52 protein-coding genes and 2 pseudogenes (1 of these 54 running past the window's edge) are annotated in these 57,671 nt (G+C 58.4%); 29 read left to right on the forward strand and 25 right to left on the reverse strand.

Going from position 1 to position 57,671, the window contains the following annotated elements; translation table 11 throughout:
• Positions 1-902: pseudogene (locus tag FHS02_RS14165) on the reverse strand (heme utilization protein); the annotation flags it as partial.
• Between the two features lie 1,224 nt (positions 903-2,126).
• Here FHS02_RS14165 and FHS02_RS14170 point away from each other — a divergent pair.
• The 7 genes from FHS02_RS14170 to FHS02_RS14200 all read left to right on the forward strand — a co-directional run bounded on the left by FHS02_RS14170 (position 2,127) and on the right by FHS02_RS14200 (position 11,397).
• Positions 2,127-5,279 (forward strand): SIR2 family protein, encoded by a 3,153-nt coding sequence (locus FHS02_RS14170; protein ID WP_229422267.1) that lies wholly within the window; start codon positions 2,127-2,129, stop codon positions 5,277-5,279.
• 334 nt (positions 5,280-5,613) lie between these two features.
• Positions 5,614-6,519: an AbiTii domain-containing protein gene (locus tag FHS02_RS14175; protein WP_137315128.1), complete on the forward strand. Its 906-nt coding sequence runs from the start codon at positions 5,614-5,616 to the stop codon at positions 6,517-6,519.
• Between the two features lie 1,313 nt (positions 6,520-7,832).
• Positions 7,833-8,174, forward strand: a complete 342-nt coding sequence (locus FHS02_RS14180) for a helix-turn-helix domain-containing protein (RefSeq protein ID WP_137315129.1) — start codon at positions 7,833-7,835, stop codon at positions 8,172-8,174.
• A gap of 8 nt (positions 8,175-8,182) precedes the next feature.
• Positions 8,183-9,526 (forward strand): type II toxin-antitoxin system HipA family toxin, encoded by a 1,344-nt coding sequence (locus tag FHS02_RS14185; protein ID WP_137315130.1) that lies wholly within the window; start codon positions 8,183-8,185, stop codon positions 9,524-9,526.
• 143 nt (positions 9,527-9,669) lie between these two features.
• Entirely contained in the window at positions 9,670-10,158 is a 489-nt protein-coding gene (locus FHS02_RS31220; protein WP_229422268.1) for an Xre family toxin-antitoxin system antitoxin, read from the forward strand.
• Positions 10,155-10,409, forward strand: a complete 255-nt coding sequence (locus FHS02_RS31545) for an RES family NAD+ phosphorylase (RefSeq protein ID WP_229422269.1) — start codon at positions 10,155-10,157, stop codon at positions 10,407-10,409. Before FHS02_RS31220 ends, FHS02_RS31545 begins: the two co-directional genes overlap by 4 nt.
• A 622-nt stretch (positions 10,410-11,031) precedes the next feature.
• Positions 11,032-11,397: a hypothetical protein gene (locus FHS02_RS14200; RefSeq protein ID WP_137315131.1), complete on the forward strand. Its 366-nt coding sequence runs from the start codon at positions 11,032-11,034 to the stop codon at positions 11,395-11,397.
• Positions 11,398-11,592: 195 nt separating this feature from the next.
• On the opposite strand, the gene FHS02_RS14205 is transcribed toward FHS02_RS14200, so the two are convergent.
• Positions 11,593-11,790: a type II toxin-antitoxin system Phd/YefM family antitoxin gene (locus tag FHS02_RS14205; RefSeq protein ID WP_137315132.1), complete on the reverse strand. Its 198-nt coding sequence runs from the start codon at positions 11,788-11,790 to the stop codon at positions 11,593-11,595.
• A gap of 1,030 nt (positions 11,791-12,820) precedes the next feature.
• Between FHS02_RS14205 and FHS02_RS14210 the strand changes: the two genes are divergently transcribed.
• The 7 genes and pseudogenes from FHS02_RS14210 to FHS02_RS32100 form a co-directional block, all read left to right on the forward strand.
• Positions 12,821-13,165, forward strand: a complete 345-nt coding sequence (locus tag FHS02_RS14210) for an ArsR/SmtB family transcription factor (RefSeq protein WP_137315133.1) — start codon at positions 12,821-12,823, stop codon at positions 13,163-13,165.
• A 39-nt stretch (positions 13,166-13,204) separates the two neighbouring features.
• A complete protein-coding gene (locus FHS02_RS14215; RefSeq protein WP_137315134.1) occupies positions 13,205-13,735 on the forward strand; it encodes an arsinothricin resistance N-acetyltransferase ArsN1 family B in 531 nt (176 codons plus the stop codon).
• Positions 13,736-13,748: 13 nt separating this feature from the next.
• Positions 13,749-14,228 carry an arsenate reductase ArsC gene (locus FHS02_RS14220; protein ID WP_137315135.1) on the forward strand — a complete coding sequence of 160 codons (480 nt, stop codon included), beginning with the start codon at positions 13,749-13,751 and terminating at the stop codon, positions 14,226-14,228.
• A 75-nt stretch (positions 14,229-14,303) separates the two neighbouring features.
• Positions 14,304-15,584, forward strand: coding sequence for an arsenic transporter (locus FHS02_RS14225; RefSeq protein ID WP_137315136.1), 1,281 nt, complete (start codon positions 14,304-14,306; stop codon positions 15,582-15,584).
• A gap of 9 nt (positions 15,585-15,593) precedes the next feature.
• Complete coding sequence (arsC, locus tag FHS02_RS14230) at positions 15,594-16,022, forward strand: arsenate reductase (glutaredoxin) (RefSeq protein WP_137315137.1); 429 nt, start codon at positions 15,594-15,596, stop codon at positions 16,020-16,022.
• Complete coding sequence (gene arsH, locus FHS02_RS14235; protein WP_137315138.1) at positions 16,015-16,731, forward strand: arsenical resistance protein ArsH; 717 nt, start codon at positions 16,015-16,017, stop codon at positions 16,729-16,731. The genes arsC and arsH overlap by 8 nt, the downstream gene beginning before the upstream one ends.
• Positions 16,732-17,030: 299 nt before the next feature.
• A pseudogene (locus FHS02_RS32100) lies at positions 17,031-17,170 on the forward strand (IS66 family transposase); the annotation flags it as partial.
• Positions 17,171-17,396: 226 nt separating this feature from the next.
• Here the strand turns inward: FHS02_RS32100 and FHS02_RS31555 are convergent.
• From FHS02_RS31555 to FHS02_RS14245, 3 genes are read right to left on the reverse strand one after another with little or no spacing between them, the layout of a single operon-like run.
• A complete protein-coding gene (locus FHS02_RS31555) occupies positions 17,397-17,609 on the reverse strand; it encodes a GDCCVxC domain-containing (seleno)protein (RefSeq protein WP_137315139.1) in 213 nt (70 codons plus the stop codon).
• Between the two features lie 4 nt (positions 17,610-17,613).
• Positions 17,614-17,889 carry a mercury resistance system periplasmic binding protein MerP gene (gene merP, locus FHS02_RS14240; RefSeq protein ID WP_137315140.1) on the reverse strand — a complete coding sequence of 92 codons (276 nt, stop codon included), beginning with the start codon at positions 17,887-17,889 and terminating at the stop codon, positions 17,614-17,616.
• Between the two features lie 12 nt (positions 17,890-17,901).
• The gene (locus tag FHS02_RS14245; RefSeq protein ID WP_137315141.1) at positions 17,902-18,246 is read right to left on the reverse strand and encodes a mercuric transporter MerT family protein; all 345 of its coding nucleotides are present in this window, start codon (positions 18,244-18,246) and stop codon (positions 17,902-17,904) included.
• A gap of 76 nt (positions 18,247-18,322) precedes the next feature.
• Here FHS02_RS14245 and merR point away from each other — a divergent pair, with 76 nt between their 5' ends.
• Positions 18,323-18,709: a mercury resistance transcriptional regulator MerR gene (gene merR / locus FHS02_RS14250; protein ID WP_221403869.1), complete on the forward strand. Its 387-nt coding sequence runs from the start codon at positions 18,323-18,325 to the stop codon at positions 18,707-18,709.
• A 259-nt stretch (positions 18,710-18,968) separates the two neighbouring features.
• On the opposite strand, the gene FHS02_RS14255 is transcribed toward merR, so the two are convergent.
• From FHS02_RS14255 to FHS02_RS14300, 10 genes are all read right to left on the reverse strand, one after another.
• Positions 18,969-19,427: a hypothetical protein gene (locus FHS02_RS14255; protein ID WP_137315143.1), complete on the reverse strand. Its 459-nt coding sequence runs from the start codon at positions 19,425-19,427 to the stop codon at positions 18,969-18,971.
• 73 nt (positions 19,428-19,500) lie between these two features.
• Positions 19,501-21,906, reverse strand: a complete 2,406-nt coding sequence (locus FHS02_RS14260; RefSeq protein WP_137315144.1) for a heavy metal translocating P-type ATPase — start codon at positions 21,904-21,906, stop codon at positions 19,501-19,503.
• Positions 21,907-22,078: 172 nt separating this feature from the next.
• Complete coding sequence (locus FHS02_RS14265) at positions 22,079-22,975, reverse strand: CopD family protein (protein WP_137315145.1); 897 nt, start codon at positions 22,973-22,975, stop codon at positions 22,079-22,081.
• A 1-nt stretch (position 22,976) separates the two neighbouring features.
• Positions 22,977-23,345, reverse strand: a complete 369-nt coding sequence (gene copC / locus FHS02_RS14270; RefSeq protein WP_137315146.1) for a copper homeostasis periplasmic binding protein CopC — start codon at positions 23,343-23,345, stop codon at positions 22,977-22,979.
• Between the two features lie 22 nt (positions 23,346-23,367).
• On the reverse strand, positions 23,368-23,697 hold the full coding sequence (locus tag FHS02_RS14275; protein ID WP_137315147.1) for a copper-binding protein: 330 nt from the start codon (positions 23,695-23,697) through the stop codon (positions 23,368-23,370).
• A 124-nt stretch (positions 23,698-23,821) separates the two neighbouring features.
• Entirely contained in the window at positions 23,822-24,175 is a 354-nt protein-coding gene (locus FHS02_RS14280) for a copper-binding protein (RefSeq protein ID WP_137315148.1), read from the reverse strand.
• A gap of 25 nt (positions 24,176-24,200) precedes the next feature.
• On the reverse strand, positions 24,201-25,592 hold the full coding sequence (locus FHS02_RS14285; protein WP_137315149.1) for a multicopper oxidase family protein: 1,392 nt from the start codon (positions 25,590-25,592) through the stop codon (positions 24,201-24,203).
• Positions 25,593-25,602: 10 nt separating this feature from the next.
• Complete coding sequence (locus tag FHS02_RS14290) at positions 25,603-26,973, reverse strand: TolC family protein (protein ID WP_137315150.1); 1,371 nt, start codon at positions 26,971-26,973, stop codon at positions 25,603-25,605.
• Between the two features lies 1 nt (position 26,974).
• The gene (locus FHS02_RS14295; RefSeq protein WP_137315151.1) at positions 26,975-27,313 is read right to left on the reverse strand and encodes a hypothetical protein; all 339 of its coding nucleotides are present in this window, start codon (positions 27,311-27,313) and stop codon (positions 26,975-26,977) included.
• A 79-nt stretch (positions 27,314-27,392) separates the two neighbouring features.
• On the reverse strand, positions 27,393-27,794 hold the full coding sequence (locus tag FHS02_RS14300) for a hypothetical protein (protein WP_137315152.1): 402 nt from the start codon (positions 27,792-27,794) through the stop codon (positions 27,393-27,395).
• A 153-nt stretch (positions 27,795-27,947) separates the two neighbouring features.
• Between FHS02_RS14300 and FHS02_RS14305 the strand changes: the two genes are divergently transcribed.
• The 7 genes from FHS02_RS14305 to FHS02_RS14335 all read left to right on the forward strand — a co-directional run bounded on the left by FHS02_RS14305 (position 27,948) and on the right by FHS02_RS14335 (position 37,015).
• Entirely contained in the window at positions 27,948-28,325 is a 378-nt protein-coding gene (locus FHS02_RS14305; protein WP_137315153.1) for a hypothetical protein, read from the forward strand.
• Positions 28,326-28,432: 107 nt separating this feature from the next.
• Complete coding sequence (locus FHS02_RS14310) at positions 28,433-29,686, forward strand: TolC family protein (RefSeq protein ID WP_221403861.1); 1,254 nt, start codon at positions 28,433-28,435, stop codon at positions 29,684-29,686.
• Positions 29,683-31,185: an efflux RND transporter periplasmic adaptor subunit gene (locus tag FHS02_RS14315; RefSeq protein ID WP_137315155.1), complete on the forward strand. Its 1,503-nt coding sequence runs from the start codon at positions 29,683-29,685 to the stop codon at positions 31,183-31,185. Before FHS02_RS14310 ends, FHS02_RS14315 begins: the two co-directional genes overlap by 4 nt.
• Positions 31,182-34,358 carry an efflux RND transporter permease subunit gene (locus tag FHS02_RS14320; RefSeq protein ID WP_137315156.1) on the forward strand — a complete coding sequence of 1,059 codons (3,177 nt, stop codon included), beginning with the start codon at positions 31,182-31,184 and terminating at the stop codon, positions 34,356-34,358. Before FHS02_RS14315 ends, FHS02_RS14320 begins: the two co-directional genes overlap by 4 nt.
• Positions 34,359-34,448: 90 nt before the next feature.
• The gene (locus FHS02_RS14325) at positions 34,449-35,120 is read left to right on the forward strand and encodes a heavy metal response regulator transcription factor (RefSeq protein ID WP_137315157.1); all 672 of its coding nucleotides are present in this window, start codon (positions 34,449-34,451) and stop codon (positions 35,118-35,120) included.
• Positions 35,117-36,514: a heavy metal sensor histidine kinase gene (locus tag FHS02_RS14330; protein WP_137315158.1), complete on the forward strand. Its 1,398-nt coding sequence runs from the start codon at positions 35,117-35,119 to the stop codon at positions 36,512-36,514. The genes FHS02_RS14325 and FHS02_RS14330 overlap by 4 nt, the downstream gene beginning before the upstream one ends.
• Positions 36,515-36,673: 159 nt before the next feature.
• Positions 36,674-37,015 carry a CzcE family metal-binding protein gene (locus FHS02_RS14335; RefSeq protein ID WP_137315159.1) on the forward strand — a complete coding sequence of 114 codons (342 nt, stop codon included), beginning with the start codon at positions 36,674-36,676 and terminating at the stop codon, positions 37,013-37,015.
• Positions 37,016-37,029: 14 nt separating this feature from the next.
• Here the strand turns inward: FHS02_RS14335 and FHS02_RS31560 are convergent, their stop codons facing one another.
• The 7 genes from FHS02_RS31560 to FHS02_RS14370 all read right to left on the reverse strand — a co-directional run bounded on the left by FHS02_RS31560 (position 37,030) and on the right by FHS02_RS14370 (position 43,542).
• A complete protein-coding gene (locus FHS02_RS31560; protein ID WP_229422270.1) occupies positions 37,030-38,271 on the reverse strand; it encodes a copper resistance protein B in 1,242 nt (413 codons plus the stop codon).
• Positions 38,268-40,130 carry a copper resistance system multicopper oxidase gene (locus tag FHS02_RS14345; protein WP_137315160.1) on the reverse strand — a complete coding sequence of 621 codons (1,863 nt, stop codon included), beginning with the start codon at positions 40,128-40,130 and terminating at the stop codon, positions 38,268-38,270. Before FHS02_RS14345 ends, FHS02_RS31560 begins: the two co-directional genes overlap by 4 nt.
• A gap of 30 nt (positions 40,131-40,160) precedes the next feature.
• Entirely contained in the window at positions 40,161-40,805 is a 645-nt protein-coding gene (locus tag FHS02_RS14350) for a c-type cytochrome (RefSeq protein ID WP_137315161.1), read from the reverse strand.
• A gap of 120 nt (positions 40,806-40,925) precedes the next feature.
• On the reverse strand, positions 40,926-41,291 hold the full coding sequence (locus FHS02_RS14355) for a DUF305 domain-containing protein (RefSeq protein ID WP_229422271.1): 366 nt from the start codon (positions 41,289-41,291) through the stop codon (positions 40,926-40,928).
• Positions 41,292-41,332: 41 nt separating this feature from the next.
• Positions 41,333-42,640 carry a DUF305 domain-containing protein gene (locus FHS02_RS14360; protein WP_137315162.1) on the reverse strand — a complete coding sequence of 436 codons (1,308 nt, stop codon included), beginning with the start codon at positions 42,638-42,640 and terminating at the stop codon, positions 41,333-41,335.
• Between the two features lie 104 nt (positions 42,641-42,744).
• Positions 42,745-43,074 carry a four-helix bundle copper-binding protein gene (locus FHS02_RS14365; RefSeq protein WP_175424862.1) on the reverse strand — a complete coding sequence of 110 codons (330 nt, stop codon included), beginning with the start codon at positions 43,072-43,074 and terminating at the stop codon, positions 42,745-42,747.
• A 108-nt stretch (positions 43,075-43,182) separates the two neighbouring features.
• Positions 43,183-43,542 carry a hypothetical protein gene (locus FHS02_RS14370; protein WP_137315163.1) on the reverse strand — a complete coding sequence of 120 codons (360 nt, stop codon included), beginning with the start codon at positions 43,540-43,542 and terminating at the stop codon, positions 43,183-43,185.
• A gap of 531 nt (positions 43,543-44,073) precedes the next feature.
• On the opposite strand from FHS02_RS14370, the gene FHS02_RS14375 reads away from it, so the two are divergent.
• The 5 genes from FHS02_RS14375 to FHS02_RS14395 all read left to right on the forward strand — a co-directional run bounded on the left by FHS02_RS14375 (position 44,074) and on the right by FHS02_RS14395 (position 48,917).
• Positions 44,074-46,173: a 2Fe-2S iron-sulfur cluster-binding protein gene (locus tag FHS02_RS14375; protein ID WP_221403862.1), complete on the forward strand. Its 2,100-nt coding sequence runs from the start codon at positions 44,074-44,076 to the stop codon at positions 46,171-46,173.
• Between the two features lie 2 nt (positions 46,174-46,175).
• Positions 46,176-46,922 (forward strand): hypothetical protein, encoded by a 747-nt coding sequence (locus FHS02_RS14380; protein WP_137315166.1) that lies wholly within the window; start codon positions 46,176-46,178, stop codon positions 46,920-46,922.
• A 4-nt stretch (positions 46,923-46,926) separates the two neighbouring features.
• Positions 46,927-47,841: a cytochrome c3 family protein gene (locus tag FHS02_RS14385; protein ID WP_137315167.1), complete on the forward strand. Its 915-nt coding sequence runs from the start codon at positions 46,927-46,929 to the stop codon at positions 47,839-47,841.
• 57 nt (positions 47,842-47,898) lie between these two features.
• Positions 47,899-48,393: a hypothetical protein gene (locus tag FHS02_RS14390; protein WP_137315168.1), complete on the forward strand. Its 495-nt coding sequence runs from the start codon at positions 47,899-47,901 to the stop codon at positions 48,391-48,393.
• A 191-nt stretch (positions 48,394-48,584) separates the two neighbouring features.
• Positions 48,585-48,917: a copper-binding protein gene (locus tag FHS02_RS14395; RefSeq protein ID WP_175424863.1), complete on the forward strand. Its 333-nt coding sequence runs from the start codon at positions 48,585-48,587 to the stop codon at positions 48,915-48,917.
• Between the two features lie 531 nt (positions 48,918-49,448).
• Here FHS02_RS14395 and FHS02_RS14400 read toward each other — a convergent pair.
• The 3 genes from FHS02_RS14400 to FHS02_RS14410 form a co-directional block, all read right to left on the reverse strand.
• Positions 49,449-51,251 (reverse strand): 2Fe-2S iron-sulfur cluster binding domain-containing protein, encoded by a 1,803-nt coding sequence (locus tag FHS02_RS14400; protein ID WP_137315170.1) that lies wholly within the window; start codon positions 51,249-51,251, stop codon positions 49,449-49,451.
• Entirely contained in the window at positions 51,248-51,940 is a 693-nt protein-coding gene (locus tag FHS02_RS14405) for a PepSY domain-containing protein (protein ID WP_137315171.1), read from the reverse strand. The genes FHS02_RS14400 and FHS02_RS14405 overlap by 4 nt, the downstream gene beginning before the upstream one ends.
• A gap of 88 nt (positions 51,941-52,028) precedes the next feature.
• Positions 52,029-54,737 carry a TonB-dependent receptor gene (locus FHS02_RS14410; protein ID WP_137315172.1) on the reverse strand — a complete coding sequence of 903 codons (2,709 nt, stop codon included), beginning with the start codon at positions 54,735-54,737 and terminating at the stop codon, positions 52,029-52,031.
• A 337-nt stretch (positions 54,738-55,074) separates the two neighbouring features.
• Here FHS02_RS14410 and FHS02_RS14415 point away from each other — a divergent pair, with 337 nt between their 5' ends.
• Entirely contained in the window at positions 55,075-57,495 is a 2,421-nt protein-coding gene (locus FHS02_RS14415; protein ID WP_137315173.1) for a heavy metal translocating P-type ATPase, read from the forward strand.
• Positions 57,492-57,671: the beginning of a Cu(I)-responsive transcriptional regulator gene (cueR, locus tag FHS02_RS14420; RefSeq protein ID WP_137315174.1), read on the forward strand. Its footprint extends 309 nt past the window's final position; 180 of the gene's 489 nt are visible here — the first part of the coding sequence; its start codon is at positions 57,492-57,494; the stop codon falls past the right edge of the window. The genes FHS02_RS14415 and cueR overlap by 4 nt, the downstream gene beginning before the upstream one ends.

Raw genomic sequence — 57,671 nt, forward strand, 5'->3', positions numbered from 1 at the left:
GTCGACAGTGCAGCGATCTGCGCGGTGTTCAAGCCCGCGATCTGTGCCGAGGTCATGCCGGCCAGCTGGGCCGACGTCAGGTTTTCCAGCGCATCACTGTTCAGGGCAGCCATCTGGCCGGTGCTTAGTGCCGACAGCTGGGTCGAAGTCAGTGCCTTGATCTGGTCGGAGCTCAGTGCCGAGATCACGTTGGTCTTCAACGCGCGCAGGTCGGCCGTTTCCATGGCCTGCAGGTTGTCGGTCGACAGGGATTGCACTTGTGCGCTGGTCAGGCCAGCGGCTTGGGCCGTCGTCAGGGTCTGGATCTGCGCCGTCGTCAGGCCGGTGGTGAACAATTCCTTGTCCAGCGCCGTCAGCTGCGAAGTCGTCAGCGCGGCGATGCCCGCTGAGGTCAGGCCGGCGATCTGGGCGCTGTTCAGTTCGGCGACCACAGCGCTCTTCAGCGCGCGCACGTCAGCCGTTTGCAGGACGCTCAGGTCGTCGCTGTTCAGGGCACCGATCTGATGGGTCGTCAGCGCACCGTATTGCGCGGTCGTCAGGGCGACCAGCTGATCCGAGCTCAGTGCTCCGACCTGGTCCTGGGTCAGCGCGATGATCGCGCTTGTCTTGAATGCCGCAATGACGGAATTGCTCAGTGCCGGCAGTGCATCGGACGACAGTGCTGCCACCTGGGCCGTCTTCAGGCCGCCCACCTGGGCCGAGCTCAGGCCTGCCAGCTGGGTGGTCGACGTCAGGCTGGCGATGTTCTCTACCGTGATAGCACCGATCTGCGCCGTGGTCAGCCAGGAAAACTGCGACGACGTCAGCGCCGCCATGTCTTCAGTGGTCAAATTTGCGATGTTGGCAGTGCTGAGTGCGCGGATTGCAGCCGAACTGGTCAGGCCTGGGATGATGCTACTCATTATTTTCTCCTGGAACTTAGGATAGGAACGTGGGATGTGGGCTGATGACCAGCTGGATTACCAAAGGGAGCAGCTACCGTGATGTTGCTTATCGGAAAAAAAGGCACGGACTTTAGGCTGCAACATCGCAATTATTTGAGTCTGGATTCTCGCCATAGTGTTGATAGGCGGCATGTTTCCAGGATTCATTAAATGCTCTATGGAACGAAGTATAGGCCGATTAGTTTCCGTATAGCACTTCGCCAGACAAAAAAAAAGCCCTGGAGCAACAAAATGAGCTATTTCTTATAATTTTTGCAATAAAAATTGCTATTTTTCAATGACTAGATAGCGTGCGCTTGCTGAAGATCGTCAAGCAAACAAGGGAACCCAGTTGACGCGGAAGTATCTGTACTGCCCGCTGGGTGCGGACAAGATCAAGTCTTGCAGTGAAGATGCGCGTGGTAGCCCAGCCATTGCGGCATGTGCCAGTTGCCCGGTGTTGGCGACAACGCGAAGAACTGTGTGCATGGGCAGGCCGATGAGCCCGCGCGTGGAGCCCATGGCGCGCGAAGAACCCGGCCCCAGGGCTTAAATGACAAAGTCCCGATACTGCAAGCAGTATCGGGACCTCATGAATCCAGCGGTGTGGTTGGAATCAGAACGGTTGTGCCCAACAAAAAACGTAAACAAGCCAGCACTTGAGTAAGTATACTGACTCCTACCCCGCAGGTGGCGGACAATGTAAACAACGCATGCTTTTTGACCTGTTGTTTACACTTTCATCCTAGGGCGAAGCTCAGTCGTCAGGTGCTTAATTTTAAAGCAGCAGGCCCCACCAACAGTGTGTTCGCCTCGCGTATCTCTATGTCCTCAGAGCACGACGCTCAATCTATCTGGCATCAGGTTCGGTACAACAGCTAGTGAACGCAGTTCATTCGTAGCTTTTCCTGTGCCTCAACTGGAACGGTATGCTTCCCAGAGGCTAGCACGAGGAGTATTGTCCTACTTGCTGTCGAGTGAGTAACTCGATGGGATGAGCCCCTCCAACATCAGTTCGATGTAAATCCGGATGTTAGAGATCCGATTCCAATGTTGCGCCATTACAACTGGTTCGTTGTCATGGCGCATGAATAATTAGCGCGGCTGTACGGAGCCGTGCCGAACTTTCAAACATGCGAAAGTTGCGTTTATGCAGTGATTGTTTACTATAATTGTACGGTCGTGTGCTGACCCAGAGGCAGAATGAAGACGCAAACTGAAGTAGAGTTGGACCATGCCTATCTTTCCCTCGGCTTAGGGGTAGATGCTTTTGTACGCTCGCTTACTGTTAACCGTGGCCGTCCTGTGTGCTTCCTGCTCGGAGCCGGCGCGTCTCTCACCTCAGGAATGCCTAGCGCCGAACGGTGCATTTGGGATTGGAAGAGAGACATATTCGTTAGTAATAATCCTACTCTTCGGGAGACGGTAGGGGAGCTAAGCCTCGAGGGCACTCGTAAGCGAATCCAATCTTGGCTTGACAGGCAGGGACATTATCCTCCAGCCGGAAGTGAGAACGAATATTCTTATTTTGCCGAAACCTGTTACCCATCCAGAACCGACCGCAAGAGTTTTTTCCACGCCTACGTCAAGAAAGCTGTACCGCACATTGGCTATAGGCTTATCCCTTTACTTGTACAGGCGGGATTGCTTCGGACAATTTGGACAACAAACTTTGATGGCTTAGCGAGCCGAGCTTGCTCCGCGGCTGACGTAGTGTGTGTCGAGATTGGGATGGATTCAGCAATTCGTACCCTACGCCCACCTATTGAAGGCGAACTGCGAGTCGTCTCAATGCATGGCGATTATCGATATGACTCCCTGAAAAATACAGTTGGAGAGCTCGCTGAACAAGACGAAAACTTCAGAACAGAGCTGAGTATTGAACTGAAAGATTGTGACCTTGTCGTTCTTGGATACAGTGGCAGGGACGAATCTATAATGAGTATTCTCCGAAAGGTATATTCGTCACCAGGTGAAACACGGCTCTTCTGGTGTGGGTTTGGCGCGGAGCCCCCTAACGAAGTATCACGTCTAATCGCCGCTACGCGGAACAATGGACGGGAAGCCTTCTATGTTCCTACAGGTGGCTTCGACGATACAATAACTCGTTTATCTCTAAGTTTTCTTGATGCAAAGCACTTAGGCAATGCTAAAGAAATTATAGGTTCCTTAAGTGCATCACAGGCCCCTACTAAGCTTTTTGCATCGCCTCCAATTGAGCCAACCACATTATTTAAGAGTAATGCCTATCCAATAACCTGCCCAAGCGAGCTATTTGAAGCAAAGTTGGAATTTCCTGCCGATGTACGCCGAGGACAATGGTTGCAAGAGAAACTTAGCTCAATTCATGCATGTGGAGTAGCAACGCGAGATGGCGCATTTCTATACGGAAATCCCAGAGAACTACAGGCTGCATTGAGACACTACCTTATTGGGCAGATTGTCAGGCATGCGGTTTCCGAAACTGACATCGGCAGAGACCATCGAATTCGCTCGCTCGTACGCAAAGGCTTTCTGCTGAGCATCAAGCGTCACTTATCAACGCATGGCACAACCGCACGCGCGTGGGAAAAGGGCTCTTATGAAAGCCGCAAACAAAATGGGAAGCTTTATCATATCCACCATGCGTTACGAGCAGAAATAAATGTCATAGCCGGACGAACCTTGGCTGTTTTAATGCCAGAAGTCGTGGTATACGACTCGGCTGGTAACTTAGCCGACCTGGATACCGCAAAGATACTGCAAAATCAGGTATACGGCTATCAACATAATAATATTTTCGACCGAGACCTTCGACATTGGGTTGACCGGTTAGTGAACATTGAGATACCAGGCTTCGATGGCGGTATATTTCGGATTAAGAAGGCGCCGTGGTATGCTGGAATAAGCGAGATCGGCAAACGCCCCCTAGACGAGAACGCCCGAAGATTTGTAAAGCAATCTGGCTTGGTTGTGAATGACATGCCATTGCTGTTTTCATCTCGCAGTAGTAATACCGAAGTTAAAGACATCCACCCAATCCGGGGCTTAGTAACAAATCGCCCTTGGGATTTTAGCCTAACTTCCAATGGACTCGCACCTCAAACGGACCTAGCAGTCATATGCCCTGCGCCTGATGCAAACGTTTTTTCTCGGTTTCTTTATCAGCTTAATGAGCGAACGACTCCTCCTCAGACCGAACAGGATTACTTACTTCCGTATCCCGGTTTCACTGCTGCATTTGGTCTGCCTCTCGTTATTCCGATACCTGGTGATTCAGGATGGCAGAGTATCAATGACAATGTTGAAGGCGATCGACTCGCGGCCGCGAAGGCTCTTGCACAACGTCTATGTAGAGCATTGGACAATATACGTGCCAGTACACGCCCAGGGGCTGTAACCTTAATATTCGTTCCCTCTAGATGGGAGAGTCTTAAGGTTGTACAGGATCCCATCGAGTCATTCAATCTGCACGACTACGTCAAGGCTTATGCTGCGCGCGCGGGATTAAGTACACAGTTTTTGCGGGCTGAAACCGTGCAGTCGCCTCAGCCCTGTAGGGTCAGATGGTGGTTAGCTCTCGCCCTTTACGCGAAAGCCCTACGTACTCCATGGAGACTTGACTGTATCGATGACGAGACCGCATATGTGGGCATCGGATACAGTATTGACCAAGGCGCTGACAATGGGAGCCATATTTTACTTGGGTGTAGCCATCTCTACAGTTCACGTGGAGAAGGATTGCAGTTTCGGCTTGGCCGCCTTGAAAACTCAATTATCAAAGGCCGCAATCCATTTATGTCTGAAGACGACGCCCGGCGGACAGGTGAAACAATACGTCAACTGTTTTTCGATGCAAAAATGAAGTTGCCTTCCCGAGTAGTTGTCCATAAACGAACACGGTTCACAGAGGAAGAGCAGCGCGGCCTCTGCCAAGGCCTAGATGGTGTGAAGAACGTGGAACTCATCGAGATAAACATCGACGAGTCACTGCGTTATCTGGCATCTAAGAAGACGGATAGAGGCATGGAACCGGACACTTTCCCAGTTCCACGAGGCACAACTATTATTCTTAACGGCCACTCTGCATTGGTTTGGGTTCATGGCTCAGCTTTGAACATTCAAAATCCGAAATTTCGCTATTATCAGGGTAAGCGCCGAATTCCCGCCCCTTTATACATAAAACGCTATATCGGACAATCAGATGTCATGCAGGTTGCATCCGAAATATTGGGACTGTCCAAAATGAATTGGAATCACTTCGACTTTTACTCGCAAATGCCAGCGACTTTAACATCAGCGAACTCTATTGCACAGGTTGGCTCATATCTGAATGCATTCGGCTCTGCCGCATATGATTACCGGTTGCTTATCTAGATAGTTTTCTGAATTATAGTTCGCATTCAAATTACAAGCTTATAAGTACAGATTTTGGTGCATTCGAAACGAGCTCAAAATAACGGCACATGGAACGCTGGCGTCTCAGTAGCGGGAACTTTGCTGGCGTCGGTGCTGGCACGTTATTATGGACACCCGGGCTAACAAATGTTGCAGTAGCCGTACCCCCTATTCGCCTAGGATGTGGAAACGTTCATCGTCTCTGCTTTGCTCTCCTACGCCTACGACGAAGTTCACAATATGACTACCAAGACGCTGGTTTGGTAGCAAATACTGGACGTATACTGATGACTGCTCAAATTCCTCGACCCTAATGAAACTGCTAAACGATATTGTTGACTTGTTGATGAATGACCGTAGTTCACTCAACGAGGCACTTTTGAAGACCAAGGTGCTCTTGCATAAAATAGGCCAGCGAGAACTTGTCGATTGGGTAAACGACGAGATAAATGGTTACGAAGATACCGATGCCGTTCCTCATTACCGTCGTTTGCAAGCACGCGTATTCGGCAACGTGGCTAATAGTGCTTGGAGATATAGAGATTATCAGCTTCCGTTAATGCATTTGAGACCTAACATTCGTGACTTTCTCCAAATGGCTCCCATGGGGCAGTCACTCGGTGTTCTTGAATCCTTAGTTGGCGATGGCAAGAAGAGTCTTACTGTTCCGACGCCTCCAGAACTCTTGGGTGCGCTCAGCGAGGCTTTTGGGGGCGGTTACATGGTGCAGAATGCGTGGTCACAGATCGAACAATCACAAATAAGGCAAGTTCTGATCGAAGTGAGGTCGAGGCTGTTAGATTTCGTTTTAACGCTGCAAGCAGAAATTGGAGAAGATATGTCGGATGACGACGCAAAGAAGGCAACAGCGGGAATGGATGTGAAAGGCATGTTTCATGGGGCCGTCATGGGGGATAACGTTACTATCTTAGTTGGAAATTACAACCATCAGCAGGTCCATAATACTAATCTCAAGCAAGACAAAGCTGCATTAGCTGCCGAGCTTAAAAAAAATGGCGTGAGCCAAGAAGATATTGACGCACTGAATGAGGCAATTAACGAAGACCCAGAGCCTTCAATGCCAGATCAGTACGGGCCTGCTGTCCAGAGCTGGATGAAACGGATGCTGAACAAAGCCATAGATACCACTTGGAATATCAAGGTGGGGGCTGCGGGAAGTTTGCTCGCAACTGCTATACAGAAGTACTACGGCTTTTGAAGATAGGCGGTTTCAAGAACCAACTGCAACACTTGGTTAATGGACAGCGATCGCTGGATTATTTAGTTGCTCCATGTGAGCAGTATAGGCTTCTAGGTGAGATGCGAAGCCAAAGCGAGCGCATGGTCGCTGGTTGAGTTCCAAGCGTCAGCTACGCCGGTGTGTTCACGCCTGATGTACTCCTGGCCGCGCTGGTGAGCGGCGACGTGCCCAACGAATTCCGGACTCACACGACGCACTCTTGGACGAGGGTGCTGATCATCTACATCTGGTAGAGCGTCGCCCGGCTCAACAGGGAGTTGAAGGGGCGCCGCCTCAGCACCTTGAATGAAAGCACGTGCGTTGCTCACATTGAGTAACCGCCGGCGCTCGAGCTCGCCGCACGCTGAGCTCTTCCTCCCCGCCAGTGGCGAACTGCGTCAAAAACTCCTGCTGTGTAACTGTGCCGCCAAATTGGCCGGCTAAATCCGCTCCCACCGGGGTGGTAAGCATCATCCCACTTCTTGCTTATCGGCTCAAGATGGCAGAGACAACGCTTACCTTCACATCGCGGTCGTGGGTTCATTGCAGGAGCGTTAGTAAATGTGGCGCGATTCTGGCGCAGTTTCTCGAACCGCGCCACAAGAGCGGAAGATTTTGGCGCAGTTTCACTAACGGCGCCAACTTTTTGAAATTCGACAGTGTTAAGGAGGTTTGCAATCCCTCCACATCTCTCCACAAGCCCAAGCGAACCTCTATTGGCACCATGTGAGCGAATCCTCTGTGGCTTACTGCCAAAGCGTGGCTTATAGCCGCAAAGACATAGAGCATGGCGCCTCCTGCTAGCCAACCGAGTCGGCGCGCACTAGTGCGCCAATGTGGCGCCGGCTTGGTCATGATGGACGAGTACGTCAGCAAGCAATTGGGTGTGGCGCCAGCACGTCTTTTTATGCATTGCCATATGCGCCGGCAGTATGTGCACTGCGCCTGCGAAACCGTCGCGGTGCACTCATCCCTGCAGCGCTGATCAATGCGGCACAGGCAAGATCGCAGTAGCAACGCTACATGACTATCATGCCGGCACCACTCCCGCATTTTCAGGCTCAGCATGTGGCTGGGCCTACATTGTTAGCAAGATATCAATCTTGTCGCAAAATTTGGGGCAAAAGCTAGAAATTGTATATTTAATGGGTCATTAATATACCTAAGGTATCATATTATGAACATTTTTGGCATTTTCCAGAACGACGTGCTATACTCGTTTCCTTGCAGACTTCGGTAGTGGCGTGTTCATTTAATGATACTTTAATCGCATACGGCTTCATTTTACATACATGAAAGTTGACCAAAATAAAGTTCTTCCTACTGCGCTGCTGAAGGAAATGGAGCACATCGGCTCTCGCTTGGCTCGGTTGCGTATCGCCAGACACATGACACAAGCAGAAGCGGCAGTGCGCTCTGGCATATCTCGTACGACAGCACACCGTCTTGAAAAAGGAGATGCAGGTTTAGCTTTTGGGCAAGTATTGCGGTATCTTGACGCTCTTGCTCCAGGTACGACTCTGCTAGAACTGCTGAAAGAAGATGACCCCGCGCTAGTTGCCTTGGCTGTAAGCGAGCAACGCACACGTGTGCGCGGCCTGACGAAAAAAGAGCGGGAAAACTTGGACTTCTAAGAGAACCGATGTCGACTAAACGTGAAGTAACCGTATTTACCTGGCTGGACACGGAATTTGTTCCAGCTGGCAAGGTAGTCCTGACCGAAGACAATGAGCGTTTGCTGGCCTCAGAGTTTGCCTATGGTACGCGGTATTTAGGGCGGCCGGGGGCCCTTGAAGTCGACCCAGTTAGTCTATCGCTGAAAGACAAGGAAACATTACGGGATAAGAAAATATTCCCTGAAAACCGTCTATCCTTCTTCGGAGGCATCAGGGACGCTGCTCCGGACGCCTGGGGCCGCCGTGTAATTGAGGCCAAGCATAAGGTACCTGCAAACTCTTTGCCCGAGTCTACGTACTTGTTAGAAGCAGGTTATGAGCGCGTCGGCGCGTTAGACATCCGCGACACCCCGCATAGCGTTGCTAAAGCCGGCCATGTGCCTCTGACCAGCTTGAAATATCTTATTGAGGCTGCGGAGCGAATTGAGGAAGGACTGCCGATTCCTGCCCATCTTGAAGCCATCTTCGATGGGGGCTCGGCATTGGGCGGCGCGCGCCCGAAGGCAACAGTACGCGATGAGCATGGCGCTCTGTGGTTGGCAAAATTTTCCAGCAAGGGCGAGCGACTGGATGTCCCAGCAATTGAAGCTGCAACCTTGCGTTTAGCCCGCTTGTGCGGCATGACGGTTCCGGACGTCAAAACCGTTTCAGTTAGCAAACGTAAGGTTATGCTGATTCGGCGATTTGACCGTTACTGGGCAGCTGAACAGACCCCTCTTGCTCCTGGTGACGTGTTTAACTTATCGGCTCCCGGCGAAAGCTTGGTCGAAAAGCGTTTGGGATTTGTGAGTGGCTTAACACTTCTAGCTTGCGACGAAACCGATGCTCGAACCAAGAGCTATGGGGACTTGGCTGAAGCTATTCAAAAATATTGCCATGTGGATGTGGTGCGCGAAAACAAGAAGGAGTTGTTCGCGCGTATGGTCTATAACATCTTCGTCACTAACGACGACGATCATCTACGCAACCACGGCTTCTTGTGGGACCCTGGCCTAAAGGGATGGAGACTCAGTCCGCTTTATGATGTCATGCCCAAACCAAGCGTCTCGTTAGAACGGCGGCTGTTTCTCGAAGTCGGCCCCAAGGGTAGAGATGCAAACTTGGATAACGCGATGGAAGCGCGTGCGAAATTTGGCTTGGGCGAAAAGGATGCTGCAAACTTAATCGCCCAAGTTTGGAAAGAAGTTCGGGAGTGGAAAGCGCACTTCGAGTCTTTCGACGTAAGCGCTGAAGGCATCAAACAAATTGAGTCCGCTTTCAGGCGAATGGATGACATTGCCAGCAGACAATTACGCGCTATGCTGCCCTGACGAAAGTCAGTGTGCCGGTTGCGAGTAGCGCTCAAGCGAGCTAGCATGAACTCTCCAAGAAACCATATATGACAGCGCGCCCTCGATCTGGCAAGCCTGCTGCCAAGCGCTTAGCACCACCAACGGAAGCTAAACCCGCGGTAATGCTCGCAGCCAAGAAACGAGCACGTAAGGCAACTATGCTCAGCCTCACACCAACCGATAAAAGTGCGCAGTTCCTTGCTTGGTACAGGATGGACTTTGCCGACAGAATTCACGTCATTCGGTCAGGCGTGCCTGCGCGGAGCGTGGGGGAACTGTCCTCGATTATGGGCATGCCAAAAGAGGTGTTAATGGAATCGCTGGGCCTGTCGCGCGCCACCATCAACCGTAAAGTGCAGCGCGAGCAGACTCTCTCGCCCCAAGAATCCGAACGCTTGATGGGCATGCAGGCGCTAATCGGCCAAGTGCAGGCGATGATCGATATAAATAGTCCTCCCGAATTCGATGCCGCGAAGTGGCTGGCGACTTGGCTCACCGCTCCGCTGCCCGCGCTGGGCGGCGCGACGCCCGCGAGCTTCATGGATACGGTAGAGGGCCAGAAATACGTCAGCAATCTGCTAGAGATGGCTCAGAGTGGAGCGTATGCATGACGGTGGCGCTATGGCGGATCGGTGCTATTAAACCTAAGTATGTCGTTGATAATATGTCCGGTACAGGCGTGACGAGCACCGGCGGGCGTTGGAACCCGGTTGGCGTAGCCGTCACGTACACCTCCGAGAATATTGCGCTGGCCGCGCACGAGATTTTGTGCATACGTACGCAAGTTGCCATTGAACCGCTACTTGATGTGCCAGATGACGTGTGGGCAGCGCGTCAAGTGTTCACACCGTCGGTCAGCTGACACACGTTGCCGATGGGGGTGATTAGCGTGCGGGCGAGAGCTGGCTGCTGAGCAAGGAGTCGCTCTGCTGGTCGTGCCCTCGGTCATCGTACCGGAGGAATCAAACGTGCAGATAAATCCGCTACACCTAGATGCCGTGCGCATCATCGGCACGCCATTGCGCCGCCGGTATTACGAATCGCGCTAATTCTGGGCACTTCGAAATTCGCATCCATGGCTGCAGCTCTTCGGTAAAGTTCTGAGTAAGCCAACCTGCGAGTGCCCGCGGTGATGAAGCCCCGGATCAGCCTGTTTGCAGAGCACGGGCGCGAGGAGTCGCGCGATTGGACTCGCACCAATGACTGCCGCTGTCGGTGCATTAGTGTGCCCATGCGCGCCGCCACTACTAACGTAACCGGTCTTGCATCTGCTTGAACACACCGGGGTGTCCCAACGTGAAAACTTTGTAGACGCTTGCCATGTCGGGAATATGGTGGGCGAGAGCCGACAGGCGCACCAGACATGCGAAATACATTAACCAAGTCCACGGGCTCCTATGCGCTGGCGTACCGCCAGTACATTATCAGAAATGGCGCCTCAAGGTGCTAAAGGCGAACCATTTTAAATGATTAGGGCTATAGAAATGGAAGACGCTTCGTATGATCACGTTCCGACCGACTTCCCATTGCCTGCTTACTGGGGCGCCATTCCCGGAGCGCAGCCAAAGCTCATAATGACAAAGTACAACGGACGCTTTTATAGTCCAGGCTGTACCCCTCCTGAAATTTTTAAACGCTGGAGTGCTTGCGAAGAAATTGCTAAGCAACTGGCCAAGAAATCGATTGAGTCAAAGATTGGAAAACGTGCTCACATGTCCGAGCTTGAAATTCTTGGCCAATACTTGCCTCGACTTATTGCGACGAAGTTGACTTCAGAAGAAGAGGCTTGTTGGATTATTCGTCGCGTCGCAGCCATACTCGGCTGGCCTGTGCCTTCGTCAGCTCGATGATTTGCCACAGGCACTTACGTGCCGAGGCTATGATGAAATTATAACCAGCTGCCGCATCTGGTGCACATACTGAGTGCTTGCCATTAGCCCATCTTTTCGCCAGTCTCTAGCACTCAATTCAATAGGACACGATTCGCCATAACCGTCAACTCAGGCATAACTAAAATGCATATTGGTTTTCCATAGCACATATTTCTATAATTCAACATCACGCGCCCGGATGGCCACGCGCGGCGGATCAAAACCGATATCAACAATACTGGGTATGGCGAGCGCATCGGCGATATTCCGTGGTCTCTGTGCAAGGCGTTGATAGGTATCGAAGGTCATCAGCACGTGAGTAGGTCGTCCCTGATCTTTAATAATCACGGACTCGTTGTTCGCTGCCTGCATCGCATCGCTTGCCCTCTAGAGAAACTCTAGGCTTTACGCCAGCTCGGGCTGCTCGAGCACGAGCGTCATTGAACAGATGTCGGCCAAGAGCATGAGGGCCTGGCCGCCGGCGTCTTGGCGCGCTGCGCCGGCCTGACGCAGTACTGGCTCAAGATCATCACCCGGTGTCCTGGTAGCCACGAAGAGCGCAGCCAGGCCGACAGCACGAAAGTCTTCCAGGGCGAGTGCCGGAAGTGGGGCCGGCAATGAGGCGTCAGGGATAAGATCAGTGGATACGGCGCGGGTGGTCGGTCGTCGCGGTCGAAAACGCCAGCGTAGCCGTGTTTCACACCGCCCCCCCAGAAACGCTTGCATGATAATTAGGGTTATCATGTAAGGTTACTGATGAGCTAACCCGACAGCCCATTGAAATAGCAGCTAGCTCTCAGCTCTCGAGCTCTCGGAAGTAATTCTGTTATTTTTTCGGAAGTAAATTTGTTAGATGCCCTGTCTCGCAATCGTCTAACAGATTTCCTTCCAACGAGCCCGCCGTACCACCGACCTGGGTGCAAGCCGCTGGGCTACAGGATGGCCCGGTTTTTCGGCGAGTCGATCGGTGGGAAACTCGGCAAAGACGCACTGAATGCAGGCAGCCTTCGTCCCCTGCTTCGGCATGTGCTGAGCAACAGCGCTGTCATGATCGAACAAACATTGACGCGTTGATGAGGCGGGCATTACAGCATTGTCGATCAAATCACACCTCGATCGCGAGGGTACAAATCTAACTGTCAGCGAGCTTTGTTGCTTATTCAGACGAGGATGAGCACCGCGCGCAAATAGAGCGGCTTACTCACCAACTTGTCGAGTTCCTGTGTGATTACCGCTGCTGCAGCTAGGCTAAAGACCTCTTCGGGACGCGCGAGTGACAGCACTCCATGCATTACATGCCGCCGTCATCGACCTGTCAAGATCCTTCGATATTATTTGGAATGTCGTACAGTCTCTTGTATGATATTTCAACGATTGTTGAAACATCAAATGGAGCATGATCATGCAAACGAAGGAAGTATTAGCGGCGCTGTCGGCGCTGGCCCAAGAAAGCCGGCTGGCAGTGTTCCGACTTCTAGTGCAGGCCGGCCCCGCCGGGCTCGCGGCGAGCAAGATCGCTGAGGAACTCGACATTGCGCCCTCTTCGCTTTCCTTTCACCTGAAGGAACTGACGCACGCTAAGCTGCTGACCTCGAAACAGGATGGCCGGTTTGTGATCTATGCAGCCGAATTTTCAACAATGAACGGACTCATCGGCTTCCTGACCGAGAACTGCTGCGGTGGCGCTCCCTGCTCACTCGACGGCAATGCCATGCCCCGGCCTGAACAGCCGACCGGCCAATGCTGAGCAGGCCACACCTTGCTCATTTCCGACCAGCAGGCCCCTATGTCAACCATTGAAATCCGTCCTGCAGTGGCTGCGGATGCCGCTCGCATCTGTGCGATCTACAACCCCTATATCGCATCCACGACCATTACCTTCGAGGAGGCACCGGTGGCCGAGATGGAAATGGCCCGGAGGATCCTCGATGTCAACGAGGCCGGCCTCACTTGGCTCGTCGCGGACCTTGGTGGGGAAATAATCGGTTACGCCTACGCGACTAGATGGCGTGCCCGCCCGGCGTATCACCATTCGGTCGAGAGCACCATTTATCTCGACCCTGAAGCATCCGGCCATGGGGTCGGCGAGCGCCTCTATCGGCGCCTGCTGGACGAGTTGCATTCGCGCGGCCTGCGTGCCGTCATCGCTGGCATCGCCCAACCGAATGCTCGCAGCGTCGCCCTGCATGAGCGCCTGGGTTTCAAGAAGGTCGCGCATTTTACCGAGGTCGGATTCAAACTCGGCCAATGGGTCGACGTCGCGTACTGGCAGTTGATGCTGCCGGGCGACCGCCCCCAGCAAAGCCATTCCCTTTAATGAGAGGTTTAATATGAATGTACTTTTCCTCTGCACCGGCAACTCGTGCCGTTCCGTCCTTTCCGAAGGGACGTTTGCTCATTTCGCGCCGGCAGGCCTGAGGGCCATCAGCGCAGGCAGCCAGCCGGCTGGCCAGCTTCATCCGCGCGCTGTCGCCACGCTGAACCGCAAGGGCATTTCGACCGAAGGCTACTACAGCAAGTCGTGGGACGACCTGCCGGTCACCCCGGATATCGTCGTGACGGTTTGCGGCAGCGCCGCCGGCGAGACGTGCCCGGCGTACCTCGGCCCGGTGCTGCGCACGCATTGGGGGCTAGACGATCCGAGCCATGTCGTCGGGACCGACGAAGAGATCGAGGCGGCGTTCGAGCGCACCTACGAGATCATCATTGCCCGGCTCAACGCATTCCTCGCACTACCGCTGGAAGAACTGCGCAACGACAAGGCTCGTTTCAAGGCCGAACTGGACCGCATCGGTACCCTCGTACCCTGATGTGCGCTCGCCGCCACCGGCGGTTTCTTGACGGCGCCCATGCGCGCCGTGATTGACCTTTTTTAGGATGCCCCCGTGCTGATCGCGTTCCTGATCTTCCTCGTTACACTCATCTTCGTCATTTGGCAGCCCCGCGGCCTCGGCATCGGCTGGAGTGCTGCGGCCGGCGCACTGGTCGCCCTGCTCGCTGGCGTCATCCAAGTCGCCGACATTCCCGTGGTCTGGCACATCGTCTGGAACGCGACCGGCGCCTTCGTCGCAGTAATCATCATCAGCCTGCTGCTGGATAAGGCCGGTTTTTTTGAATGGGCTGCCTTGCACGTGGCGCGCTGGGGCAAAGGCAATGGCAAACGGCTGTTCGCCATGCTGGTCCTGCTTGGCGCAGCCGTTGCGGCGGTATTTGCCAACGATGGTGCGGCCCTGATCCTGACGCCGATCGTGATCGCCATGCTGCACGCACTGCGCTTCAATGCCCGCTCGACGCTGGCCTTCGTGATGGCCGCCGGCTTCATCGCCGACACGGCCAGCCTGCCACTGGTGGTGTCGAATCTGGTGAACATCGTCTCCGCGGATTATTTCGATATCGGCTTCGCCCGCTACGCAGCCGTGATGGTGCCAGTGAACTTCGTTTCCGTCGCCGCTACCTTGGGCGGGCTGCTGCTGTTCTTCCGCAAGGACATACCCGCCGACTACGATTTGGCGCAACTGAGGCGCCCTGACGAAGCCATTCACGACCGCGCCACGTTCATCACCGGCTGGTGGGTGCTGGGCTTGCTGCTGATCGGCTTCTTCTGGCTCGAATCACTGGGCGTGCCGATCAGTGCGGTCGCGGCGGTCGGCGCTGTATTGCTTCTGATCGTCGCAGCGCGTGGCCACAAAATTTCCACCCGTGAAGTGCTGCGCGGCGCCCCTTGGCAGGTCGTCGTCTTCTCCCTCGGCATGTACCTCGTCGTCTATGGACTGCGCAATGCGGGCTTGACTGACTACCTGACTGCCCTGCTGAACCAATGCGCCGAGTACGGCGTGTGGGGCGCGGCACTCGGCACCGGCTTCATCACGGCGATCCTGTCGTCCATCATGAACAACATGCCCACCGTGCTGATCGGCGCCCTGTCGATCGATGCCACCAGCACCCAGGGCGTAGTGCGCGAGGCGATGGTCTACGCCAACGTGATCGGCAGCGACCTGGGACCGAAGATCACGCCGATCGGCAGCCTGGCTACCCTGCTGTGGCTGCACGTATTGGACAGCAAGGGCATCCACATTTCGTGGGGCTACTACTTCCGCGTCGGTATCGTGCTGACGCTACCGGTACTGCTGATCACCCTGGCCGCACTGGCCGTTCGCTTAGCTTGAGGAGATATCATGAACGTCACCATCTATCACAACCCTGCCTGCGGTACGTCCCGCAACACACTGGGCCTGATCCGCAATGCCGGCATCGAACCCGTCGTCATCGAATACGTGCAGCATCCGCCCAACCGCGCGACGTTGGTCGAGCTGATCGACCAGGCAGGACTGACCGTGCGCGAAGCGATCCGCCAGAAAGGCACGCCTTACCTGGAACTGGGCCTGGATGACCCGGCCGTGAGCGACGAAAAACTGCTCGACGCCATGCTCGTCCACCCCATCCTGATAAACCGCCCGTTCGTCGTCACGCCGGCCGGCGTGCGGCTATGCCGCCCGTCGGAGCTTGTGCTCGACATTCTCGCCGAGCCGCAGCGCGGCGCGTTTAAGAAGGAAGACGGCGAACCGGTCATCAACGAACAAGGACAACGCATTCACCATGGATAAGATTCCCAACCTGCCGAATATTCGCGCCGACCAGCTCGACATGCCGGCTCTGCCGAAGCTGGAGCCGGTTGGCGACATGGACCATCCGCCCCGCTTCCTGCTGCTGTACGGATCGCTGCGCGAGCGTTCGTTCAGCCGCTTCTTGACGGAAGAAGCGGCGCGCATCCTGGAGCATTTCGGTGGCGAAGTCAGGATTTTCGACCCCACCGAGCTGCCAATGGCCGGCAGCGTGCCCGAGGATCATCCGAAGGTCGTGGAGCTGCGCGAGCTGTGCCTGTGGTCGGAAGGCCACGTGTGGTGCAGTCCCGAGCGGCACGGTGCCATCACGGCCGTGATGAAGAACCAGATCGACTGGATCCCGCTGGAACAAGGCGCGCTGCGTCCGAGCCAGGGGCGCACGCTGGCGGTCATGCAGGTATGCGGCGGCTCGCAGTCGTTCAACGTGGTCAACACGCTGCGCCTGCTGGGCCGGTGGATGCGCATGTTCACAATCCCGAACCAGTCATCGGTGCCGATGGCATACAAGGAGTTCGATGAAGAGGGCCGCATGCGTCCTTCCGCTTACTACGACCGGGTGGTCGATGTGATGGAAGAGCTGTTCAAGATCACGCTGCTGATGCGCAGCCGCACCGATTACCTGACGGATCGGTACAGCGAGCGTAGTGAGCGGGCGATGAAGGCGATTGACCGGCAAATTCGGCAGATTTGATAGGTGGACAGGCTGACTGCTGGGGCGTCGCAAGCGCAACTACCGACGACAGGCATCATTACACGGGCACGCTGTCGCGATGTAAATTTTGAGCACTAGATATCGCACTTCCATCGAGCGGAAACCTGCACTGGTCTAACAACCTTAGTTCATGCGGCAGCCATCTAACACATTTACTTCCAAATTTCGGAAGTAAATCTGTTAGATGGTGTCGTCTGATCGATGGCGTCTGCTAGGGAGCCGGCCGGCAGCGATCTCACAATTTTGCTTCCGAGAGCTGCTCTCGGAAGTAATCTACAAACGTGCATGTGGCAAAATATGCCGATCACCTGCCACTCTATCGCCAGAGTGTTATCCAAGCGCGCGAAGCTCAGCGCAGCCGCTTGGCCGTTTGGAGAGGTGCCCAAGCACGCTGCTGCGCCCGCTCAGTGATGCGCTGGGACGACGCAATTGCCTGTGCGCCAGCGCCGTCAACGGTGGCGAAAGCGTCGCTGCATTTGCGAGCTGATCGGAAGGCTAGGCTGAACGGTATCGATCCAGCAACCCGGGTGCGATATGTGCTAACGCATATCACAGACTATCCGGTTATGTGCATTGACGAGTTCTTGTCTTGAAGTGCACCAGATTGCGGTAGCCAGCAAAAGCCAAATACCTAGAGAGGTCTGCTAGCGGCAGCAGGGGCGCTCCAGCTGAATCGGCGGGCATTTGACCGTACCGTATGAGCAATAGACGCAGCAGTCGCCGCCCTTTGGGCGCAGCACAACTGCACAGCCTCCACACTCGTAATAGAACTGGCACGCGTCAGTCGGCATGGTTTCTTGTTTGCTCTGCCCACACTGCGGACAGGTCAGGACCGATTTTAGAATTGGGTCGGTCATGACATCACTTCCTGACAGTCGAAGGGAAGCCAGCGTCCGTCGTCGCTTTGGTCAGCATTGCAACGGTGGCTTTGGCCGTATCTATGTGAACGGTGGCCGTCTTGTGCTCGAAATCGATCTTCACGTCCCTTACACCAGCAACTTGCTGAAGTGCCTTCTTGACGGTGATCGGGCATGTAGCACAGGTCATGTTCTGCACGTTAAGCGTGAGAACCTCTGGCGTCGCGGCGATAGCCGATCCGCTTAGCAACAGCGCGGCAACAAAAGTCAAAAGACGCATCGGGAAATCCTTTCAATAGAACAATGGGGCGTACAAAGGCAACGCGAGTAACAGTATCACTGGCAAGGCTATAAGCCAGAACATGAGCCGCTGGTTCCTTATGACGCGTTCAGTAGCGCAGGTGTCACCAGGTGCACATTCTCGCCGACGCAGGTATAAATTGTAGAAGGCAGCACCTAGGAACAGCGCGGTCAAGGAAGTAAGGTACGGACTATAGGGTTCGAACGCAATGAGGTGAGACGCCCAGCCGCCGCCCACACCGAGCAATATGAGAATGAGCGGGCCGGCGCAACATGCCGAGGCGCCAAGTGCCGCAAGCACGCCCGCGACCAGAGATCTCTTCGTTCCGAATGCCATGTCCACTCCAGCTAGCTATACATAAAATAGGATAAACTCCGTACCCATATACGGAGTCAAGTACGTGACTGAGAAAATGACCATCAGCCGCTTGGCAAGCGCAGCAGGGGTGAACGTGGAAACGGTCCGGTTCTATCAAAAAAGCGGCCTAATCGACGAACCTGCCCGGCCGTACAGCGGCTACCGCACCTACGGGAGCGACGATGCGCGCCGGATTCGCTTCATCAAGCGAGCGCAGCTCCTTGGCTTCACGCTCGACGAAATTGCGAGCTTGTTGAAGCTGGAGGGCTCGCAAACCTGTGCCAGTACGCGCGATCTCGCGGCACGTAAGCTCGCCATGGTAGAGGCAAAATTAAGCGACCTGCTTGCAATGAAGACCGCGCTCGCAACTATGGTCTCCCGCTGCGATAGCGAACACCCTGGCGCAAATTGCCCAATAATTCAGACACTAATCGACGACTGATTCCGCTAAATTGTGAGTGGAGAGTCAATCACAGGGTGAACAACGCTCACTGCGAAACTTCGAGGGCACAGCGTTTAACTAGGACGGTAGTAGACGCAGACATGTGGACTTAACGGACTGACGGTGAAGGTAAAGGAGGGACTGCCACACAGTCGGCGATATGAAAATCGATCCTTCAATACTTCTACCGAGCAGATTGGTTTCCGTTCTGTTCGCAGTTTCTTGAACCAGTAATCCTTCTGAGCGTCTCAACGGTTTCTTAATTGACGTCGAGGTCCTGCAGAATTTCCCCATCAGCCGACACGTTCAGGCGATAGGAGAACGGTCGAGGCTGCTCAGCGCCGTCCAGCGAACGTAGTCCCCAGTACTGGATATTGAGGTTCTCTCCCCCTCCGCAGCTGAAGCCAAAGTGCCCGAACAGCTGCCGTTTCGCGAGGGTCTTCGCAAATTCCGACCCGCTTAGATCAAAGGCGCGTCGTCCGGCACCTGCCTTGAAAGCGAATTCCAGCTTTCCTTTGAACGGCCATTCGACGAGTTCATATGTTCCTTCGCGGCACTGCACGCGATGGATATTTCGAACCTCGATCGGCGCGACAGGATCAGCACTACTTACCGAAATGCGAAGCGGCCCCTCGGCTGGTGCCTGTTCCGCTGCAACGCCGTTGTTCAACAAGCCGATGGCCAAACCGGCGATGACAATACGTACGGATTGGGACATGTTTGCTTGAAAATCATGGAAAGCGCAATCATACGCGGGCAACGTCGGCCCGATTCTAGCCGATCGTCACATCTCAACCGATTTGCCGCGCCGGCACTCCTCGGCGCAAGCGTAAGGCATTTGCGATCACCGAAACCGAACTCAGGCTCATTGCCAGCGCCGCAATCATGGGCGACAGCAGCTGCCCGGTATACGGATAGAGCACTCCAGCCGCCAATGGAATACCCGCTGCGTTATACACGAAAGCAAAACCCAAGTTTTGCCACATATTGCGCACCGTTTCGACCGAGATGGCGCGTGCCTGTGCAATGCCTCGCAGGTCGCCTTTGACGAGGGCAACGTGGGCGCTATTGATTGCCACGTCCGTACCAGTTCCCATGGCGATTCCTACGTTCGCCTTGGCCAATGCCGGCGCATCGTTAATGCCATCGCCGGCCATTGCCACAATCTTGCCCTGCTGTTGGAGTCTCTCGACGAGCGCTAGCTTGTCCACCGGCTTCACCTCGCCGTAGTACTCGTCAATGCCGAGCCGTCCGGCTACGGATTTTGCCGTCGTGACGCCATCGCCTGTGGCCATGATGACATGTAGACCCTCGCTGCGAAGTGTAGAGAGCGCCTCCGACGTGGTGGCCTTTATCGGGTCTGACACGGCGATAAGGCCCGCCAGCCGACCATCTGCGGCAAGGTACATGACGCTGGCCCCCTCCCCTCGCAGCCGCTCAGCGCTGTCGGCCAATGGATGCCAATCGATTGCCTGCGCGTCCATCAGCGCCGTGTTGCCAAGCGCAATCTTCATGCCGTCGACGTTCCCTCGCACCCCGATGCCGCTTGCCGATTCAAAGGCTTCTGGTTTGGTCAATGCCATCTCACGCGCTCGGGCCTCGGCAAGGATCGCATGGGCCAGCGGATGCTCGCTGCCCTGATCGATGCTGGCCGCAATCCTCAGTACCTCTTGTTCGGTGAAGCCAACGGCTGGCACGATGGTGTTGAATGCCGGCTTGCCTTCGGTGAGGGTACCTGTTTTGTCGACGATCAGCGTGTCGACCTTGCGCAGCGCCTCGATGGCAGCAGCGTCGCGAAACAGCACGCCCCTCGTGGCCGCTTGGCCGGTAGCGGCCATGATCGACATCGGCGTGGCTAGCCCCAAGGCGCACGGACACGCGATAATCAAAACGGCGACTGCGTTGACAAAACCGTATACCCAGCCCGATTCCGGGCCGAAGAGTCCCCAGCCGAACAGCGTCAACAAAGCGATCACAACTACCACGACGACAAAGTAGCCGGCCACACTGTCGGCAAGCCGCTGCATCGGCGCACGCGAACGCTGGGCCTGCGCGACCATTTGCACAATTTGCGACAACATCGTTTCGCTGCCGATCTTCTCCGCTCGCATCACAAGGCTTCCACTGCTATTGATGGTGGCGCCGATTACGCGGTCGCCAGCGCGCTTCGATACCGGCATCGGTTCGCCCGTCAGCATCGACTCGTCCACGGAACTGTCACCTTCGATCACGACACCGTCCACGGGCACTTTCTCTCCTGGTCTGACGCGCAGCGCATCACCGATATGGACGTGGGTAAGTGGGACATCCTCTTCACTGCCGTCGGCGTTGATGCGACGCGCCGTCTTTGGGGCCAGCCCGAGCAGCGACTTGATGGCGGCCGACGTCTGCGATCGGGCGCGCAGTTCCAGGATCTGCCCCAGGAGCGTCAGCGAAACGATCACTGCCGCAGCCTCAAAATACACGCCCACCCTGCCATGGGTGGCGAACGCCGCGGGGAACAGCTGCGGGGCGAGCGTTGCGACGATGCTGTAGCCGAATGCCGCCAGGACCCCAGTGCCGATCAACGTCCACATATTTGGGCTCATGCGTAACAACGACTGCCACCAACGCTCGAAGAACGGCCAGCCCGCCCACAGCACGACGGGCGCACTGAGCGCCAATTCGATCAGGTTCTGGTACGGCAGCCCCTGTGGAAACAGCGCATGCCCGAACATTGCCAAGGCGAACACTATCACCGTCAGCGGCAACGTCCACCAAAAACGGTGGCGAAAATCGGCCAGCTCGGGGTTTTCCTCGTCGTCCACCGTCGGCATGAGCGGTTCCAGGGCCATGCCACAGATAGGGCAATTACCAGGCTGTGGTGCCCGGACTTCGGGGTGCATTGGGCACGTATAAACAGTCCCAGCGGGCGCAAGTCCAGGCGCCTGCCCGGCGCTCGCGCCTGCTGCTCCCTGCCCTTCAAGGTAACTGGCGGGGCTCGCCCTGAATTTCTGCATGCAGCCGGTGCTGCAAAAGTGATAGACGTGCCCTTTGTGGGCGACTTCCCGCTCAGGGTTCGGGCCAACTTTCATCCCACATACCGGATCAGTGAACGGTTTCGCGTGGCCGTCGGGCTGCGGCGACGCACCGGGCCCGTTGGCTTGGTGGTGATCGTGATGACGATGGTCGTGCTGCTGTCCTTCGCTGCTGTGCATAATGCAAACTCCTGTATGGTTCGCCGATGCTCTACGCTTACGTTGGCGGCATGATGGATTGAGGTGACACGGACACTTGCCGTGCCACCTTACTCACTGAGACCATACGCCTTACCATGGTGGTAAAGTCAAGCGTGCAGACCCATGACGCCTTGGTCATTGCCGCGCTGAATTACATGACTGCGGGAGGTTGTTGCACTGTCAGATACGCCGCGGCCGCCAACGCTCCCAGTAGCAACACCGCTTCGATCTGCAGCACGCGGCGCACCACGGCAACACCAGTGGCTGATCTCGCAGCCCCGGGCAAACCCCAAAATTTGTTATAACCACCCAGGGCGATCGCCCCTAGAACGAGCCCAACCTTTGTAAGCAACGTATAACCGTACTGGGTATGCACCAAGTGCTCGGCACTGCCAACACGATGCCAGCCGCTGTAGATGCCGGTCGCCGCAATTGCGATCACGGCAAGCATCGCAGCTTGGGACATCCGGTCCAGGTAATGATCCGTTGCAACGCGTGGTAGCTCTTGTACACGTGCCGGCTGTAATACGGGCCAAGCTGACACGATCACGGCACCGCTCCATATGGCGATGGCAACCAGGTGCACGGTTTCAGCCACGTGCGGCGCTGTCCACCAGCCCTCTTCCCCTGCGTGCCCCATCGATGCACGCGTGGCGGCAAATATCACAAGCAGCAGCAGCACAAGACTTTCCGTGGCCCGGCCGTCTTTGCCCAGGCAGCGAACGCCCAGCAGCAAAACCATGACCGCGATCGCAACGCAGCCCGCATTGCCATGGGCAGTCGTGGTGAGCATCGTCCAGAACATGTTGCCCGCCTCGCCCAGCGGGACACCGGCCATGATGGCAGTGGCAGCCCAGAGCGCCGCCGCGCTCGCCGCAATCGTCACCACGATCGCCGCGTTATCGTAGCGGCGCAGGCTGACCAGCCAGTCGCTGATCGGCCTGCCGGCTGGCAGCCAACGCCGTGCGAACCAGGTTCCTACCAGCCAGGTAAAGCCCAGGTTGAGCAGCGCGGCCGATCCGACCTGCAGCAGCGCGACCGCGTCCAACTTATTTCACCGTGAACACGAAGTTGCCAGTACGGCGGTGCCCATCGTGCCCCGCCACAGCCCATTTCACCGTGTAAGTGCCGCTTTGCAGCGCCGGAATGTCCACACGCACGATTGCAGGGTTCGCGCTGTCGACCTTCGCCTTGCCGGTGGTAGCGGCATTGCCTGCCGCATCTGTCAAGGTGATGCTGGAAAATGCCTCTTCGATTTTCTCGTTAAACGTCAAAGCGACTTGCTTTGGCGCAGCCGCAAGGGTGGTACCAGCCTGCGGATCGGAGCTCTTGAGCGTAGCGTGCGCGGACGCAATCGGGCTTGCCAAGACAGTAGCCAGGACGGCGGCGGCACCCATCACGTTAAATAATGCTTTCATCTGTATGATTTCCTGTTTCTGTTCACTTAGCTTGTTCGATGCTGGTCACGGTCAGTGCGCCGTTGACCTTGTCCGCGGTAAAGCGCACCTTGTCGCCCTCCCGCACCTGGCCGAACATTGCCGGATCCTGTACGCGGAAGACCATGGTCATGCCGGGCATGCCCAGATTCTTGATGTCACCGTGTTTGATCGTGACCTTGCCGGCATCTTTGTCGACCTTCTTGATTTCCCCCTCGGTTAGTGCCGCGCTCGCAGCCGTTGCCGTCGCCTGCTGCGCGTATGCCATCGGGCCAGAGGTCATGGCTACCAGGCCGATCAGCGCTGCAGTCACGTAGTTCAGACTTTGCTTCATGTTTTCTCCAATGAGCTAGATGAGTATTCGTTACCGAATCCATTGCATCATTGTAGGGAGCGGATGCGCACCGCAGCATGACCTGAAGATTACAGATACATTACAGTGCCATCCGCCCATGGGGTCAGTTCGCCAGTTCGATATGCGTGACGGTGGTAGTGCCGTTGACCTTGTCGGCGGTGAAGCGAACTTTGTCACCCGCCTTCACCTTGTCGAGCATCGCGGCGTCTTGCACACGAAATACCATCGTCATTGCGGCCATGTTCAGGTTCTTCAGCTCGCCGTGCTTGATGGTCAGCTTCCCTCCCTCCTTGTCCACCTTCTTGATTTCGCCATCGGTCAGTTCGGCCGGAGCCGCCGCGTGCTCACCGTGCTGCGCGTGTTGGGCATGCAGGTCATGTTGCGCATAGGCGGGCGCGAATGCCACTGCGGAGAGTGCAACGGCAGCGGTCAGGATTACGTTGTTCAGCTGTTTCATAAGCTCCTCTTATCGGTTGGAAAAATCAATGTTCGCCGTGGCCCGTCGGCTTGCGCACTGTCATCTCGACATTCGGCCGGTTTTTTGCCGGCATCAACTGGCCACCAGCGTTCTTCGAACGGGTAGGCTCCGGCAGGGCCCCCGTCCATTCATAAGCGACAGTGCCGGCTGGATGCTTAAACCAGCCCGGATCCGTATAGTCCCCTCGCTTTTGCTCCTTGCGCACTTTCAGCACGGTGAACATGCCGCCCATCTCGACGCCGCCAAACGGGCCTTCGCCCGTCATCATCGGCAGTGTGTTGTCCGGCAGGGGCATTTCCATGCCCTCCATCGACCCGCCCTTGTCGCCCATCACCATGTAGTCAGGCACGATCTTGTTGATCTTCTCCGCGATGCCCTTATGGTCGACGCCGATCATTGTCGGCACGTCGTGTCCCATCGCATTCATCGTGTGGTGCGACTTGTGGCAGTGGAAGGCCCAGTCGCCCAGGTCTGTCGCATCGAACTCGATCGCGCGCATCTGGCCCACCGCGATGTCGGTCGTCACTTCCGGCCAGCGCGACGCTGGCGGCGTCCAACCGCCGTCAGTGCCGGCGACCACGAACTCGTGTCCGTGCAGGTGGATCGGGTGGTTCGTCATCGTCAGATTGCCCACGCGGATACGCACGCGATCGCCCTGCCGTACCGGCATCGAATCGATACCCGGGAACACGCGGCTGTTAAACGTCCACAAGTTCTGGTCGAGCATGGTGTTCACGCGCGGGACGTAGCTGCCGGGTTCGATGTCGTAGGCCGACAGCAGGAATACGAAGTCGCGATCGACGGCGAACTGGCGGTGATCCTTCGGGTGCGTTACCCAGAACCCCATCATGCCCATCGCCATCTGTACCATTTCGTCTGCATGCGGGTGGTACATAAAGGTGCCGGGCCGCTTTGCCACGAACTCGTACACGAACGTTTTCCCCGGGGGGATGCCTGGCTGGTTGAGGCCGGTCACGCCGTCCATCCCGTTCGGCAGGCGCTGGCCGTGCCAGTGCACGCTGGTATGCTCGGGCAATTTGTTGGTGACAAAAATGCGCACGCGATCACCTTCGACTACTTCGATCGTGGGCCCCGGCGACTGGCCGTTGTACCCCCACAGGTTCGCCTTCATGCCCGGCGCGAGTTCGCGTACGACAGGCTCGGCGACCAGGTGGAATTCTTTGACACCGTTATTCATGCGCCATGGCAGCGACCAGCCGTTCAGGGTCACGACTGGATTAAAGGGCCGCCCGTTCGATGGCAGCGGTGGAATCCGGGTTTTTGCGTCGCTGGCGGTCGCCGCTTCAGGCAGTGTCGCGGCACCGGCCTTGCTCACTGCCGCCGCGCCGACGGCAACTGCGCCCGCACCCATGAAGAAATTTCTACGTGAAATCATGTCGTTATCCTTACTGTGTCATACCGCCGCCGTTCATGGCGGACTGAAGCTGGCTTTCGGCGATCCAGAAATCGCGCTGTGCGGCGATCGCGCCGTTGACGCTGGCCAGCTGTTCACGGGCGTCGGCCAAAAGTTCGAAGGTACTGGCCAACATACCGTTGTAGCGCAGCAGTATTTCGTCGGAGATCTTCTTGCGCAGCGGGACCACCTCGTCGCGGTAGTGCCGTGCGATGTCATATGCCGTGTGATAGGCCGAATACGTCTCGCGCACCTGCGAGCGTGCCTTGATTGCCGTATCGGCGGTACGCTGGACGGATTGCATGTACACGGCCTCAGCCCGCGCGCGCGCGGCCGTGCCCCAATCGAATAGCGGCAATTCGAGCGACACCTCATAGCCGTTCTCGCGCGGCGAACCAGACTTGCTTGTGTTGGTGTAAGCCGCATCGAACACATTGATGAAGCGCGTGGCCTTCGTCAGCCCGAGCGCGCTAGCAGTCGCCTGCGCGTCGCGGCGAGCAGCCAGCACGTCGAGCCGTTGTGACAATGCCCGAGCCTCGGCATCCTGTATCGTCGTTGCCTGTGCGGGCAGGTCGGGCAAGCGATCTGGCAGACGGTAATCCTGCTGCGCACCCCACACGCCCAGCAACCTTGTCAGCTGCTCGCGCGCGGCGGTAGCTTCATGACGCGCACGCGCAAGTTCGGTGACCGCGTCAGCATAGAATGCGCGCTCCCGCGCCTGGTCGAGTTTGCTCCAATTGCCTACCTTGCTCATGCGATCAGCCAGTTGCGAAGACGCCTCGGCCGCAAGGCGCACCTGGTCCGCAAAGGCGGCACTTTGCGCCGCCGCCACGGCCGTGTAATAGGCACGGCGTGTTTCGCCCGCCAATTGCACTGCCTGCGTGGCCGCCAGCAATTTGGCCTGTTCGAAACGGCGTCCCTCGATACGCTGCCGGACCGGCATGGTGAGAAGACCGATAACGTCAAACGTCACGCTTCGCTCGATCTCGGTTTCATCGGCGCCGCGCACGCGTCCAAACGAGAAGCCCGGATTGCGCAGACGGCCAGATTGGACCCATTCTGCTTCGGAAATTCCCAGTTCAGCGAGTGAGGCCTTCAGCGCAGGACTGTTCAGCAAGGCCAGTCGTACGGCCGAATCGGCCGTCAACGGCTGCGCGAGCAGTGTCTGCACCTGCGTGGCAGTGGCTTCCGACTGCTGTGCCTGAGGTTTGGCAAGTGCAACGGGTTGGCCGATGCGCTCCTGGGTCAGGCGTGAGACGTCGTTCAAGCCGCCATCAGGTGTGAAGGTTGCACATCCCGAGAGCACGACGGCGCCCAGCGCGACGACCAAACGTCGGGGCACAGGATTCAAGAAACTGCGCATGTCATTGTCCTTTCATCGGCATCTGGTGCCCATGGTGGGCCGCGTGACCGGCAGAGCTGGGCGGGCCCTCTTTTGTGGTGGCTGAAGGCGTACCCGATTTGCCTTTGTCAACGGCTTCGATGGCTTCTCCTGCAACAACACGGTTGGCCTGTAGCCAAAGCTTGTCCGGCGAAGCGGACGACACGTCAGCCGGAGGGAGGCCGGCAAAAGCAGACCGATAAACGGGCGGTGCGACGGCAACCTTGGCATCCGCAGCATCTGCCACCACAGGGGCAGACTGCGCGAATGCGAACAAGGGCGCGCCCGCGGCTGCCAGTAGCAGCGTGCGGAAACGGTTCATGTGAATTCCAATAGGTGATCAGTGCCTTCGGTTAAGGCACAACAACAGCGGGCAAGCAGCCCGCAACGTCAGTGGAGGATCAGAGGACGCGCCGCGGCGGGCGCTCGGGCGTGGCAGGAATGAACGCGACCATTGCCGGCTGGGCGGCAATACGAACGGGCGTAATAAACGTAACAGGGCGATCTGGCGCCTGCACGGTCGCAGGAACCGATGCGCCGATGCAGCAGCTGCCGCAATGGCTGCTGTGCTCGTGAACCTTGACTGTTGCACTGCCGCCGACGTCGTGACACGGCATCTTGGTCATCTGCGCCGACGGCTCCATGCTGACCTGGCGGTCGGCATGGGACATGACCTGGAAGTCCACTACCGCAACGCCAACGGACGCATGAGCGTTATCGTAAGGCATGAGCGCGACCGCACCGCCCTGCAAGGGCAGCAGTGCAATCAACAGCCACAGCAGATAACGGACAAAAGCGCGCATGGGTTGTATGGTACGCAGGTTAGGATTTACTTGCAAGCGTGCATGAGCTTACACCTTCCTACCGTAGGAAGGTCAATTAGGTTTATACCAGCTCGCTGGGATACGCCTTCCGAACTACTATCGCACGGCGACACTATTCAATACACTAATGGGATGCGCCGTATCTTCCCTTCGCTGTTTCGCTATCTCGCCCTGCTGCTGCTCGTGACTGTCACGAACGCCGCCCTGGCGATGGCCGCCTATGTGTGTCCGGAGCAGACAGTGAACCGGGCAGCGATGGCGATGCCGCACGGAACACCTTGCCCTGAAATAGATCAGGAAAAGCCGGTGCACTGCGCTGAGCACAAGGCGGGGACGAAAGCCACGGTCGAACATGCTACCAATCCGACCCTCGCGGTGTTGACGATCGGCTTTGTGATCCCAAGCCCACGGCCGCGCGTTCCTTTTGTCCTTAACGCTACGACAACAGGTATGCTGCCTGAGGCTGGCATCGATCCGCCGTACCTGGCAACCCTTCGTCTGCGCATCTGACACATCCCCCTCCCGTATTGCCGGCAGGCCTGCATGGCCCACTGCCGGCGCTCGTCCATTTCTTTGGGGGTTGTATGTCTTTCAGAATAGTACCGCGTGCGCCCGGAGTGCTCGCGGCCATCCTGGCGTTCTCGCCACTCCTGGCCAGTGCCGCGCAGCCTGGCTTGACGTTCGCGGCCGCATTGCGCATTGCCGCACAGGCTTCCGCTACAAACCAGGCCGCGCAGGCATCGGTTGACGCGAGCGTGCAGGCAGCGGCACGCTCCACGCAGTTACCTGATCCCATGCTGAAACTGGGAGTCGAGAATCTTCCGGTATCCGGCCCGGACCGGTGGCGTATCAGTAGTGATTTCATGACGATGCGCCGCATCGGCATCGAACAACAATGGGTCTCATCCGAGAAACGCCAAGCCAAGGCAACTCGCGCGGGCACGGCCGTCGATGTGGAGCAGGCAGCGAGCTTGCAGAACGCGGCAGCGGTCCGCGAGGAAGCAGGCAAGGCATGGTTTGCCGTGCTCTACGCGCAACGCGCAGCTGAACTCTACCGGCACCTGGCCCGCGAGATGGCAGAAGATCTTGCTGGGGCCGAAACTGCGCACCGAGGCGCCAAGGCAAATGCGACCGAGGTAGTGCAGGCACGCCTGACGCTGGTCCAGGCACGCGATGATCTGGCCAGGGCCGAGCAGGAGCACCGTTCCGCCGCCATACGCCTGTCCCGCTGGCTGCGCAGGCAGATCGATGTCGTCGACGACGTTGCGCCGGCGTTGACGGTTACAGTGACCGACGTCGCACCGCTGGCGTTGGAAAACTCACGGCCATCGGTTCTGGCGGCACGCCGTGCCATCGCCCTGGCCGATGCCGACACTGCGGTGGCCACGCGCGAGCGCCATCCAGACTGGGCGTTCGACGCTGGCTTCAGCCAGCGCGGCAGTCAATACGGCAACATGGTCTCGTTCGGCGTGACAATCCCGCTACCTGTCAACCGCGCCCAACGTCAGGACCGCGACGTCGCGGAAAAATCAGCGCAGGGAACCAGGGCCCGATTACTGTACGAGGACGCCGTTGCCGAGCAGCAGATGCAGGTACAGGTTCTTCGCGAGGAACTGCAGAACTTGACCAGCCGGATTACCCGTCTGCAGGCCGAGCTGCTCCCTGCGGCCAACGCGCAGGTCGACTTGGCAGTTGCTGCCTACCGCTCGGCCAGCGGCCCCCTCGCCGCCATCTTCCAGGCGCGCCGCGGCCTGCTGGAGAAGCGGCTGCAAATCAACACCCTGGAGCAGCAGGCCGCGTTGACATGGGCGGCGCTTGAGCTTCCCGCGCTTGTGCCCAGTGCAAACAACGGTGAAGGAGTCGCGCAATGAATCGCAAGATCCTGATCCCACTGGTACTGTTGCTGGCGGGCGCTGCACTCGCTGGTGGCGGGTATTGGGCCGGCATGCGTCACGGCACCGGCCCGGCGGCTTCCGACAAGGACATCCCTCCACCAACCAGTACTGAGCGCAAAGTGCTGTATTGGCACGACCCGATGGTGCCGGGGACGCGGTTTGACAAGCCAGGCAAGAGCCCCTTCATGGACATGCAGCTGGTCCCGGTCTATGCCGACGAGGCAGGCGCCGGGAGTGGCGTCATTATCAGCCCCGGACTGCAACAAAACCTGGGGATCCGTTTCGCCACCGTGCGGCGCATCGCGCTGCCCGATACGCTGGAACTGGTGGGTACGACGCAGTTCGACGAGCGCCGTGCCGAAGTCGTGCAAACCCGCGTTACCGGGTATATCGAGCGATTGCATACGCGCGCCCCGCTGCAACGTGTTCGGCGCGGTGACGCTGTCGCTACGCTGTTCGTCCCGGATTGGATCGCGCCCCAGGAGGAGTATTTGACCCTGCGTCGCTCTGGCGACGAGTCGCTCACCCGCGCAGCCCGTGACCGGATGCGTGCCTTGTCGATTCCGGACGCGCTGGTGGCCAATGCCGAACGCAGCGGCAAACCACAAAGCCGCTTTGTGCTGACAGCTCCTGCAACGGGCGTGCTCTCTGAACTGGCAGTAAGGGAAGGCTCGATGGTGGCACCAGGCGTTACCGTCGCCAAGATCAGTGGCACAGACAAGCTATGGCTGCTTGCAGAAGTGCCTGAAGCGTTACTTGGTTCGATTAAAACCGGCATGAAGGTGACAGTATCGCCACAGAGCGACCCGGCGCGCCAGTACACGGGGCGGTTGAGCGAAATCCTTCCCGGCGTCATCGAGGCGACGCGCACGGTGCAGGCGCGCCTGGAACTGGACAACCACGATGGCACGCTCGTACCCGGCCAGTTGATGCGCATACAGCTGGCGACAGCGGACAGTCCGCGCCGACTGGTTGTTCCGGCCGAGGCAGTGATCAGCAGCGGGAAGCGATCCGTGGTTCTTGTCGCTGCCGGCGACAGGAGCATCGAGCCCGTCGTCGTCACGACCGGGCGTGTTTACGGGGACGACATCGAGATTAGCAGCGGCCTGGCAGAGGGTCAAAAAGTCGTCGCGTCCGGCCAGTTCCTGATCGACTCGGAAGCCAACCTCAAATCCATATTGCCGAAACTCGGGACCGCTCCGGCGGCGGCAGAGCCTGCGCCCGAGAAAAAAGCCGGGCCCGCATCGCTGCAAGGCACGGGTGTCGTAGAACAGGTCAGCGCGGACGCGTTGACGCTGTCTCATCAGCCGATCCTGGCATTGAAGTGGCCGGCGATGACGATGGACTTCACGAAGCCGGCCCCTGGCGATTTCCCGGGCATCAAGGCGGGACAGCGTGTGGACTTCACGTTCCACCAGACAGAGGACGGCTATGTGCTCGACACCGTGACGCCGGCTGCGGGAGCGCCGCAATGATTGCCCACATCATCCGCGCCTCGATTGCGCACCGCGTCTGGGTATTGATCGCGGCTGTTGTCCTGGCTGGCTGGGGTGTGTTGTCGCTGCGGCAAACACCGGTCGACGCGCTCCCCGACCTGTCGGACACGCAGGTCATCATCCGCGCCCAGTACCCCGGCAAGGCGCCGCAGCTGGTCGAGGACCAGGTCACTTATCCCTTGACGACCGCCCTGCTCTCGGTGCCGGGAGCGAAGACCGTGCGCGGCTACTCGTTCTTCGGCGACGCCTTCGTCTATGTGCTGTTTGACGACGCGACGGACCTCTATTGGGCTCGCTCGCGTGTAACGGAAGCGATCAGCCAGGTGCAGGGCCGGCTTCCGGCGGGTATGCGCGCCGAACTGGGGCCAGACGGCACCGGTGTCGGTTGGGTCTACGAGTATGCGCTGGTGGACCGCACCGGCACCCATGATCTGGGTCAGCTACGCGCCCTGCATGACTGGTTCCTGAAGTTCGAGCTGAAAACGGTGGCGGACGTGGCCGAAGTGGCCAGCATCGGCGGCATGGTCCGCCAGTACCAGGTCGTACTGGACCCGGCGCGGCTGCGCGCGTTCGGTATGTCCCATGCCCGGGTGCTGGAGGCGTTGGCGAAGGCCAACCAGGAGTCCGGTGGGGGCGTGGTGGAAATGGCGGAAACCGAATTCATGGTGCGTTCCCACGGCTACTTGCGCTCGCTCGACGATTTCAACAACGTCGTGCTGGGCGCATCGCCGAACGGCACACCGGTGATGCTGCGCGATGTCGCAACAGTGCGGATCGGCCCGGAAATGCGCCGCGGTATCGCCGAGTTGAATGGCGAGGGCGAAGTGGCTGGCGGTGTCATCGTGATGCGTTCCGGGAAAAACGCGCTGGAGACCATTCGCGCTATCAAAGCCAAGATGGCATCACTGAAGGCTTCGCTACCCAAGGGCGTCGAGATTGTCACCACGTACGACCGGTCCACGCTGATCGACGCATCGGTCGCAAACTTGCGTAACAAGCTGGTCGAGGAATTTGTCGTCGTCGCCATCGTCTGTGCGGTATTCCTGTTTCACCTGCGCAGTGCCCTCGTTGCCATCGTCTCGCTGCCCCTCGGTGTGCTCGCCGCCTTCATCGTGATGCGCTACCAGGGCGTCAATGCCAACATCATGTCGCTCGGCGGAATCGCGATTGCCGTCGGTGCTGCGACGGACGCCGCGCTGGTACTGATCGAAAACGCCCACAAACATCTGGAGGCCCATGCGCATGCGCATCCGGACGAGCCGGTATCGGGCGCACGCCGCTGGGAAATCATGGCGGCTTCGGCCACCGAGGTGGGGCCGGCGCTATTCTTCTCGCTGCTGATCGTGACGCTCTCGTTCATTCCCGTATTCGGGCTCGAAGCGCAGGAAGGCAAGCTGTTTTCACCGCTTGCGTACACCAAGACCTACACGCTGGCCGCCGCCGCCGTACTGGCCATTACCCTGGTGCCAGTGCTGATGGGCTACCTGATTCGCGGCCGTATTCCGAGCGAAGCTGCCAATCCCATCAATCGCGCATTGGTGCGGGCATACCGGCCCGTACTCGAGCTGGCATTGCGCCACCCACGCCTGACGCTGGGAATCGCCGCACTGTCCCTTGCGCTAACGGCCATTCCCATCTCCCGCCTCGGCGGCGAGTTCCTGCCGCCCTTGAACGAAGGCGACCTGCTCTACATGCCTTCGGCACTGCCTGGCCTCTCGGCGTCGAAAGCCTCGGAATTGCTGCAGCAAACCGACCGGCTGATCAAGACGGTACCCGAGGTGGCCACAGTGTTCGGCAAGGCGGGTCGGGCCGAATCGGCCACCGATCCGGCGCCGCTCGAGATGTTCGAGACGACCATCCAGTTCAAGCCGCGCGACCAGTGGCGCGCAGGAATGACGCCTCCCGGGCTGATCGAGGAGCTTGACCGCGTCGTCAAGGTACCCGGCTTGTCGAACGTGTGGGTACCGCCGATCCGCAATCGCATCGACATGCTCTCCACAGGGATCAAGACGCCTGTCGGCATCAAGGTGTCCGGGCCACGGCTGGACGAAATCGACAGGATTGCCGCGCAGATCGAGGCCGCCGTAAAACCGGTGACGGGGGTCACCTCGGCACTGGCCGAGCGCCTTGCAGGCGGCCGCTACATCGACGTCGATATCGACAGGGCCGGTGCGGCACGCTTTGGCCTGGCGATCGCCGACGTGCAGTCGGTCGTTGCATCGGCCATCGGCGGCGAAAATGTGGGAGAAGTGATCGACGGTCGCCAGCGCTTTCCGATCAGTGTCCGTTACCCACGCGATTACCGCGACTCACTGCAGGCGCTGCGTGAACTGCCGGTGGTGACCGCGACGGGCGCACAGATCCGCTTGGCCGACGTCGCCCGGATCACGGTCGCCGACGGGCCGCCGATGATCCGCAGCGAAAACGCCCGGCTTTCCGGCTGGGTGTACGTGGACGTGCGCGGCACAGACCTGGCCAGCGCGGTGCGCGCCATGCAACGACAGGTTGGACAGCAGGTGAAACTCCCGCCCGGCTACTCGATTGGCTGGTCCGGACAGTTCGAGTACCTCGAGCGCGCCACGGCCAAGCTCAAGACGGTCGTACCGCTGACATTGCTCGTTATCTTCATGCTGCTGTATTTTGCCTTCCGCTCGACGGCCGAGGCTGCGCTGCTGATGCTGACGGTGCCATTCGCGCTGATCGGTGGCTTTTGGTTCATCTGGCTGCTGGGCCATGCGGTATCGGTGGCCACGGCAGTAGGCTTTATCGCTTTGGCGGGTGTGGCCGCGGAATTTGGCGTGGTGATGATGGTGTACCTGCGTAATGCGCTTGATGCACGCCTGGCAGCCGGCCATGTACTGTCGCGCGAACTGATCACCGAAGCGATCCGGGAAGGGGCCGTGCAGCGGGTGCGGCCCAAAGCCATGACGGTGGCGGTGATCCTTGCCGGCCTGCTACCGATGCTGTTTGGAGACGGCGCCGGCAGCGAAGCGATCGCGCGCATTGCCGCACCGATGGTTGGTGGCATGGTTACGGCGCCGCTGCTGTCGTTGTTCGTGCTACCGGCGGCATGGGAAATGATGCAGGTTGCCAAACTCGAACGGACACACCGCCGTGCTGTGCGTCATGGCACGGCTGTCGATGTAACCTGAGAACAGAGCTCAGTGCGCTGTCTGCAATATCGCAGCGATAGAATGAACCGTCGCCGGCACGACGCCGGCGGCCTAAACACGAGGAATGCAATGCGATTACTGGTCATTGAAGATGAGCAGAAGGCGGGCGAATACGTCCAGCGCGGCCTGACGGAGTCCGGTTTCGTGGTGGACCTGGCGCGCACCGGGCCAGATGGGCTGCATGCCGCCACAACCGGCCATTACGACCTGATCATACTGGACGTGATGCTGCCGGACATGGATGGGTGGCAGGTGGTCACCGAGCTTCGGCGTACGATCGAGACGCCTGTACTGTTCCTGACTGCGCGTGATGCGCTCAATGACCGGATCAAGGGGCTCGAACTGGGTGCCGACGACTATCTGGTAAAACCGTTCGCCTTCGCCGAACTGCTTATCCGCGTACGCACGCTGCTGCGCCGGGGACCTATGCGTGAACTGGACGTCATCCGCATCGCCGATCTGGAAATCGATGTGCCCAAGCGCCGGGTCAGCCGCGGGAGCATGCGCATCGACCTGACCGCCAAGGAATTCATGTTATTGCACCTGCTGGCCAAGCGCAGCGGGGAAGTACTGTCTCGTCCCCTGATCGCTTCGCAGGTATGGGACATGAATTTTGACAGCGACACCAATGTCGTCGATGTGGCGGTACGACGCTTGCGGGCAAAGATCGATGACCCGTATGAGCAGAAACTCATCCATACAATACGCAGCATGGGATATGTGCTGGAAGCGCGCGGATGAGCGTTCGTTCTGTCTCGCTCACACTGCGGCTCAGCGCCCTGGTGGCCGTCGTGGCATTTGCCGTATTTTCGGTTGTCGGCGTCTATCTTTATCGCTCGCTGGCTGGACAACTGCAGGAGCGGGATGATGCCGATCTGGTCGAACGTGCCGATTTGATGCGCCACTTCCTCGACGAAACGTCGAACACGGCCGAGATAACGCGTGACCCACACCGGTTCCTCGACTCGGCAAGTCTGGACGGCGATGTATTCTTGCTGATGCAGGCCTCCGACGGCACAACGTTGGCCAAGAACACCGAGTCGCTCTCCCCTGCGAGTCATGTCGTACCGCTCACACGTCCCGCGGTGCAAGCCGACGTTATCGAAACCGAAGCAGACAGGTCAGCCCGGCAGCGGGTACTGTCGGTGTCGGGCCGCGTTGCCAGCGGCGAACTGGTGCGCGTCACATTGGCACGCATCACGGCCGACCGCTCCGCGTTACTGTCCGCCTATCGCTGGCGGGTACTTGGCGCAGCATTGCTCGGCGCGGCCATCACTGCCACCCTCGGCTCGATATTGATTCGGCACGCGCTCAAGCGTGTCACCGCTCTGGCCGAACAGGCTCGCCACGTGTCGGCACAGAATCTGCGCGTACGATTGGATGGAGCTGCAGCCCCGAACGAATTACGTATCCTGGCCGACAGTTTCAATGATGTACTGGACCGGCTGGAGGCGAGTTTCAACAATCTGTCACAATTTGCGGACGACCTTGCGCACGACATGCGCACGCCGCTCAACAACCTCATGGTGCAGACCGAGGTGATGCTGTCGCAACCGCGCCCTGCGGAAGACTACCAGAACCTGCTGCATTCGAACCACGAGGAGTTTGGCCGGCTGGCCCGAATGGTCGAGAGCATGCTGTTTCTTGCCCGAGCGGACCATGACGAGGTCGCGCTGTCGTTGGAGCGGCTCGATCTGCACCAGGAGCTGACGCGTATTGCGGACTATTTCGAGGGGCCTGCTCTCGATGCCGGCGTCCAGATCGCAGTCAGTGCTTCGGGGACGGTGATCGCCGACGCACAGCTGCTGCGCCGGGCAGTGAGCAACCTGGTGTCGAATGCCCTGCGCTATACGCCGCCGGGCAACAGCCTGCGCCTCGACGCCGCGGAGAAGGACGAATGGACTTCGGTATGCGTCACCAACTTTGGCCCCAGCATTGCGCCCGAACATATCGACAGGCTGTTTGACCGCTTTTATCGCGCCGACCCATCACGTTCGAGCGCATCCGGCACATCCGGCCTTGGCCTGGCCATCGTTAAATCCATCATGACCTTGCAACATGGCCGCGTCACCGTGACGAGCCAACCAGGCGGCGACACGCGATTTTGCCTGCTGTTTCCAAACCGTCCGGGGTAGGCGGCCGTCAGGCAAGTCGGCTTGAGCATCGAAGCCGGGTGCCGGGGTGTGGCCATTGCGCTGTCATTTAAATGTAATGTTCGGGTCATGCTGGCGTGCGTGGACGGCTTCTAGAATGGTCCCATTGCTGCTTAACACTGTCACCGAAAGGACTTTGCAATGAACACCTTCAAAAAAACTGTCGCGATCCTGCTGGCTGCTGCCGCGCTGAGCCCTGTTGCCGCGATGGCGCACCATAAGGGCGAATACGTCAAGGATCCGCTGGGCCAAGCGGTTTCGGGTTCCGCCGCCACCCGCAGTGTCACAATCGATGAAAAGACCCGCTCCATCAATGTCAACCAGGGCGACGTCGTGCAGTTCAACGTCGGCGGCCAGACGTTCGCCTGGCAGTTCGACACACTGAGAGAAGGCCGCATCGATCTCGCGACGATCGCCCCCGCAGATGTGCACGTGCACGGTGTCAACGTGTTCGTGGAAGCGAACCCTGTCTACCGCAACTGACAGGGCCGCAGCCATCAATACCAGACGCGCAGGCCGATGACGGCCTGCAAGGTCTTGCGATCGTCGCCACTCTCCCGTGCCAGTGTCGCAGTACTGCCGAATTTGCGATTCCAGGTCACGCCGATATAGGGCGCAAACTGCCGTCGGATCTCGTAGCGCAGCCGTAATCCAAGCTCGGCATCGGTTAGCCCCGTCCCTGTGCCACGCCAGCGGTTACTGCGATTCTGGACATTGAGCTCGAGCTCGGGTTCGAGAATGAGGCGCTGCGTAAAAAGAAGCTCGTAGGCTACCTGCAAACGGCCGGCAAATTCGCCGCCAGAACGCCAGTAAGCCGTTGCCTCCACGTCGAACCAATACGGTGCAAGCCCCCGTACGCCCGCTGCCAGCCAGCTGCGTGAGGGGCCGCCACCGGTGTCGTGGCGCATCCCCAGCTGCGTGCTCCAGAAAGGAGAGAAGGTACGGTCCCACAGCAATTCAGTGCGCATCGCCTCGAGCTGACCGCTGCGGCGTTCGCCATCGGCTTTCAACCAGGCCTTGTTGTAGTCGCCACCGTACCACGCCTCGGCTTCGATGTTCTGGCCACGCTCGCCGTCACCGCTGACTGCCTCCAGTTTGTCAAGCAGGATGCGACCGAACGGCGCCATGTCGGCCATCGCATTGCCCGGGAAGCCGGCAGGACGGGCGCCTTCATTGTAGGCCGCGGGATCCCTGGCGTCAGGCGGCGCCTTGCCGCCTTGCATGGGGCCCATCTGCATCGCCCCCATGTCCATGCCACCATGCTGCATATTCTGGTGGTCCATCCCCGCATGTTCGGCTGAACGCGGTGCGTTGGTGTTGGACCGCGTGCCTTGCTTGCCCATATTCTGGTGCTCAGTCATTGGCGGCATGGCACCTTCTTGCTGCGCAGTGCCATGTGCCATGCCAGAGTGGTCCATGGCACCCTGCCCTGCCAGCGTGGAAGGCGCGGCCTGTGGCACCGGGGATGGCTGTCCCATTGGCATATGCCCCATTGCCTCGTGCTCGGATTTTGCCGCCGCCGGTGGCGATACCGCCGGCGTGTCTTGTTTCCCGGCCGCTGCTCCGTGTTGCATGGCCGAGTGGTCGGCTGGCTTCGCCTTTTCCTGCTCCTGTACGGCTGCATGGCCCATGGCGGCATGATCCATAGCCTGACTCTCCGATTGGCCATGTGCGGGCAGTGCAAGGGCCGACAGGGCCATCAATGGAACGATGCCGTGTCTGATGATGTGATTTTTCATGAGACGACCACCTCCCTGAACATGCCTGCCTCCATGTGATACAGCAGATGGCAGTGATATGCCCAATGACCCGCAGCATCGGCAGTGACACGATAAGTAATGCGCTGTGCGGGTTGGACGTTGATGGTGTGCTTGCGCACCAGGAACTCGCCATCCGGCGTTTCCAGCTCGCTCCACATGCCGTGCAGGTGGATCGGGTGGTTCATCATGGTGTCGTTGACCAGGACGATGCGCAGGCGTTCGCCGAGGCGGAAGTGAATTGGCAGCGCTTCGGAAAATTTCTGGCCGTCGAAGGACCAGATGAATCGATCCATGTTACCCGTCAGGTGCAACTCGATCTCGCGTTCCGGTGGGCGCGGGTCGATCGGCCCGCCGATCGTGTGCAGATCGGCGTAGGTCAGCACACGTCTGCCGTTGCCCCGAAGGTTGACGCCGGGATCGTCCAGGTTGGTGCGGGGCATGTCCACGTGCATATCCACGCCTGGCCCGTATTCCGTCCGTGCATGCGATACCCTGGGAGGCCGAGCTGCTGCGGCAGCGCCTACAGCGTGCATCGGCTTACCTTCTTGTCCATGTCCCATCGCAGCATGGTCCATGCCTTGCATGACATTTTCGCTTCCACTAGTGGGCGCCTGCGCGCCATGTTGCATGCCTTCCATGCCCTTCATGCCCTGCACATCCTCCACTGCATCCATGCCTGACATGGACATGGCTCCCATCATGTCGGTCATGCTGAGCCATTGCGGCGGGTCCATCGGCGGCACCTCGGCCTGCAGCCCTGGGCGAGGTGCCAGCGTGGCCCGGACAAAACCGGAACGGCCGATCGACTGCGCGAAGATCGTGTAGGCCCTTTCCTCAACAGGTTCGACGATCACGTCGTAAGTCTCCGCCACGGAAATGCGAAATTCGTCGACGCTGACCGGTTGGACGTCCTGGCCGTCGGCGGACACTACCGTCAGTTTCAGGCCCGGTATACGCACGTCGAAGATTGTGGTGGCGGAGCCGTTGATGAAGCGCAGTCGCACCTTTTCGCCAGCCCGGAAAAGGCCAGTCCAATTGCGATTCGATGGCATGCCGTTGATCAGGTAGATCAGCCCTCCCCCCACGTTACGACTAGCCGTCACATCGCTGAGGTCGGTCGGCGCCATGCGCATGCGGCCCCACATCTTGCGCTTATCGAGGGCCCCGCCCAGGCCCATCGAGCGCACGTCGCGCACGAAGTCCGCCACCGTGGGCTGGTTACTGTTGAAGAAGTCACTCATCTTCTTTAGATTGGCAAAGATGCGCTCGGGCTTTGCATCGGTCCAGTCCGACAGCATCACCACATAGTCGCGCTCAGCGGGCATGCGCTCTCCCGATTTGGGCTGGACAACGATTGGCCCATACAAACCGCTCTGCTCCTGAAAGCCCGAATGGCTGTGGTACCAGTACGTGCCGGTCTGCTTCACTTCAAAGCGGTATTCAAAGGTCTGGCCAGGAGCAATGCCTGCGAAACTCAGGCCCGGCACCCCGTCCATGTTCGCCGGCAGGAGAATACCGTGCCAATGGATCGAGCTCGTCTCCGGCAAGCGGTTCGTTACTCGCAGTGTGATGGTGTCACCTTCGCGCCAAACCAGTGTCGGCGCCGGCACGCGCCCATTGACGGCAATGGCGATACGGTCTGCGCCAGTAAAATTGACCGGAACGGGGCCAATCTGCAGGTCAAATTGTGTTCCACTCAACGCGTCCGAAGCCGTGGTCTGTGCCAATAGTCGGCGCGGCCACACCCCCGACATGCCCGTTGCGAGTACACCAAATCCTTTGAGAAGTCGGCGTCGCCAAACGCTGACATCGCCTCTCTCATCGTGGTTCAATTGCATAGTTTTCCCCTGTCGAGTTGCAGCAAGGCGCTAACGCTTCGCGCCATGATGTTCTTCGTTCATTCGTTGATGACCGTGACGGCCGTCATGTTCGTCGTCCGGATGAGCTTCGGTGGCGTTTTGCGTGCCGCCTGCAGTTGGCATACCACCGTGAGAATGGCCGGCGCTGCCAGCAACAAGCTGTCGGTAGCGCTCTTCGTCGAGCCGCGGCAACTGCTGGAGAAACGCAACCAGGCTCCACACGTCATCGTCGCTCATCGACATGCCCCAAGCCGGCATGCCGGAGGCCTTGATGCCATGCTTGATCACCCAAAAGGCAGCCGCCGGGTTCACGGTCACCTTCGATAAATTCGGCGGTGCGGGATACAAACCTTTGCTCAGTTCGGAGGCCCCTAGTCCGGGAGCCAAGTGACATTGGGCGCACATGGCGTCGTAATTGCCTGCACCCATTTTGATCCGGTCCTGGCTGGACAAGTCCGGAACCGTAATTGCTGCCGAACGGGTGGAGATCGAACGCTGCCGTGCATGCTCGATCAGTGTGAAAACCGGCCGCGAGTGCTGGTCGTCCGCCGCGAAGTTGTACAGTCCGCCTGTAACAACAGCGGCCACGACGAGGGCAAACACTATGAGCACGAGAAGTGCTCCGACCACAACCGCCTTGATAGAAAGCTTCATACGACATTCCCTTCTCCGGAAGACGCGTCGCCGTCCCTGCGCTGCGCTGCGCACGCACAGGCCAGCCAAGAGGACTGTGCCCTCTTGGCCTGCGATGACTCGTCTGCTAAAGCCCGTGGATTACTTGGACTGTCCTTTGCGCTTCGCAATCCACGCGTCGAGCTTGGCAATCTCTTTGGTCTGATCGGTAATGATCTTCTGTGCCGTCTCGCGCATCCGTGTGTCCTTGCCGTTTTGCAGCTCAGCCTTGGCCATATCGATGCCCATCTGGTGGTGCGATCGCATATTCGTCGCAAAGTCTAGATCGGCATCACCAGTCATTTTCATCCCCGCCATGTCGTGCCCGCTGTGGCCACTCATGTCATGAGATTGCTGCGCCGCGCCTGCTGGTTGCTGTTGTGAAGATTGCGCAAGCGCCGGTACCGTGCAGAAGAAGGCCATCGCCGCGGCGCAGGCAGCGCCTTGTTTCATCAGTTTTTTCATCATGTACTCCTTAATTTAAGAATGGAATTTACTTCATGCAGCGTTTAAAATTCGTTGTCCTTACGCTTGTCCCCGGTCAGAGGCACGAAATCACACTGGGAGAACTGCTTGCACAGCATGTTGCGCATGTCGTTGATGCTGTTCTTCTGCGTCATGACGATGTCCTCGCAGTAGCGTTGCAGGTCGCCATGTCCGATATCGCTCTTGACCACGCAATGCAGGCTGGGCGCGAGTGCGCTCAGGTGGTGATTGCTGAACATACGCAGGAAGACCTGGTCGAATTGCGCCCCCTCGGGCGTGCCGTCAAGCATGGCAATCATGCGCCGCCCTTCGTCATTGAGTTGCGGTTCATGTTGTATGCCATACCAGTCACGCAACCACCGCTGGGCCCGTCCGATCTCCTCACGCTGCATCCGGTTCGCCAGGCGAGCCATCGACTTGATCTGTACATCGCTTGCCTTGCCCGGTGTTGCAGCAAATCCAGGACTGGGGGACGTTCCCTCGTCAGGATCGACAACCTGCGCATCGCGCGTCGTGTCGGTCCCTGCTGCCAGTTCCGACATGCGTAGTGCCGAGTAGTGATGATCGATGATGAAGGTCAGGTAGTTTTTCTCGAACGCTGCGGTCTGCCCGCGGCCCGGCCCGTCCGCGTAGGCGACCGAAGCAACGGTGGCGATGCCGATACCCGCTACAAGCTTCGAGAAGAGTGCACGCCGTCTACGGCTTGTGCCGACGCCCATGAGTCCAATGCCACCGAGGAGCATGGCCCAGGTGGCTGGTTCCGGAACTGCCAATACCAGCGAGTCGGCTGTGGCCCAGTAAACGTTGCCATCTTCGTCGAGGTTACGCAGCGATACCGATTCCAGGTTCGTTGACGACACAAGGCCGAAGAACGACTCGCTGGAGTCCGGTGCAAGCGTAAACGTCAATGTCTCTCCACCTGCTGTGGCCGTCAGTTCGAGCGCACGACCTGCGCTGTACTCACCGTACGCATCGGAGCCATAGAACAGGCCACCAAAGCCGCGCATCCCAGGGTTGAACTGATCAAAAGTCAGGGCATCGGATGCCATCGTCGCGGTGACCGCCACTGCACCTGCTGGGCCAGCAAGGTAGAGTCCGGCGTCACTCGGCCCCGCGCTGATCCGATAGGACACGGATGCCGCTTCGCGCGCGGCCTCCCCTTCCAGCCATCCTGGCGCAAGGTCGTCCAGGCTGTCGGTCACTGTTCCCGGTACCGCGGCAAGGAACGCGGCGCGGTCGGTGTACAGCGTAATCTCGGCATGGGCTCCAGCAGACACGCACATTGCTGCGCCAAGTACCACTACATTCAAAGCGAATGGAAGTGCTTTCATGGTTTTGCTCCATTGATTTCATCAGATTGGATCCGCAAAACGGCAACCGCACACGACGCGCTTCAGGCGTGATATGCGAGTACCATCGCAACGGTTTTAGTGCACTAAGCGCCGCTCATGCGGGCGCACGCATCGGCGCAGCGCCGGCAAGCAGCGGCGCACTCCCGGCAATGGTCCATTTTGTGTTTGCCACACTCATCCGCGCAAGCCCGGCAGATATCGGCACATAGACGGCAAAGCGCGGCGGCAAACTCGCTACCTCGAGCCATGTAAGCGGCACTTAGACGGCAAATCTGGGCGCAGTCCATATCAAGCTCGATGCAACGTGCCATCGCTTGCACATGCTCTTCCTGCAGGCAAGCTGCCGAGCAGTGGTCACAGGCGTCGGCGCACGCATTGCACGCGTCGATACATTCTTGAAATTGCTGATGCATGATTCTTCTCCTTGATTCAGTCGCAAGATACGAGACACGCCGAGCCACCGTGCGCGACGATGCACGCCACGAGGCAGTCCGTGCCTGGCGGACGGCGCTATGAACAGTTCAGGAGAGGAAGGATTTGGGCGGGCGATCGAGGCGATCGCGTGTGCAACTGCTGCGGTGTGGCTCGGTACTTGCCTCCGCATGGGCGATGGTAGAGTTGAAAGGAACGGCAAGAACGTTTTGCTGCAGGGCAGGCGTGGGTGCGCAGCACAGTGAACAGTGTGAACAGCGTTCTCCGATGGCAGCCCGGTGCTTGGCCATCGACGCGTCGCTCTGCTTGGTTATCCCGCGGTGCTGCTCGCACTCGGACGTTGCCTCTTCACCGGTCGGCCAGCAGCAGGCAAATCGCGTCGCCGCCGCATTGAGCGGCAGGATTGCGATCAGCAACCACAGTACAAAGGTGGAGAGGCTGCGTTTCATGTCAATTAGACTAGCATCCGGCAGGCGGATCCGGTCACACCATTCGACAAGGAAATTTTAAATCGACAATATATTTACATTACGCAACTTGATAGATGTCGTCACGACCGATAGAGGATTGCCCTTTGAAAGCGCTTTGAGCGATCACCGCCTTTGATAACGTATCCACAGATAAAGCGATAGGGTCAGAAATCAACTTATTGATATGAATCGGTTATAGATATCGACTGGTTAGTATCTTTGCCTGAGAGCACACAATGCAGGCTGCCATTGTCCAACGTTCAATGGGCCACCATCGGCCATTCCAATATTTGCCTAATTTGCCCTTATTTGATATAGATCAAATACTTCTGCCAACGCCATTGGCTACTATCAATTCATATTGAAGCAACGCGAGGTGGCTGATTACAACCACACGCCACTCATTATCGTACGCCTGAGCAGGCAAAAATGTATGCAGTCTCAGCTGCCGGCTCGTAGAGCGGAGGCCCGGTTGGATCGACGGCTTGAGTTCGATCTATGGAGCGTCACATGAGAGCCGTGTCTGGAGCCCGATCCTGTCTGGCCCAAATGCCCACACTCAACAATGGGTTTCGGCGGATCGACATGCGTCCGTTACTGCTTGCATGCGGCTTTTTATTTGCAGCGATGACGGTCACGCTTCCATTGTTCGCGCAATCTGATGCATCCGAGCATGCGTCCCATCATCCAACAGGGGCATCACCACCCGTAACACCGTCGACAAACGCGGATGCCAGCCAGACGATGACCGCCGGACAGCAGCCTAGCCTGCAGCTACCTAAACCCGCGCCGGACACACCCAACAGCCAAGCTGCGACACCAGTACCGGCCGGCATGCCACCGGATGGCATGACAGCCATGGGTAAAATGATGGAAGGTATGATGGGCGGAATGGGGCAGGAATGTTGTGGCGGTGCTGCGGGGAATGAACTTTACCCTCTGATGATGGGCATGCCATCGATGACGCCGGAGCAGCGTGTACAGGTGCAACGCCTGTCCGCAGCGCGTATTGGCGAGGGCAAGGCATTGGTTCAGCTAGGCCAGCAACGGCTTTTCGGGGCCATCACGTCGGGCGACCACAAGATTGCTTCCGAAGCGATGCAGCAGTTGCGCGATGGGCTCGGGCGCATCGATAGCGGCGCCGCCGCACACAGGGTTCTGGCCGAAGGCACGTCACCGCAGTCCACTGCGCTGCGTTGGTTCAAGGGCGAAATGGACTTGGGCCAGGTTGAGAACCCGGAATCAGGCATGGCATTGGAGCGCTTTTCACTGATGCACATGATTGCAATGGCCTTGCTCGTCGCATTTGCCATTGCCATGATCGCGATGTACTTCTTCAAGATGCGGCGCACGGCTGCCCTGTTCGGCCGCATCGATGCAGGTTCTGGCAAGCCCCCCCCTGGCGCGGCGCCGGCGCTGGGAGGGGCTCCCCTCCCTTCCGGTTCCAATCGACCTGATTTCGGCACTTTGCCGGTCGCGCAGGGCACTGAGACTCAGACAAAGGGGCCCGTGCATACAGCCCACCGGGATGCAGGCTCCCCCTCTACGGATACACTACCCTCCATTCCAGACGCCAAGTGGCACGGTCTGCTTCGTGTCATGAACGTCATCACTGAAACGCCTACCGTGAAAACAGTCCGACTTGGTCCGGCGGCCGATGCGGCAGCGTTACCGTTCACGTTTTTGCCCGGGCAGTTTCTCAACGTGACATTCTCCATCGGTGGCGCCCGGATGAACCGGTCGTACTCGATCTCGTCGTCTCCAACCCAGCGCGCCTATCTTGATCTGACAGTCAAGCGTGAGCCCCGAGGCGCTGTTTCCAGACATATCGCTGATCTGCTCAAAGTGGGCGATGAGCTTGAAGCCGGCGGCCCGGTCGGACGCTTCACGTTCACGGGAACCGAGGCCAATAGCATAGTCTTGATTTCGGGCGGAGTCGGCATCACGCCGATGATGAGCATATCCCGGTACCTCAGTGAGCAATCGTGGCCAAACGACATATTTTTCATCTATGCCTGCCGCTCACCCGCCGATTTCATCTTTGCGAAAGAGATTGCCGAGCTCGAACGGCATAATCCCTGGCTGCATGTGACGGTCGTTATGGAGCATCCGGACGGAACCGACTGGCAGGGCCTGACGGGGCGCCTGAACACGGATGTGCTGTCGCAGGCTGTGCCACACATCGCTTCGCGCAGGATTCATATGTGTGGCCCACCGGTCATGATGGAAGCGGTCCGATCACTGCTACAGGAATTGAAAGTACCGGCTGAGCAGATAAAAACCGAGGATTTCGGCACGGCTGCTCCGCCCCCCGGCGAGGGTTCCAACAGATTTGCGGCAGCCGCTACCGGACCACTGGTCAGTTTTTCCAAAAGCAGCAAGTCCGCCAAAATTCACCTAGACCAAACGCTGCTGGAATTGTCGGAAGAACTGAACATCGGCATCGAATTCTCATGTCGTGTCGGGACCTGCGGGATCTGCAAGGTACAGCTGACCGCCGGGGAAGTCGACATGGCGATTGACGATGCGCTTGACGCCGATGACAAGGTTAAAGGCATTGTTCTGGCATGCCAGGCAAAGCCCAAAGGGCCCGTCACGGTGGAGGCTTGATAATGCTAAAACAGGATAACGACCGTCTCATCGTTACCAGCATCGCAGGTCTGTTGCTGTTGAGCTGGCTTGGCTTCTTCCTGCATCGCTCGCCGCGCTTTCCGGGCAGTGGCTTGGGAACCATCGTGGGTCTAACCGCGGCGCTTCTCATGCTTGTGCCGCTCGCCTACACCATATGCAAACGGATCGGGTTCGTGCGTGTGCGTATCGGGCAGCGAATTTCGTTGAAGTCTCTGATGACGCTGCATGTCTATGCAGGTCTGTTCGGGCCACTGTTGGCGATTATTCATACCGGCCATAAATTCGACAGTTGGCTAGGCGTCGCACTGGTGACGGCAATGCTCCTCATTGTCATCAGCGGATATGCAGTGCGCTATCTGTCAGCGCAGGTTTCACAGGAAATCAAGGATAAATTGATACTTCTGCAAACAGCCAGAGGTGACCTCGATAACACGTGGGGACAACTCGAAAGCATTTCGAGTGCAATGCATATTGCTTCAAATGCTGCGGTAGCTGAGGCCAGTGGCCCATTGGTCGGTGTACCGGAGCCCCCGATCGACACAGCCAGCCGGGTAACCCGTATCGCCGAAGCTGTCGCCGATCTCGAGTACGCGATCCGCCTTCACGGACTGTTTAAAAATTTGTTTGGAGTTTCACTCACGATACACATCGTCCTGTCGATCGCTTTCTATGTATTGCTAGTGGCGCACGTAGGCGCTGCCATGCAATACGGGTTCCGCTGGTGGTGATGAGATGACAAAGACCATCCGCCTTGTCGCTGCCCTGATCGGGCTCGTCCTGGTCGCAGGCATCGGCTTCAGCTGGAACAGCAGGAATATCCAGGTAGAAGAACTTTGGCAGCAAGCTGTCGTTCCCGGCCCTCTCTCGCGATCGCACGCTTTTTTGGCAAACAACTGCGCTGCATGTCATGTTCCCGTCAAAGGGGTTGCACCATCGTTGTGTATCTCGTGCCATGCCGATAACGCGGCACTTCTCCAGCGGCTGCCAACTGCGTTCCACGCAAATATCCAGACCTGCAGCGGCTGTCATACGGAACATCAGGGTGCAAGCCGAATGCCAACAACCATGGATCACGCCATGCTCGTTGAAACTGCCAAACGGGAGAGCAAGGGGGAAAAACCAAACGTTGGCGATAGCAACGGCCGACTGAGCGCACCAGACATTGAAACGGCAAATACCCTATTTGCGAGCGCGCCTAGTGTCGAGACTAAACCACAATTCTCGATAGACGCCACCCGGTATTCGGTCGAGCCCTGCGTTACAAAGGGTGACTGCCAAGGGTCTCGTGCCCCGAATGCACTCTCCCTGCCGCCGTCGCATCCCCGGCCCATTGCCAGTGAAGCGAACCTCAATTGTGCCAGCTGCCATGCGACCGTGGACCGGCATCAAGGGATGCTCGGCACAAATTGCGTGCAATGTCACGCGACGACCCAATGGACCGTCGCCCAATTTCGTCATCCATCGGTCAACTCAACCGCGTGCGCCCAGTGCCATAAACCGCCGCCGAGTCACAACATGATGCACTTTTCCATGATGTCCGCTCGTATTGCAGGTCAGCCGAACGCCAAGGTAAACCAGTGCTACCTGTGCCATCAGACGACTTCCTGGAATGACATCAAGGGCGTCGGCTGGAAAAAGATTCACTGATTTGGTCGGTACCCGGATTCCGCTTGAACCATTCACTCACCCAAAGGAAATACCATCATGAAAACCGTATTGTTAGTTGGCCTTTTAATGACCTGCACGTTGTCGCAGATCGTATCTGCCCAAAACGTCCCCACCCCAGCTAAGCCGGCAATGTGCTGTGGCCCGATGGACAAAATGCCGATGCCGATGAAAAAGGACGCAGCGAAGCCTCCCATGCCTATGGAGCGCGCGCCGATGGACATGGACAAGCAAATGCCAACCATGCAGGCGAATATCGAAAAAATGCAGAACCAAATGGAACACATCAAGATGACCACGGATCCCAAAGAGCGCGCAAAACTGCTCGATGAGCATATGCAAACGATGCGCGAAAATATGACCGCAATGCGTGGGGTTCAGGGTACTGCTACCGGCGCAGGGACCGCGGGGGCCAAACCTGACGTGATCAAAAAGCGCCAGGAGACGATGGAAAAACGGATGGACATGATGCAGATGATGATGGAACAGATGATGCAGCGCGATTCGGCAATGCAGCCAATGTCCGATATGTAGATCAGGACTGACGAGGGCAGGACGGGCATTAAGCGATGACGATGCGATAGGTGTCGAATGCGTGAATACCAACCTATTTGATATACATCAAGTACATGATGCATCAGTGTTCAGTACTATTTATCTGCAATAAGTTGATCCTGAGGCCACTCGGCCCCAAGCAACTTCTTACCACTTTTATCGGAGCAGCCATGAAAACCTCAATCGCCAGTGCAGTGCTCATCTCCATCGGGCTGATGCTTGGCTCAACCGCCAGCGCTCAACGCCATGATGAAGGGGGCAGTACCCATGGTCTGTCACGCACGACAGGCAAAGGAACTATCACACAAATTGATCTGCCAGCAAAGAAAGTTACGCTCGATCACGAGCCCATCGGCAAATACAAGATGGAAGCTGGAAGCCATGGCTTTCCGATCAGGAGCGCGAGCACTGCGGCCAAGGTCGCAGTTGGGGATAAAGTTGACTTCACTATTGAATCCCGGGGGAACACGATGGTGATCACCCGACTCCACAAACAGAAGTGAGAGGCGGCTCATTGTACTCGGCGCCAGATAGCTGCGTATTAAGATTGACAGTGAATAGATAGCCGCCCCTTGGCTCGGGTGTGTGCTGGAGTTAGTGCTGTCAGGCCGGTACAGCGAACGTAGCAAGCGGACAATAAAGCGATTAATCGCCATCGACAAAATCTAACGAAGGCAACGAAAGCCCCCCTTCTGGCTGCACGGCCAGAATCCTCCACCCCACGCTGAAGGGCGTGCAATCTAAGCTAGTTACACATTGTGGTGTTGATCAGGGCGGTAATCTCAGCTGTTTCCAGCTGGCGCATATCATCGGGTACGCCCCCGGTCAGTCCATGCTGAGGCAGCGGTTCATGTTGCACCCAGCTGAATGCTCAGCGCTCTAACCTTGCAACCAATCGGTGCGCTAAGCGCACAGCGCTCAGAAAAGTGCTCTACATCATCGTAGGACGATAGGGACGATCTACTCGACTAGATTCGCCACTTGAGACGTTGAAGGAGGTCAGAGCGAGAGGGCTAGACATGCACTCTGTTTCGTCAGATCTTGAAATCGTCGTAGGCGATGTTCGCCTCTTCGACCCCAAGACTGCGCAGCATCGCGCACGTACTCGACAGCATCGCCGGGGGGCCGCACACGTAAAACTCGACCGAGGCGATGTTTGGGTGCTTGCGCAGCAGGCCCTCCAGCACAGCTTCGTGTACCCATCCAACCGGCGCGCCGTATTCAGGCTGCTCCTCCGACAGCACCAGATGCCAATGGAAGTTCGTGTGTTTCGTTGCGAATGTCTGCATCTCCTGCACGTATGGGGCATCGCGTCGGCTGCGCGCTCCGTACCAGAAGTGCAGCGGCTCCGTCGCGCCTTTCAGCAGCAGCTCATGGATCATTGCTCTCAGCGGTGCCATTCCCGCACCTCCACCGATGAACACCTTCTCGCGTGATCCAGGCTTTAGTGCAAAGTCACCAAAAGGACCGCTGAAGCAAACCTCGTCACCAAGCTTGAGCGTGTACATGTAGCCTGATCCCCTCCCTGGCCGTTCCCCCGGCATGAAGCGAACCAGGAAAGTCAACTGCGAGCCGGCGCACTCCACGGGAACCGATATCGAATACGACCTCCGAACGGGCGCATCATTGGCAAGCGTCGACATCGGCCCTGCCGTGCGCCAGTCGTCCTGGTGCTCCTCTGGTACGTGCACGTGGCTGGCATCTCGCGCATACGCAGGAACGTGGATCTGGACATAGGCGCCCGGCCGGCATTCCATTTTCCCCTGCGGCCGCACTGTGATCTCCCGCAGGAATGGCGTCACCGGCTTGACGCTAGTGACCACGCCCACCCGTTCAGCAGACGATGCAAGGGCGTTCCCGACATCGACATTGAGGCTGCGCTTCACCGGGAGATTGCAGGCTAACCTGTATCCGGCCTCGAGCTTCTGTGGCGACAGCAGCGCGCGGTCGGCGCCGGTAGGTTCGGGTGCCTGCCCAACACATCTTACTTCGCACAATCCGCAGCTTTGGCCTCCGCCACAGTTCGACGGCAGCTGCAGGCCCGAGCGGGCGAGCGCCTGGAACACGGTATCGCCCTGCACTGCATCGACCGAGCGCTGCGTCGCGCCGCTGGCGTCGACCAGATTGACAATACGGCGCCGACGCCACCGGCTCGGAACGAATTCCGCGAGCCGGACACTGGCGAACAACAGCCAGACACCCGTCAATGCCATCCACAGGCCGCCGATCGCACTGGAGACGAGCAAGGGATTGTTGAAGTTGGTCCGCTCGCTGTAGTCCATGATATGGAGCATCCAGAACAGATCGAACAGTCGCCAGGTACTGTTCCTGTGTTCGAGCACCGCTCCCGACCGGCTGGAGACATAGACGGACGTCTCATCCGCATCGTCGAAGTCGATCCGCCACACAGGTTCCTTGTGTGCCCTTGCCTCCAGCGTGAAGTTCAGCAGGAGCGGCGTGCCGGCCTTGCCACTCCCGGAATAGGATGCGCGGGCGATCTCCCGTGCCAAACCGGCGTCCACCGCGACCGCTTTCCCGTCCGCTGCGCCAACCAGCCAGCTGCGCTTGTCGTTCTGCAGCCGATACACGGGCCGGTCGACCAGCCAGCCGGAGGTAATTGCCATGACGTTTTCCCGGCTGGCGGCAAGTACCTGGTCCGTGCTGAGTACGTTATGTGGCCACACAGGCGGCGCCGGCGGCTTGACGCGGAATTCACGCCCCTGTACTTTTTTTGCGTCGAGCAGGCTCATGACAACACCGCTCGACATCCACAACAGGAACTGGATCGCCAGGATCAGCCCCACCCACTTGTGCAAGCGTCTCATCCAGTGGCTCATGCCTGCTTCTTCCGGTTGAAGCTATAGAAGAGCAGCCATGCCCCGCTGAGGGCAAACAGCAGGCCGGTAATCGAGGCCGTGCGCAACAGCGTGTTGTTTACGTTCTCGCGTTCCTCGTAGTCCATGATATGGAACATCCACAGGAAATCGAACCACCTCCAGAGTTCATGACGCCGCGCCACGAGGTCACCGGTATGCGGGGAAAAGTACAGCGTCGTCTCCCCCGGCTCGTCGTAATGGACGGCCCACAGCGGAACGGGACGCGAGCCGACTTCCTTGGGTGCCTTCGTCACCCATTCGACGCCCTTGATGCTGCCCTCCCCTACGTAAGCCGCATCCGCCAGGGCGACGATCTGGTCCCGGTCGAGCGGGCTGATCTTCTTGCCGCTGGTGGCATCTACCAGGCTCGTTTGTTGACCCTGCTTGATCTCGTAGACTTCCTTGCCGAGCAGGCTCTTCATACTGACGCTGTTGATGCCAGGGTAGGTCTCATGGAGACGCGCCTGGGTGATACGGGTGGCGGATGGATTGAGCCGTTCGGTCGGGACGTGGGCCAGATGGTCGCCGTGGATGACCTCAAGCGGGACGACGACCATGTAAAGGCCGCTGATCATCCAGAGCAGTGCCTGCACGCCGATGACAAGCCCGATCCATTTGTGCGCGCGTCGCACCCAGAAAGCTAATTGCATAGTTGTTGTAATAGATAAATTACCCAGGCGGCCGGGCGATCAGGCGCGAAGGATACATGTTCGCGGGCCGCCCGGCATCATTGGAAGACTAGAACTTGTAGCCCAGGCGCACATGCCAGCGGCGCCCCAACAGGTCGTAGGTCATCGTATCGGTATTCCCGTCCGTCCAGCTCTGGATATACGGAGGACGCTTGTCGAACAGGTTATCGACCCCGAACGAGAGTGCCATCGCCTTGTTGAACGCGTATTTCACACTGGCGTTGTGGTACGCGATGCTCGGTGCACGCGAGCCAATGTCTTCCGGCGCGGCATTGATGTCATCGGCCTTGCCGATGTACTGGACCGTGTAGGAACCGGACCACGGCCCGTTGGCCGCCGTCAGGGACGCCGTCGACCGCCACTTTGCATAACTCCCCCGTCCGCCCGTGATCTTGCCGGCGTACTCGATGACCTCGCCGCCCGGGAAGGGCGTCACGTCAAAGCGGTTGAGGCGCGAGACATCGGCCGCGATAGACGACGTCCATCCGAACAGGCTGAAATCGTACATGGCGCCGAAGTCCAGGCCTGCGACCTTCTGCTGCGCTGCGTTCTCCGGCTGGGACGACAGGAAATTGATCTCGCCGGTGCGCGGATCGCGGGTGAAACTCGAGGGACGGCAGAAGATGTGGGAGAGGCCGGGCGAGTTATAGCATACCGATAGCTTGGTCGATCCCGGAACCGTTTCGATGGCGTTGTCGATCTCGATGTTGAAATAGTCGAGGGTCAGGGTCAGCGCTTTGGACGGTGTCCACACCATCCCGACCGTGAAGGTGTCTGCCTCTTCCGGTTTAAGGTTCTGGTTGCCGCCGCCCGTTGTGAGGATTGACGGGCCAAATTGCCTGAAGCCAACTGGGACGCCGGAGGCCTGGCAGTTTTTGTAAACCGCGGAGTTCGGATCGAGCGTATTCCAGTTGTTGCATGGGTCCGTCGTCGTCAGGTTACCCTCTGAAACGCCACCGAACAGCTCAGGCACGTTCGGGACACGGAAAGCCGTCGACCTGTTCGCGCGCATTTTCAGCGCCGGCATTACCTGCCAGTCCAGACCGAGCTTGTAGGTGCCCTGCGAACCGAACAGGCTGTAGTCGGAGTAGCGCGCGGCCGCATTCATGGTCAGCGACTGCACCAGCGGCAGCTTGGCCAGCAAGGGCACAGATAGCTCGGCAAATACCTCGCGCGCGCTGTACTGGCCCGCAATCGGATCCATGGCGTTCGTATTGGCTGCACCGGACACGATCAGGCTGTCCGGGTCGCGCCAGCCTTTCTCGCGGCGGTATTCAAAGCCGGACGCGAATCCGACCGGCCCTGCGGGCATCGAGAACAACTCGCCGCTGATGCTCGCGTTGAAGCTCTTCTGGTCATTGCCGCCATGGTCGCGCGTCGTGAAGTGAATATACTCCAGCACCGCCGGACTCAGGTTGCCATAGCCTAGATAATTGCCGCAGGGAGCAGAGGCCGGCGTCAGGCCGCAGGTTGCTGCGTTCAGCGTCGCATCGACCCGGTCCAGGTTGATGATGTTCGTCATCCCGTCCACGCCCGTGTTGCGGCCCCAGTTGAGCGAGGCCGACCAGTCCCACTTCTCACCAAGAGCGCCTTTCAGGCCGGCAACGATGCGGAAGGTGTTCGTCTCCTGGAAGAAGTAGCGTGGCCCCACTTCAGCCACCCTACGCCGTTCCAAGGTGAGGTTCTGCCCCGTTGGATTAGTCGGATGGGTTGCAGCTATCTCGATCGGACGATAGACACCGATCGCACCTGGCGTCGCCAGCTGCTCCGACTTGCGGTTCGTGAACATGAGCTCGCTGAACATGTCCACGCGATCGGTCAGGCGCATATTGCCGAAGGCACCGACACCGACGCGCTTGATCGGGTTGACCGCGTTCAGGAAGGGATTACTGTTGTACGCATGCTTGGCAGCGCTGTAGGTCTCGAAGCCGCGTGGGTTCCCGTTCGGATCTTGGTTGAAGTTGACGCGGCGGCCATCTGCGAGCCGGGCACGGCCGCCGATGGTGGACGAACTGCCGGAGCAGACCAGCTCGCCGTCCTCTTCGAACAGCGCGCAAGGCGCGCGTGAGGCCAGATTGACGGCGCCGCTCTCGGAGTAGTTCAGCGATGCCATCAGCGATCCGCGTTCGCTTCGTGTGCCCCATACGAGATCAGCGGACTTCTCGTCACCGTCGCCGCGTTCCGTCTTCCCGTAGCGGACGGCGGCCTCGACACCCTCGATTGCCTTCTTGGTGATGATGTTGACGACACCGGCAACGGCATCGGCGCCATAGATCGCCGACGCTCCGTCCTTGAGCACCTCGATCCGCTCGATCATCGCGACCGGGATCATGTTCAGGTCGACCGAACTATTGGCGCCAGTCCCACCCGACACGACGCGGCGACCGTTCAGAAGCACCAGTGTTCGGTCGATGCCGAGGCCGCGTAGATTGACTTGAGTGGTCCCATAACCGTTACTGGTCCAATAAGCGCTTGTCTGGTTCCCCGCTGTGCCGGCGGACGACGGCAGGCGCTGGAGCAGCGTCTCGACCGAAATTGCACCGGAGCGCTGGATGGTCTCGGCGTCGATCACGGTGACCGGGCCGACGCCAGTGAGCTGCTCCTGTCGCAGGTTGATCCGGCTGCCCGTAATCTGTACTCGCTCCATCCCGCTAGCCTGCGTATTTTCGCTGGTAGCGGGCTGCTGTGCATGGACGCTCTGCTGCAGGACTAGCATTGCGAGCGCGGCTGTCGTTCCTGGGACGTATTTGCGAACCATTTACCCTCCGGCTATTTTTGTGGGTACTAAAGGACTGCAACGCTGCGATTTCAGGTGACAGCACATGGTGGCATCAAGTTTGTGATTAACCGCTTGTCTATACAATTTCGCAGCGTTTTTAATGTAGCGCGAATTTCTCGTGCAAGCAAGAAATAGACTTTTTTACGACATTCTGCCAAACAGAGTTTTTTCCTATTGCCGGTCAAAACATGCTGCAGACAGTGCTAAGGTCAAGGTGCCAGCCAAGGATCTAGGCTGCACGTTCTCTTGAAAATTCCTTTGACCCTCCCATGATGGGAAGGGATAAGGTGGTGGTGGTCAGATTTTGGAGAACGGTATGAATCTCACCTTTACATCGAATGCAACAGCACTGGACCACGCGTTCAAGGTCAATGGCATGACGTGCGCTTCTTGTGTAGCGCGCGTTGAAAAAGCACTGCAAGCCGTGCCCGGCGTGGAAAGCGCATCCTTGAATCTCGCCACTGAACGCGCAACAGTGCGCGCCACCTCTGCCACCAGCCTGACGTCAATCCACGAGGCTGTCGAGAATGCTGGGTACAGCGTTCCAGAGGAAAAGATCGCACTGTCGATCAGCGGCATGACTTGCGCTTCCTGTGTCGGCCGTGTCGAAAAGGCGCTGAGCAAGGTCCCTGGCGTCACCTCGGTATCGGTCAATCTGGCAACCGAAAAAGCGCAGGTCGGCGTCGCAAGCGGGGTAAATCCAGATGTCGTTATGGATGCAGTGCGACAGGCTGGATACGAAGCTGTGCTGGCGGAAAATAGCGGTGCCAAGGCAGACGGCCCCGCGCTACCGCCATGGTGGCGCGCTGCAGCAGCTGGGATGCTCAGCCTGCCGCTCATCGTGCCCATGCTGGTGATGCCACTCGGCTGGGATTGGTCAGTGCCTGGCTGGTTGCAGCTCTTGCTGGCAACACCAGTGCAGTTCTGGCTCGGTGCCCGCTTCTATCAAGCCGGCTGGAAGGCGCTGCGCGCAGGCGCGGGCAACATGGACTTGCTCGTAGCTTTCGGTACCTCGGCGGCCTACGGTCTCTCTTTATATCTGCTAGCCACCCATGGCAGCGACGATGGTATGCACCACCTGTATTTCGAATCCTCAGCGGTCATCATCACGCTTGTCCTCCTGGGCAAATGGCTCGAAGAGCGTGCCAAGCACCAGACCGTCGCAGCCATCAAGGCGCTGGAGTCGTTGCGCGCGACCACCGCCATCGTCCGGCGCGACGGCGTGGACCAGGAAGTACCGGTAACCGAGGTCCGGCACGGCGACCTCTTCCTCGTCATGCCGGGCGGCCGTGTACCCGTCGATGGCGTGATTGTGGAGGGGAACAGCCACCTGGACGAATCGTTGCTGACCGGCGAGAGCCTGCCTATCGCCAAGACGACAGGCGATACCTTGACGGGAGGCGCCATGAACGCCGACGGCGCCCTGGTAGCCCAAGCGACGGCCGTCGGCAGTGAGACCACGCTATCCCGCATCATCCGGATGGTCGAGGATGCTCAAGCAGTCAAGGCGCCTATCCAACGGCTTGTCGATCGGGTCAGCGCAGTGTTCGTTCCGGTGGTGTTGGTACTCGCCGTGCTGACTTTCATCAGTTGGGGGATAGCAAGCGGTAACTGGGAACAGGCCTTGCTGAACGCCGTGGCGGTGATGGTGATTGCATGTCCATGCGCCCTTGGCCTGGCAACGCCCACATCGATCATGGTCGGCACAGGGACTGCAGCCCGGTACGGCATCCTGATCAAGGACGCCGAGGCGCTCGAAACGGCACATGCCGTGACAGTCGTGGCATTCGATAAAACAGGCACCCTTACCGAAGGCAAGCCTGCCGTGGTAGCTATCGAAAGCGCGGGCATGCCAGAACCGGGTGTCCTGCAACTGGCGAGCGCCGTGCAGCAGCTGAGCGACCATCCGCTGGCAAAAGCTGTCCAGGCGGAAGTATACAGTCGGGCTATTGCAGTCCCTTCCGCCACCAATGCGCAGGCATTGCCGGGCCGTGGGGTACAGGCCGATATCGACGGCAACACCGTATTTCTCGGGAATGGGCGCATGATGCACGAGCTCGGTGTGGTGACAAATGGCCTAGCGGACGCCGCCACGGGCCACGAAGCGGCAGGCCGTACTGTCTCGTGGCTGGCATTGAAAGGCGAGCATGGCGTTGAACTGGTCGGCATACTGGCGTTCGGCGACACGCTCAAGCCTTCCGCCCGTGCCGCTGTAGCCCGCTTGTCCCACATGGGAATTAAATCCATCATGCTTACGGGTGACAACGCCGGCGCCGCGCGTGTCATCGCAGAAGCAATTGGCATCGCCGACGTCCGATCAGGACTGTTACCCGCCGATAAATCGCATGTCGTCACGACACTGAAACAGCAGGGTGAGACCGTCTGCTTTGTCGGCGATGGCATCAACGATGCGATTGCCCTGGCTGCAGCCGATCTTGGGGTCGCAATGGCAACCGGTAGCGAAGTCGCGATGCATACAGCCAGCATCACCCTGATGCGCGGTGATCCGTTGTTGGTCTCGCAGGCAATCGATGTATCGAAGCGAACCTACCGGAAGATCCGGCAGAACCTGGGCTGGGCGTTTATCTACAATATCGTCGGCATTCCAATGGCCGCCCTGGGTTACCTGAATCCGGTGGTTGCGGGCGCTGCCATGGCACTGAGCAGTGTGAGCGTGGTGGCCAATTCGCTGCTGCTGCGCCGCTGGCAACCGACCAGAGACGTGGAGGAATTATGAATATTGGACAGGCAGCGGACGCCTCCGGGGTGTCTGCGAAAATGATTCGCTACTACGAGAGTATCGGGCTCATCGCCAAGGCTGGCCGCAGCGAAGCAGGATACCGTCGCTACACACAAAATGAAGTTCAGACGCTCCGCTTCATCAGGCGCTCGCGTGATCTCGGCTTTTCGATC

This window comes from Pseudoduganella umbonata (assembly GCF_014192225.1).
GTDB classification, from domain to species: domain Bacteria; phylum Pseudomonadota; class Gammaproteobacteria; order Burkholderiales; family Burkholderiaceae_D; genus Rugamonas; species Rugamonas umbonata.

Coding starts and splice junctions, on each gene's coding strand:
- FHS02_RS14170 (WP_229422267.1), top strand. CDS start 2,127: ATGAAGACGCAAACTGAAGTAGAGTTGGACCATGCCTATCTTTCCCTC.
- FHS02_RS14175 (WP_137315128.1), top strand. CDS start 5,614: ATGAAACTGCTAAACGATATTGTTGACTTGTTGATGAATGACCGTAGT.
- FHS02_RS14180 (WP_137315129.1), top strand. CDS start 7,833: ATGAAAGTTGACCAAAATAAAGTTCTTCCTACTGCGCTGCTGAAGGAA.
- FHS02_RS14185 (WP_137315130.1), top strand. CDS start 8,183: ATGTCGACTAAACGTGAAGTAACCGTATTTACCTGGCTGGACACGGAA.
- FHS02_RS31220 (WP_229422268.1), top strand. CDS start 9,670: ATGCTCGCAGCCAAGAAACGAGCACGTAAGGCAACTATGCTCAGCCTC.
- FHS02_RS31545 (WP_229422269.1), top strand. CDS start 10,155: ATGACGGTGGCGCTATGGCGGATCGGTGCTATTAAACCTAAGTATGTC.
- FHS02_RS14200 (WP_137315131.1), top strand. CDS start 11,032: ATGGAAGACGCTTCGTATGATCACGTTCCGACCGACTTCCCATTGCCT.
- FHS02_RS14205 (WP_137315132.1), bottom strand. CDS start 11,790: ATGCAGGCAGCGAACAACGAGTCCGTGATTATTAAAGATCAGGGACGA.
- FHS02_RS14210 (WP_137315133.1), top strand. CDS start 12,821: ATGCAAACGAAGGAAGTATTAGCGGCGCTGTCGGCGCTGGCCCAAGAA.
- FHS02_RS14215 (WP_137315134.1), top strand. CDS start 13,205: ATGTCAACCATTGAAATCCGTCCTGCAGTGGCTGCGGATGCCGCTCGC.
- FHS02_RS14220 (WP_137315135.1), top strand. CDS start 13,749: ATGAATGTACTTTTCCTCTGCACCGGCAACTCGTGCCGTTCCGTCCTT.
- arsC (WP_137315137.1), top strand. CDS start 15,594: ATGAACGTCACCATCTATCACAACCCTGCCTGCGGTACGTCCCGCAAC.
- arsH (WP_137315138.1), top strand. CDS start 16,015: ATGGATAAGATTCCCAACCTGCCGAATATTCGCGCCGACCAGCTCGAC.
- FHS02_RS31555 (WP_137315139.1), bottom strand. CDS start 17,609: ATGACCGACCCAATTCTAAAATCGGTCCTGACCTGTCCGCAGTGTGGG.
- merP (WP_137315140.1), bottom strand. CDS start 17,889: ATGCGTCTTTTGACTTTTGTTGCCGCGCTGTTGCTAAGCGGATCGGCT.
- FHS02_RS14245 (WP_137315141.1), bottom strand. CDS start 18,246: ATGGCATTCGGAACGAAGAGATCTCTGGTCGCGGGCGTGCTTGCGGCA.
- merR (WP_221403869.1), top strand. CDS start 18,323: ATGACCATCAGCCGCTTGGCAAGCGCAGCAGGGGTGAACGTGGAAACG.
- FHS02_RS14255 (WP_137315143.1), bottom strand. CDS start 19,427: ATGTCCCAATCCGTACGTATTGTCATCGCCGGTTTGGCCATCGGCTTG.
- FHS02_RS14260 (WP_137315144.1), bottom strand. CDS start 21,906: ATGCACAGCAGCGAAGGACAGCAGCACGACCATCGTCATCACGATCAC.
- copC (WP_137315146.1), bottom strand. CDS start 23,345: ATGAAAGCATTATTTAACGTGATGGGTGCCGCCGCCGTCCTGGCTACT.
- FHS02_RS14275 (WP_137315147.1), bottom strand. CDS start 23,697: ATGAAGCAAAGTCTGAACTACGTGACTGCAGCGCTGATCGGCCTGGTA.
- FHS02_RS14280 (WP_137315148.1), bottom strand. CDS start 24,175: ATGAAACAGCTGAACAACGTAATCCTGACCGCTGCCGTTGCACTCTCC.
- FHS02_RS14285 (WP_137315149.1), bottom strand. CDS start 25,592: ATGATTTCACGTAGAAATTTCTTCATGGGTGCGGGCGCAGTTGCCGTC.
- FHS02_RS14290 (WP_137315150.1), bottom strand. CDS start 26,973: ATGCGCAGTTTCTTGAATCCTGTGCCCCGACGTTTGGTCGTCGCGCTG.
- FHS02_RS14295 (WP_137315151.1), bottom strand. CDS start 27,313: ATGAACCGTTTCCGCACGCTGCTACTGGCAGCCGCGGGCGCGCCCTTG.
- FHS02_RS14300 (WP_137315152.1), bottom strand. CDS start 27,794: ATGCGCGCTTTTGTCCGTTATCTGCTGTGGCTGTTGATTGCACTGCTG.
- FHS02_RS14305 (WP_137315153.1), top strand. CDS start 27,948: ATGCGCCGTATCTTCCCTTCGCTGTTTCGCTATCTCGCCCTGCTGCTG.
- FHS02_RS14315 (WP_137315155.1), top strand. CDS start 29,683: ATGAATCGCAAGATCCTGATCCCACTGGTACTGTTGCTGGCGGGCGCT.
- FHS02_RS14320 (WP_137315156.1), top strand. CDS start 31,182: ATGATTGCCCACATCATCCGCGCCTCGATTGCGCACCGCGTCTGGGTA.
- FHS02_RS14325 (WP_137315157.1), top strand. CDS start 34,449: ATGCGATTACTGGTCATTGAAGATGAGCAGAAGGCGGGCGAATACGTC.
- FHS02_RS14330 (WP_137315158.1), top strand. CDS start 35,117: ATGAGCGTTCGTTCTGTCTCGCTCACACTGCGGCTCAGCGCCCTGGTG.
- FHS02_RS14335 (WP_137315159.1), top strand. CDS start 36,674: ATGAACACCTTCAAAAAAACTGTCGCGATCCTGCTGGCTGCTGCCGCG.
- FHS02_RS31560 (WP_229422270.1), bottom strand. CDS start 38,271: ATGAAAAATCACATCATCAGACACGGCATCGTTCCATTGATGGCCCTG.
- FHS02_RS14345 (WP_137315160.1), bottom strand. CDS start 40,130: ATGCAATTGAACCACGATGAGAGAGGCGATGTCAGCGTTTGGCGACGC.
- FHS02_RS14350 (WP_137315161.1), bottom strand. CDS start 40,805: ATGAAGCTTTCTATCAAGGCGGTTGTGGTCGGAGCACTTCTCGTGCTC.
- FHS02_RS14355 (WP_229422271.1), bottom strand. CDS start 41,291: ATGATGAAAAAACTGATGAAACAAGGCGCTGCCTGCGCCGCGGCGATG.
- FHS02_RS14360 (WP_137315162.1), bottom strand. CDS start 42,640: ATGAAAGCACTTCCATTCGCTTTGAATGTAGTGGTACTTGGCGCAGCA.
- FHS02_RS14365 (WP_175424862.1), bottom strand. CDS start 43,074: ATGCATCAGCAATTTCAAGAATGTATCGACGCGTGCAATGCGTGCGCC.
- FHS02_RS14370 (WP_137315163.1), bottom strand. CDS start 43,542: ATGAAACGCAGCCTCTCCACCTTTGTACTGTGGTTGCTGATCGCAATC.
- FHS02_RS14375 (WP_221403862.1), top strand. CDS start 44,074: ATGAGAGCCGTGTCTGGAGCCCGATCCTGTCTGGCCCAAATGCCCACA.
- FHS02_RS14380 (WP_137315166.1), top strand. CDS start 46,176: ATGCTAAAACAGGATAACGACCGTCTCATCGTTACCAGCATCGCAGGT.
- FHS02_RS14385 (WP_137315167.1), top strand. CDS start 46,927: ATGACAAAGACCATCCGCCTTGTCGCTGCCCTGATCGGGCTCGTCCTG.
- FHS02_RS14390 (WP_137315168.1), top strand. CDS start 47,899: ATGAAAACCGTATTGTTAGTTGGCCTTTTAATGACCTGCACGTTGTCG.
- FHS02_RS14395 (WP_175424863.1), top strand. CDS start 48,585: ATGAAAACCTCAATCGCCAGTGCAGTGCTCATCTCCATCGGGCTGATG.
- FHS02_RS14400 (WP_137315170.1), bottom strand. CDS start 51,251: ATGAGCCACTGGATGAGACGCTTGCACAAGTGGGTGGGGCTGATCCTG.
- FHS02_RS14405 (WP_137315171.1), bottom strand. CDS start 51,940: ATGCAATTAGCTTTCTGGGTGCGACGCGCGCACAAATGGATCGGGCTT.
- FHS02_RS14410 (WP_137315172.1), bottom strand. CDS start 54,737: ATGGTTCGCAAATACGTCCCAGGAACGACAGCCGCGCTCGCAATGCTA.
- FHS02_RS14415 (WP_137315173.1), top strand. CDS start 55,075: ATGAATCTCACCTTTACATCGAATGCAACAGCACTGGACCACGCGTTC.